The 53,821-nt window shown below is 63.4% G+C and carries 69 protein-coding genes and 1 tRNA gene (2 of these 70 only partly in view); 37 read left to right on the plus strand and 33 right to left on the minus strand.

The window, feature by feature from the left end; all coding sequences use genetic code 11:
* Positions 1-243, plus strand: the 3' portion of a protein-coding gene (locus tag THI_RS12505; protein WP_013106621.1) for a GMC family oxidoreductase N-terminal domain-containing protein. 1,011 nt of this gene lie to the left of the window's left edge; the window shows 243 of its 1,254 coding nt (coding positions 1,012-1,254); its start codon lies off the left edge, out of view; its stop codon occupies positions 241-243.
* Positions 244-251: 8 nt separating this feature from the next.
* On the opposite strand, the gene THI_RS12510 is transcribed toward THI_RS12505, so the two are convergent.
* From THI_RS12510 to ahpC, 4 genes are all read right to left on the minus strand, one after another.
* Entirely contained in the window at positions 252-620 is a 369-nt protein-coding gene (locus tag THI_RS12510) for an arsenate reductase (protein WP_041609010.1), read from the minus strand.
* Positions 617-1,402, minus strand: a complete 786-nt coding sequence (gene yaaA, locus THI_RS12515; protein ID WP_197535450.1) for a peroxide stress protein YaaA — start codon at positions 1,400-1,402, stop codon at positions 617-619. The genes THI_RS12510 and yaaA overlap by 4 nt, the downstream gene beginning before the upstream one ends.
* A 69-nt stretch (positions 1,403-1,471) precedes the next feature.
* Complete coding sequence (ahpF, locus tag THI_RS12520) at positions 1,472-3,061, minus strand: alkyl hydroperoxide reductase subunit F (RefSeq protein ID WP_013106624.1); 1,590 nt, start codon at positions 3,059-3,061, stop codon at positions 1,472-1,474.
* A gap of 145 nt (positions 3,062-3,206) precedes the next feature.
* Positions 3,207-3,770 (minus strand): alkyl hydroperoxide reductase subunit C, encoded by a 564-nt coding sequence (ahpC, locus tag THI_RS12525; RefSeq protein WP_013106625.1) that lies wholly within the window; start codon positions 3,768-3,770, stop codon positions 3,207-3,209.
* Positions 3,771-4,022: 252 nt separating this feature from the next.
* Here ahpC and THI_RS12530 point away from each other — a divergent pair, with 252 nt between their 5' ends.
* The gene (locus THI_RS12530) at positions 4,023-4,916 is read left to right on the plus strand and encodes an NAD(P)-dependent oxidoreductase (protein WP_041609011.1); all 894 of its coding nucleotides are present in this window, start codon (positions 4,023-4,025) and stop codon (positions 4,914-4,916) included.
* Here the strand turns inward: THI_RS12530 and THI_RS12535 are convergent.
* A complete protein-coding gene (locus THI_RS12535; protein WP_141130589.1) occupies positions 4,900-5,823 on the minus strand; it encodes an alpha/beta hydrolase in 924 nt (307 codons plus the stop codon). The genes THI_RS12530 and THI_RS12535 overlap by 17 nt on opposite strands.
* 152 nt (positions 5,824-5,975) lie before the next feature.
* Between THI_RS12535 and THI_RS12540 the strand changes: the two genes are divergently transcribed.
* The 22 genes from THI_RS12540 to thiD all read left to right on the plus strand — a co-directional run bounded on the left by THI_RS12540 (position 5,976) and on the right by thiD (position 19,868).
* Positions 5,976-6,051, plus strand: a tRNA-Ala gene (locus tag THI_RS12540).
* Positions 6,052-6,224: 173 nt separating this feature from the next.
* Positions 6,225-7,487 carry a tyrosine-type recombinase/integrase gene (locus THI_RS12545; protein ID WP_013106629.1) on the plus strand — a complete coding sequence of 421 codons (1,263 nt, stop codon included), beginning with the start codon at positions 6,225-6,227 and terminating at the stop codon, positions 7,485-7,487.
* Between the two features lie 101 nt (positions 7,488-7,588).
* Positions 7,589-7,897 carry a hypothetical protein gene (locus THI_RS12550; protein WP_013106630.1) on the plus strand — a complete coding sequence of 103 codons (309 nt, stop codon included), beginning with the start codon at positions 7,589-7,591 and terminating at the stop codon, positions 7,895-7,897.
* The gene (locus THI_RS12555) at positions 7,890-8,279 is read left to right on the plus strand and encodes a hypothetical protein (RefSeq protein ID WP_013106631.1); all 390 of its coding nucleotides are present in this window, start codon (positions 7,890-7,892) and stop codon (positions 8,277-8,279) included. The genes THI_RS12550 and THI_RS12555 overlap by 8 nt, the downstream gene beginning before the upstream one ends.
* A gap of 91 nt (positions 8,280-8,370) precedes the next feature.
* Positions 8,371-9,129: a hypothetical protein gene (locus tag THI_RS12560; RefSeq protein ID WP_064971562.1), complete on the plus strand. Its 759-nt coding sequence runs from the start codon at positions 8,371-8,373 to the stop codon at positions 9,127-9,129.
* 92 nt (positions 9,130-9,221) lie between these two features.
* Entirely contained in the window at positions 9,222-9,437 is a 216-nt protein-coding gene (locus THI_RS12565; protein ID WP_141130590.1) for a hypothetical protein, read from the plus strand.
* A complete protein-coding gene (locus THI_RS12570; RefSeq protein WP_013106634.1) occupies positions 9,434-9,763 on the plus strand; it encodes a helix-turn-helix domain-containing protein in 330 nt (109 codons plus the stop codon). The genes THI_RS12565 and THI_RS12570 overlap by 4 nt, the downstream gene beginning before the upstream one ends.
* Complete coding sequence (locus THI_RS18150; RefSeq protein WP_013106635.1) at positions 9,760-10,449, plus strand: hypothetical protein; 690 nt, start codon at positions 9,760-9,762, stop codon at positions 10,447-10,449. Before THI_RS12570 ends, THI_RS18150 begins: the two co-directional genes overlap by 4 nt.
* On the plus strand, positions 10,446-10,778 hold the full coding sequence (locus tag THI_RS12580; protein WP_013106636.1) for a single-stranded DNA-binding protein: 333 nt from the start codon (positions 10,446-10,448) through the stop codon (positions 10,776-10,778). The genes THI_RS18150 and THI_RS12580 overlap by 4 nt, the downstream gene beginning before the upstream one ends.
* A gap of 147 nt (positions 10,779-10,925) precedes the next feature.
* Positions 10,926-12,851, plus strand: a complete 1,926-nt coding sequence (locus tag THI_RS12585) for a phage tail tape measure protein (protein WP_013106637.1) — start codon at positions 10,926-10,928, stop codon at positions 12,849-12,851.
* A gap of 12 nt (positions 12,852-12,863) precedes the next feature.
* Entirely contained in the window at positions 12,864-13,076 is a 213-nt protein-coding gene (locus THI_RS12590) for a hypothetical protein (protein WP_041609013.1), read from the plus strand.
* Positions 13,073-13,342, plus strand: a complete 270-nt coding sequence (locus THI_RS12595; protein WP_013106638.1) for a hypothetical protein — start codon at positions 13,073-13,075, stop codon at positions 13,340-13,342. Before THI_RS12590 ends, THI_RS12595 begins: the two co-directional genes overlap by 4 nt.
* Positions 13,326-13,517: a hypothetical protein gene (locus tag THI_RS12600; RefSeq protein WP_013106639.1), complete on the plus strand. Its 192-nt coding sequence runs from the start codon at positions 13,326-13,328 to the stop codon at positions 13,515-13,517. Before THI_RS12595 ends, THI_RS12600 begins: the two co-directional genes overlap by 17 nt.
* The gene (locus THI_RS12605) at positions 13,501-13,746 is read left to right on the plus strand and encodes a hypothetical protein (protein WP_013106640.1); all 246 of its coding nucleotides are present in this window, start codon (positions 13,501-13,503) and stop codon (positions 13,744-13,746) included. Before THI_RS12600 ends, THI_RS12605 begins: the two co-directional genes overlap by 17 nt.
* A gap of 15 nt (positions 13,747-13,761) precedes the next feature.
* Positions 13,762-13,980, plus strand: coding sequence for a hypothetical protein (locus THI_RS18510; RefSeq protein ID WP_079668503.1), 219 nt, complete (start codon positions 13,762-13,764; stop codon positions 13,978-13,980).
* A gap of 641 nt (positions 13,981-14,621) precedes the next feature.
* Positions 14,622-15,551, plus strand: coding sequence for an oxygen-dependent coproporphyrinogen oxidase (gene hemF / locus THI_RS12610; protein ID WP_013106641.1), 930 nt, complete (start codon positions 14,622-14,624; stop codon positions 15,549-15,551).
* Complete coding sequence (gene nadD / locus THI_RS12615) at positions 15,548-16,174, plus strand: nicotinate-nucleotide adenylyltransferase (protein ID WP_013106642.1); 627 nt, start codon at positions 15,548-15,550, stop codon at positions 16,172-16,174. Before hemF ends, nadD begins: the two co-directional genes overlap by 4 nt.
* A gap of 13 nt (positions 16,175-16,187) precedes the next feature.
* Positions 16,188-16,961, plus strand: a complete 774-nt coding sequence (gene rsfS / locus THI_RS12620; RefSeq protein ID WP_013106643.1) for a ribosome silencing factor — start codon at positions 16,188-16,190, stop codon at positions 16,959-16,961.
* Between the two features lie 37 nt (positions 16,962-16,998).
* A complete protein-coding gene (gene rlmH / locus THI_RS12625) occupies positions 16,999-17,469 on the plus strand; it encodes a 23S rRNA (pseudouridine(1915)-N(3))-methyltransferase RlmH (protein ID WP_013106644.1) in 471 nt (156 codons plus the stop codon).
* Between the two features lie 59 nt (positions 17,470-17,528).
* Positions 17,529-18,356: a hydroxyethylthiazole kinase gene (gene thiM / locus THI_RS12630; protein WP_013106645.1), complete on the plus strand. Its 828-nt coding sequence runs from the start codon at positions 17,529-17,531 to the stop codon at positions 18,354-18,356.
* On the plus strand, positions 18,349-19,011 hold the full coding sequence (gene thiE, locus THI_RS12635) for a thiamine phosphate synthase (RefSeq protein WP_013106646.1): 663 nt from the start codon (positions 18,349-18,351) through the stop codon (positions 19,009-19,011). The genes thiM and thiE overlap by 8 nt, the downstream gene beginning before the upstream one ends.
* The gene (thiD, locus tag THI_RS12640; protein WP_013106647.1) at positions 19,008-19,868 is read left to right on the plus strand and encodes a bifunctional hydroxymethylpyrimidine kinase/phosphomethylpyrimidine kinase; all 861 of its coding nucleotides are present in this window, start codon (positions 19,008-19,010) and stop codon (positions 19,866-19,868) included. Before thiE ends, thiD begins: the two co-directional genes overlap by 4 nt.
* Here the strand turns inward: thiD and THI_RS12645 are convergent.
* Positions 19,865-21,151 carry a purine-cytosine permease family protein gene (locus tag THI_RS12645; protein WP_013106648.1) on the minus strand — a complete coding sequence of 429 codons (1,287 nt, stop codon included), beginning with the start codon at positions 21,149-21,151 and terminating at the stop codon, positions 19,865-19,867. The genes thiD and THI_RS12645 overlap by 4 nt on opposite strands.
* Positions 21,126-21,257: a hypothetical protein gene (locus THI_RS19655; RefSeq protein ID WP_422125536.1), complete on the minus strand. Its 132-nt coding sequence runs from the start codon at positions 21,255-21,257 to the stop codon at positions 21,126-21,128. Before THI_RS19655 ends, THI_RS12645 begins: the two co-directional genes overlap by 26 nt.
* A gap of 164 nt (positions 21,258-21,421) precedes the next feature.
* On the opposite strand from THI_RS19655, the gene THI_RS12650 reads away from it, so the two are divergent.
* Both THI_RS12650 and THI_RS18920 read left to right on the plus strand, forming a co-directional pair.
* On the plus strand, positions 21,422-21,865 hold the full coding sequence (locus tag THI_RS12650) for a hypothetical protein (protein ID WP_041609286.1): 444 nt from the start codon (positions 21,422-21,424) through the stop codon (positions 21,863-21,865).
* 179 nt (positions 21,866-22,044) lie between these two features.
* A complete protein-coding gene (locus tag THI_RS18920) occupies positions 22,045-22,428 on the plus strand; it encodes a hypothetical protein (protein WP_013106650.1) in 384 nt (127 codons plus the stop codon).
* 98 nt (positions 22,429-22,526) lie between these two features.
* On the opposite strand, the gene THI_RS12660 is transcribed toward THI_RS18920, so the two are convergent.
* The gene (locus tag THI_RS12660; protein ID WP_013106651.1) at positions 22,527-22,985 is read right to left on the minus strand and encodes a PGDYG domain-containing protein; all 459 of its coding nucleotides are present in this window, start codon (positions 22,983-22,985) and stop codon (positions 22,527-22,529) included.
* Between the two features lie 21 nt (positions 22,986-23,006).
* Positions 23,007-24,851: an ATP-binding cassette domain-containing protein gene (locus tag THI_RS12665; RefSeq protein WP_407830059.1), complete on the minus strand. Its 1,845-nt coding sequence runs from the start codon at positions 24,849-24,851 to the stop codon at positions 23,007-23,009.
* 130 nt (positions 24,852-24,981) lie between these two features.
* On the opposite strand from THI_RS12665, the gene THI_RS12670 reads away from it, so the two are divergent.
* The 7 genes from THI_RS12670 (at position 24,982) to THI_RS12700 (ending at position 30,815) form a co-directional block, all read left to right on the plus strand.
* Positions 24,982-25,602 (plus strand): hypothetical protein, encoded by a 621-nt coding sequence (locus THI_RS12670; RefSeq protein ID WP_041609014.1) that lies wholly within the window; start codon positions 24,982-24,984, stop codon positions 25,600-25,602.
* Between the two features lie 55 nt (positions 25,603-25,657).
* Complete coding sequence (locus tag THI_RS12675) at positions 25,658-26,191, plus strand: TlpA disulfide reductase family protein (RefSeq protein WP_013106654.1); 534 nt, start codon at positions 25,658-25,660, stop codon at positions 26,189-26,191.
* Between the two features lie 60 nt (positions 26,192-26,251).
* Positions 26,252-26,701, plus strand: coding sequence for a type II 3-dehydroquinate dehydratase (aroQ, locus tag THI_RS12680; protein WP_041609015.1), 450 nt, complete (start codon positions 26,252-26,254; stop codon positions 26,699-26,701).
* A 40-nt stretch (positions 26,702-26,741) separates the two neighbouring features.
* Positions 26,742-27,233, plus strand: coding sequence for an acetyl-CoA carboxylase biotin carboxyl carrier protein (accB, locus tag THI_RS12685; RefSeq protein ID WP_013106656.1), 492 nt, complete (start codon positions 26,742-26,744; stop codon positions 27,231-27,233).
* A 161-nt stretch (positions 27,234-27,394) separates the two neighbouring features.
* Complete coding sequence (gene accC, locus THI_RS12690; RefSeq protein WP_013106657.1) at positions 27,395-28,747, plus strand: acetyl-CoA carboxylase biotin carboxylase subunit; 1,353 nt, start codon at positions 27,395-27,397, stop codon at positions 28,745-28,747.
* Positions 28,748-28,768: 21 nt separating this feature from the next.
* A complete protein-coding gene (prmA, locus tag THI_RS12695) occupies positions 28,769-29,665 on the plus strand; it encodes a 50S ribosomal protein L11 methyltransferase (protein WP_013106658.1) in 897 nt (298 codons plus the stop codon).
* Complete coding sequence (locus THI_RS12700) at positions 29,628-30,815, plus strand: zinc-ribbon and DUF3426 domain-containing protein (protein ID WP_231836188.1); 1,188 nt, start codon at positions 29,628-29,630, stop codon at positions 30,813-30,815. The genes prmA and THI_RS12700 overlap by 38 nt, the downstream gene beginning before the upstream one ends.
* Positions 30,816-30,818: 3 nt before the next feature.
* On the opposite strand, the gene nagZ is transcribed toward THI_RS12700, so the two are convergent.
* The 22 genes from nagZ to THI_RS12810 all read right to left on the minus strand — a co-directional run bounded on the left by nagZ (position 30,819) and on the right by THI_RS12810 (position 50,009).
* A complete protein-coding gene (nagZ, locus tag THI_RS12705) occupies positions 30,819-31,904 on the minus strand; it encodes a beta-N-acetylhexosaminidase (RefSeq protein ID WP_013106660.1) in 1,086 nt (361 codons plus the stop codon).
* Between the two features lie 10 nt (positions 31,905-31,914).
* Positions 31,915-32,316, minus strand: coding sequence for a holo-ACP synthase (acpS, locus tag THI_RS12710; protein ID WP_013106661.1), 402 nt, complete (start codon positions 32,314-32,316; stop codon positions 31,915-31,917).
* Entirely contained in the window at positions 32,313-33,077 is a 765-nt protein-coding gene (locus tag THI_RS12715) for a pyridoxine 5'-phosphate synthase (protein WP_013106662.1), read from the minus strand. The genes acpS and THI_RS12715 overlap by 4 nt, the downstream gene beginning before the upstream one ends.
* A 5-nt stretch (positions 33,078-33,082) precedes the next feature.
* Positions 33,083-33,883, minus strand: coding sequence for a DNA repair protein RecO (recO, locus tag THI_RS12720; RefSeq protein WP_013106663.1), 801 nt, complete (start codon positions 33,881-33,883; stop codon positions 33,083-33,085).
* Positions 33,873-34,778 carry a GTPase Era gene (gene era / locus THI_RS12725; RefSeq protein ID WP_013106664.1) on the minus strand — a complete coding sequence of 302 codons (906 nt, stop codon included), beginning with the start codon at positions 34,776-34,778 and terminating at the stop codon, positions 33,873-33,875. Before era ends, recO begins: the two co-directional genes overlap by 11 nt.
* Positions 34,775-35,605: a ribonuclease III gene (gene rnc / locus THI_RS12730; RefSeq protein WP_013106665.1), complete on the minus strand. Its 831-nt coding sequence runs from the start codon at positions 35,603-35,605 to the stop codon at positions 34,775-34,777. Before rnc ends, era begins: the two co-directional genes overlap by 4 nt.
* 7 nt (positions 35,606-35,612) lie before the next feature.
* Entirely contained in the window at positions 35,613-35,963 is a 351-nt protein-coding gene (locus tag THI_RS12735) for a DUF4845 domain-containing protein (protein ID WP_013106666.1), read from the minus strand.
* Between the two features lie 33 nt (positions 35,964-35,996).
* The gene (gene lepB / locus THI_RS12740; protein ID WP_013106667.1) at positions 35,997-36,923 is read right to left on the minus strand and encodes a signal peptidase I; all 927 of its coding nucleotides are present in this window, start codon (positions 36,921-36,923) and stop codon (positions 35,997-35,999) included.
* A 23-nt stretch (positions 36,924-36,946) separates the two neighbouring features.
* On the minus strand, positions 36,947-38,755 hold the full coding sequence (lepA, locus tag THI_RS12745) for a translation elongation factor 4 (RefSeq protein WP_013106668.1): 1,809 nt from the start codon (positions 38,753-38,755) through the stop codon (positions 36,947-36,949).
* A 194-nt stretch (positions 38,756-38,949) separates the two neighbouring features.
* The gene (locus THI_RS12750) at positions 38,950-40,416 is read right to left on the minus strand and encodes a DegQ family serine endoprotease (RefSeq protein ID WP_013106669.1); all 1,467 of its coding nucleotides are present in this window, start codon (positions 40,414-40,416) and stop codon (positions 38,950-38,952) included.
* A 134-nt stretch (positions 40,417-40,550) separates the two neighbouring features.
* Positions 40,551-41,582, minus strand: coding sequence for a MucB/RseB C-terminal domain-containing protein (locus THI_RS12755; RefSeq protein ID WP_231836190.1), 1,032 nt, complete (start codon positions 41,580-41,582; stop codon positions 40,551-40,553).
* Positions 41,583-41,650: 68 nt separating this feature from the next.
* Complete coding sequence (locus THI_RS12760) at positions 41,651-42,460, minus strand: sigma-E factor negative regulatory protein (protein WP_013106671.1); 810 nt, start codon at positions 42,458-42,460, stop codon at positions 41,651-41,653.
* A 31-nt stretch (positions 42,461-42,491) separates the two neighbouring features.
* The gene (rpoE, locus tag THI_RS12765) at positions 42,492-43,097 is read right to left on the minus strand and encodes an RNA polymerase sigma factor RpoE (protein WP_013106672.1); all 606 of its coding nucleotides are present in this window, start codon (positions 43,095-43,097) and stop codon (positions 42,492-42,494) included.
* A 6-nt stretch (positions 43,098-43,103) separates the two neighbouring features.
* Positions 43,104-43,526 (minus strand): hypothetical protein, encoded by a 423-nt coding sequence (locus THI_RS12770; protein ID WP_013106673.1) that lies wholly within the window; start codon positions 43,524-43,526, stop codon positions 43,104-43,106.
* A 73-nt stretch (positions 43,527-43,599) separates the two neighbouring features.
* Positions 43,600-44,835 (minus strand): beta-ketoacyl-ACP synthase II, encoded by a 1,236-nt coding sequence (fabF, locus tag THI_RS12775; RefSeq protein WP_013106674.1) that lies wholly within the window; start codon positions 44,833-44,835, stop codon positions 43,600-43,602.
* 135 nt (positions 44,836-44,970) lie between these two features.
* Positions 44,971-45,210, minus strand: a complete 240-nt coding sequence (gene acpP / locus THI_RS12780; protein ID WP_013106675.1) for an acyl carrier protein — start codon at positions 45,208-45,210, stop codon at positions 44,971-44,973.
* 110 nt (positions 45,211-45,320) lie between these two features.
* Complete coding sequence (fabG, locus tag THI_RS12785) at positions 45,321-46,091, minus strand: 3-oxoacyl-ACP reductase FabG (RefSeq protein ID WP_013106676.1); 771 nt, start codon at positions 46,089-46,091, stop codon at positions 45,321-45,323.
* Positions 46,088-47,023, minus strand: coding sequence for an ACP S-malonyltransferase (fabD, locus tag THI_RS12790; RefSeq protein WP_013106677.1), 936 nt, complete (start codon positions 47,021-47,023; stop codon positions 46,088-46,090). Before fabD ends, fabG begins: the two co-directional genes overlap by 4 nt.
* 30 nt (positions 47,024-47,053) lie before the next feature.
* Positions 47,054-48,031, minus strand: a complete 978-nt coding sequence (locus tag THI_RS12795) for a beta-ketoacyl-ACP synthase III (protein WP_013106678.1) — start codon at positions 48,029-48,031, stop codon at positions 47,054-47,056.
* Between the two features lie 35 nt (positions 48,032-48,066).
* The gene (gene plsX, locus THI_RS12800) at positions 48,067-49,122 is read right to left on the minus strand and encodes a phosphate acyltransferase PlsX (protein ID WP_013106679.1); all 1,056 of its coding nucleotides are present in this window, start codon (positions 49,120-49,122) and stop codon (positions 48,067-48,069) included.
* A 99-nt stretch (positions 49,123-49,221) separates the two neighbouring features.
* Entirely contained in the window at positions 49,222-49,404 is a 183-nt protein-coding gene (gene rpmF, locus THI_RS12805) for a 50S ribosomal protein L32 (RefSeq protein WP_013106680.1), read from the minus strand.
* A gap of 62 nt (positions 49,405-49,466) precedes the next feature.
* Positions 49,467-50,009: a YceD family protein gene (locus tag THI_RS12810; protein WP_013106681.1), complete on the minus strand. Its 543-nt coding sequence runs from the start codon at positions 50,007-50,009 to the stop codon at positions 49,467-49,469.
* Positions 50,010-50,171: 162 nt separating this feature from the next.
* Here THI_RS12810 and THI_RS12815 point away from each other — a divergent pair, with 162 nt between their 5' ends.
* Genes THI_RS12815 through THI_RS12825 form a run of 3 tightly spaced genes read left to right on the plus strand, consistent with a single transcriptional unit; the run spans position 50,172 to position 51,708 of the window.
* A complete protein-coding gene (locus tag THI_RS12815) occupies positions 50,172-50,678 on the plus strand; it encodes a YeeE/YedE family protein (protein WP_013106682.1) in 507 nt (168 codons plus the stop codon).
* Positions 50,651-51,076 carry a DUF6691 family protein gene (locus THI_RS12820; RefSeq protein WP_041609016.1) on the plus strand — a complete coding sequence of 142 codons (426 nt, stop codon included), beginning with the start codon at positions 50,651-50,653 and terminating at the stop codon, positions 51,074-51,076. The genes THI_RS12815 and THI_RS12820 overlap by 28 nt, the downstream gene beginning before the upstream one ends.
* Positions 51,076-51,708: a Maf family protein gene (locus tag THI_RS12825; RefSeq protein ID WP_013106684.1), complete on the plus strand. Its 633-nt coding sequence runs from the start codon at positions 51,076-51,078 to the stop codon at positions 51,706-51,708. Before THI_RS12820 ends, THI_RS12825 begins: the two co-directional genes overlap by 1 nt.
* Here the strand turns inward: THI_RS12825 and THI_RS12830 are convergent.
* Entirely contained in the window at positions 51,682-52,665 is a 984-nt protein-coding gene (locus tag THI_RS12830; RefSeq protein WP_013106685.1) for a S49 family peptidase, read from the minus strand. The genes THI_RS12825 and THI_RS12830 overlap by 27 nt on opposite strands.
* 236 nt (positions 52,666-52,901) lie before the next feature.
* Between THI_RS12830 and THI_RS12835 the strand changes: the two genes are divergently transcribed.
* Positions 52,902-53,681 (plus strand): hypothetical protein, encoded by a 780-nt coding sequence (locus THI_RS12835; RefSeq protein ID WP_013106686.1) that lies wholly within the window; start codon positions 52,902-52,904, stop codon positions 53,679-53,681.
* Between the two features lie 54 nt (positions 53,682-53,735).
* On the opposite strand, the gene THI_RS12840 is transcribed toward THI_RS12835, so the two are convergent.
* Positions 53,736-53,821, minus strand: partial view of a DUF5666 domain-containing protein gene (locus THI_RS12840; RefSeq protein WP_013106687.1) — the end only. It continues 1,351 nt past the right edge of the window; only the last 86 of its 1,437 coding nucleotides appear in the window; its start codon lies off the right edge, out of view; it ends in the stop codon at positions 53,736-53,738.

The following is a 53,821-nucleotide window of genomic DNA, read 5'->3' on the forward strand; positions in this document are numbered from 1 at the left end:
GGCGTGGAGCAGGCGCGCGCGGTGCTGAAGGCCGCCGGTTCGGGCAAACCTTATGTGTCGCCCTGGGTGGCGGCGCACCCCGGTGGCAGCGTGCGTCTGGGCGAGATGCTCGACGAAAACCTGAGCTGCCATAGCCCTAATCTGCATGTGTGCGACGCCTCGGTCATTCCCGAGCCCTGGGGGCTGCCGCCCACCCTCACCCTGCTGGCGCTGGGCAGTGAACTTGCCCGGCGTTTGTTATGAGAAAAGCTTCAAAAACGGGATAGCGCGGCGCGCCAATCTGCTTCGTCAAACCCGACCAAAAGCTGCCCACCGGCCTCGACCACGGGCCGTTTGATGGCGCTGGGATGCTGCGCCAGAACCGCCACCGCGCTGGGCGCATCGACCACGCGGGCCTGCATAGCTGCATCGAGCTTGCGCCAGGTGGTGCCGCGCTTGTTCAGCAGCGCCTCCCAGCCGACGGCCTCGGCCCAGGCTGAAATCTGCGCGGCACTGGGCGGGGTTTTCTTGAAATCGACAAACTGAAAATCCACGCCCTGCGCCTGCAGCCACTGCCGCGCCCGCTTGACAGTGTCGCACTGGGTCAGGCCATATACCGTCAAAACCGGCGATGCGTTCATGCGGAAACCTTGTCGCGGCGGAAAACCCACTGATCAATCTTGGATGCCTCGGGCACGAAGCGGTAGCCGTCGCTGTCGAACGCCTTGAGCGCATCCACCTGAGTCAATCGATGCTCAATGACGTAGCGGGCCATCAGCCCGCGCGCGCGCTTGGCGTAAAAGCTCACGATTTTGTAGCCGGTCTGGGGCGTGCCGTCCTGAAACACCGGCTGCACCACGCGCGCCTTGAGCGCTTTGCGATCCACGCTACGGAAGTATTCGTCGGAAGCCAGATTCACCAGCACCGGCTCGCCCTTGCCGCCAGCCAATTCGGCGTTGAGGTTTTCGGCGATTTGCGTCCCCCAGTAGGCGTACAAATCCTTGCCCTTGGTATTGGGCCAGGCCGTGCCCATCTCCAGGCGGTAGGGCCGCATGAGATCGAGCGGGCGCAGCACGCCGTAAAGCCCGCTGAGCACGCGCAGATGCTGCTGTGCCCATTGCAGATCGGCTTCACTCAGACTGCGGGCATCGAGCCCTTCGTACACATCGCCATTGAATGCCAACACCGCCTGCTTGCTGTCTTCAGGGGTAAAGCTGGGCCGCCAGTCGGCAAAGCGCGCCGCATTGAGCGCAGCGAGCTTGTCGGAAATGCCCATGAGTGCGCTGAGCTGCTGCGGGCTCTGCTTGCGCAGCCCGTCGACCAATACCTTGGCCTGTTCGATGAACTGAGGTTGGGTGGCAATGGACGTGATGGGCGGGGTGGTGTAGTCGAGCGATTTGGCGGGGGACAGGACCATCAACAGCATGTCGGTTCTCACAAAGTCAGAGTGCTGCACAAGTGTATCGACGGCCTGCCCCGCGCAGTTATCCCATCAGGCGGCCACGGCTTCGGCCATCTGCGGCGCCGGGGTGCGGATGAGATAGTCAAAGGCGCTGAGCGCGGCCTTGGCGCCATCACCCGCGGCGATGACGATCTGCTTGTAGGGCACGGTCGTCACGTCGCCCGCCGCCATGATGCCGGGCACCGAGGTCTGGCCTTTGGCATCCACCACAATTTCGCCGAATCGGCTGAGTTCGACCACGCCTTTGAGCCACTCGGTGTTGGGCACCAGGCCGATTTGCACGAACACGCCCTCCAACTCCAGATGATGGCTGGCGCCGCTTGCGCGGTCGGTGTAGGTGAGGCCGTTGACCTTGCTGCCGTCGCCGGTGATTTCGGTGGTTTGCGCGTTGGTGTGAATGGTGACGTTGGGCAGGCTGCGCAGCTTGCTCACCAGCACCGCGTCAGCGCGTAGCTCGGGCGCGAATTCCAGCAGAGTGACATGCGCCACCAGACCCGCCAGATCGATGGCGGCTTCCACGCCCGAGTTGCCCCCGCCGATCACGCTCACCCGCTTGCCCTTGAACAGCGGGCCATCGCAATGCGGGCAGTACGCCACGCCCTTGTTGCGGTACTGCGCTTCGCCCGGCACGTTCACATTGCGCCAGCGCGCGCCGGTAGAGAGGATGACGCTGCGCGCCTGCAGGCGGCCGCCATGGGCAAACTGCACGCCGATCAACCCACCTTCGTGCTCTGCGGGAATGAGCTTTTCGGCGCGCTGTTGATTGAGAATCTCCACGCCGTATTGCCGCACATGCGCTTCGAGCGCCATGCCGAATTTCGGACCATCGGTTTCCAGCACCGAGATGTAGTTTTCGATCGCCAATGTGTCGTTGACCTGTCCGCCGAAACGCTCGGCTGCCAGCCCCACGCGAATGCCCTTGCGCGCCGCGTAAACCGCGGCAGCCGCGCCAGCGGGGCCGCCGCCCACAATCAGCACGTCGTAAGGCGCTTTGGCGTTGAGCTTGGCGGCGTCGCGCTGCGCAGAGCCGGTGTCGAGCTTGGCGACGATCTCCTCCACATCCATGCGCCCGCTGCCGAACAGCTCGCCATTGAGATACACGGTGGGCACCGCCATGATCTGCCGCGACTCGACCTCGCTCTGATACAGCGCACCGTCGATCACCACCGTTTGCACGCGCGGGTTGAACACCGCCATGAGCGACAGCGCCTGCACTACGTCCGGGCAGTTATGGCAGCTCAGCGACATATACACCTCGAAGCGATAGTCGCCGTCGAGCTGGCGAATCGCCTCGAGGGTCTCAGCCTCGACCTTGGGCGGATGGCCGCCAGTCCACAGCAACGCCAGCACCAGCGAGGTGAACTCATGGCCCAGAGGAATCGCGGCAAACCGCAGATGCTGCGCCGGGCCCGAGACACGCTCCAGAGCGAAGGACGGGCGCCGCGCGTCGGTGCCGTCGAATCGCACCGAAATCTTGTCGGACAGGCTCGCGATCTGCTCCAGCAGGGTGCGCATCTGCGCCGCGTTCTCGCTATCGTCCAGAGAGGCGACAAGGGTGAATGGCTGAGAGACGCGCTCCAGGTAAGCCTTGAGTTGGGAAAGCAGGGTGTCGTCGAGCATGGCGTGCTCCTTCGGGATGCGGGTGGGGGTCGGGCAGGAATAGGCCACTGCTTCGCACGGCGGATTGCCGTGCGAAGTGCGCCGATTCAAAAGGCTACTGCCTGACCCAACGACTGCCAGGTCAGGCGCAGCGATGAGCCGACAATCAGATCTTGCCGACCAGATCCAGCGAAGGCTTGAGCGTGGCCGCGCCTTGCTTCCACTTGGCCGGGCAGACTTCGCCCGGATGCGAGGCCACATACTGCGCGGCCTGCACCTTACGCAGCAGTTCCTTGGCGTCGCGGCCGATGCCGTTGTCGTGGATTTCGCACAGCTTGATCACGCCTTCCGGGTTGATCAGGAAGGTGCCGCGCAGCGCCAGGCCTTCTTCTTCGATCATCACATCGAAGTTGCGGGTCAGCGCGCCGGTCGGGTCGCCGATCATCGGATAGTTCACCTTCTTGATCGCTTCGGAGGTGTCGTGCCAGGCTTTGTGGGCGAAATGCGTATCCGTCGAAACGCTGTAAATTTCCACCCCAAGAGCCTTGAAAGTGTCGTAGTTGTCGGCCAGGTCTTCAAGCTCGGTCGGGCAGACAAAGGTGAAGTCGGCGGGGTAGAACACCACGACCGACCATTTGCCCTTCAGGCTGGCCTCGGTCACGTCGAAAAACTTGCCGTTCTGGAAAGCGGTGGCCTTGAAAGGTTTGACTTCAGTGTTGATCAAAGACATGTGAAACTCCTTGAGGTTGCTGTTGACGTTCGGCTGTCGCCGACCTTGTAGAGAAGGTTTTACCTTCATTTATGTTGCAGTGCACACTGTAGAGAACGCGTCCCTGAACGTCCAATGGACACTTTCAATTCAGGCTATAGAAGGCCCCTATGCCTTCCTTATCCTTGCTTATGCCGCTCGCCCTTTCGTCCACCTTTGCCGATATTTTGAGGCCGCGAAGCAAAAGGCAAATCAAACTCTAACTTGTCCGACATGACGACTTCAATTGCTTTCATCGGCCTGGGTGCCATGGGTGCGCCCATGCTGGGCCATTTGCTGCAACTGGGCTGCAGCGCCAAAGCCTATGCCCGCAGCGACAGCAGCCGCACTGCCGCGGCCGAGCTGGGCGTTCAGCTTTGCGCCAGCCCGGCAGAGGCCGCGCGCGGCGCCGAATTCATTTTCACCAACGTCACCTCGACCGAAGACGTGCGCAATGTGCTCTGCGGGCCGGAGGGCGCTATGCATGGCGCACAGCCCGGCGCGGTGTGCGTTGACCACAGCACCATCTCACCGGAAGGGGCGCGTGAAATCGGGCAGGCCCTGCGGGCCGCCGGGCTGCATTTTCTCGACGCCCCCGTGTCGGGCGGCGTGAACGGCGCGAAGCAAGCCAGCCTGAGCATCATGGTCGGCGGCGATGCCGCAGTGTTCGCCCGCTCCCTTCCCTTGCTGCGCGCCCTCGGCCAAAACGTGCGCCACCTCGGGCCCAGCGGCAGCGGCCAGGTGGCCAAGGCCTGCAATCAACTCATTCAGGTCGTCACCATCGAAGCCATCGCCGAGGCTTTGCTTTATGCCACGCGGCAAGGCGTGGACGCCCACGCGGTGCTCGGCGCCATTTCCACAGGTTTTGCCGGCAGCCGCATGCTCGATCTGATGGGCCCGAAAATGGCGCAGCGCGATTTCGCCGCGGGCATCGAAGCCCGGCTGCACGCCAAGGACTTCGGCCTGATCGCCGCATCGGCCCAGGCCGCCGGGCTGCATCTGCCCGCACTGGAACAGGTACAGCGCCAGCTCGATGCGCTGATGCAATCCGGCTGGGGACGGGACGACACCTCCAGCCTGTTGCGGGTGCTGGAGTCGCAACAGGACGGGCTCAATCGGCCGGAGTGAGGTCTTGCGCGGAATCGACGGTGTTGGCGGCGTCGGCCGTTTCGCTCACGCGCTCGCGCTCTCGCGTCCCGATCAGATCCCACAGACGGCTGTGCAACGCAGACCCCGGCTGCGCCAGCGCGTCCAGCGCCGAAAAGTGATGCGCGCCCGGAGCGACCAGCGTCTTGCCCGATCCGGGCCAGTGGCGGTGCATCAACCGGGCCTGCGCGTGAAAAGCCTCAGACTCGTCAGCGCCCACCGCCAAGGCCAGCGCAGCCGGCCCGGCGGGAGGTAACCACGCCGGCGACATCGCCCGCGCCGAATGTTGCGTGAGCTTCAGATCGCGCTGCAAAAACGCCGTCTTGCGCACCGCCTCCAGGTCGTACACCCCCGACAACGCGAGAGCCCCCGCTGGAATCTGGGCCGGCAGATCGTCGCCGTACCAATCGAAGCGGCAGGCCAGCATCATGGCCGCCAGATGCGCGCCCGCAGAATGCCCCGCCAGAACGATGCGCGAACGATCCACGCCAAAGTCTTCCGCCCGGCGCCAGACCCACGCCAGCGCCTGCACCACATCGCCCACGATCTGCTGCAACGTCGCCCCGGGGGCAAGCGCGTAATTCACCACCACCACATGCACTCCGCGCGCCACGAACGGCGGCGCGATGAAACTGTGATCAGCCTTGTCCAGCGAACGCCACCAGCCGCCGTGGATGAACACCAGACAGGGCGCCAACCCCGTCGCGGCCGGGGCGAACCAGTCCAGCGTCTGCGCAATCGAATCGCCATACGGCAGATCGAGCAGGCAGGGCCAGTTCAACCGCGCCTCCTGCGAGTCGCGCTTCCAGCGCGCGAGATAGTCGGCCCAGTCGGGCACCAGCTCACGATTGTTGAATTGGCGGTCGAGCACCGCAGCGTCGTAACGCATCATCCCACCCCACCGGGTTCGAATACGGATTTATGACGGCTTGATGGTAGGCCGGGAAGTCGCACCTCACCACCTGAGATACCGTTCGTTACCAATCACCCACCCCCGGCAATCGATCCCGCTTCCCGGCGTCGGTTATGATTTTGCTTTTCGGGCCGATAGCTCAGCTGGGAGAGCGCTGCGTTCGCAATGCAGAGGTCGGGAGTTCGATCCTCCTTCGGTCCACCATCAACACGTTCGTAGCAGTACGCAGAAGGCCGTAAAGCAAAGAGAAATCAACGCTTTACGGCCTTTTTTCGTTCGTAGCAGTGCGCCGCAGTGCGTTGACAGCCGGTATTTCCTGACGGTATCTTGGACGGTATCCCGTCTTTTTTGACGGTATCGACCGAGGAAATACCGTCATGCCGCTGACAGATACCGCCGTTCGCCAAGCCAAGCCGACCGACAAGCCGCGCAAGCTGCCCGACGAAAAAGGGCTGTACCTGCTGGTGACGGTATCCGGCGGCAAACTTTGGCGGTATGACTACCGCTTTGCGGGCAAGCGCAAGACGCTGGCGCTGGGCGCGTATCCCGATGTGACGCTATCCGAAGCCCGCAAGCGCCATGCAGATGCGCGTGCAATGCTTGCCGCTGATCCGCCCATTGACCCGGCAGACGCCAAACAACAGCGCAAAGCAGAACAGAAAGCCGAGGCAGAGCACGCTGCCCTGGTGAGCGAAGGCAAGCCGCTACCCGGCATGTTTGAAACCGTTGCACGCGACTGGATTGCACGCCACCTCGACGCCAAAGCCGCCAGCCATCGGGACAAGGTTGTCCGCCGCCTTGAGCGCGACGTGTTCCCCTATCTTGGCCGCCGCCCTGTTGCCGAAATCACCGCGCCGGACATCTTGGCCGTGCTGCGCCGGATTGAAGGCCGTGGCGTGCTGGAAACCGCGCACCGCGCGCAGCAGAACATCGGCCAAGTGATCCGCTATGCCATCGCCACAGGCTGCGCCGTCAACGATCCCACACAAGCCCTGCGCGGAGCATTGCCCGCCTACATCCCCAAACACATGGCTTCACCGGCAGATGATCCGCAGGCCGTGGGCGCCATCCTGCGCGCGCTCGACGCCTTCAAGGGCACGCCGATTGTGGCCACCGCCATCAAGCTGCTGCCGATGGTGTTTTGCAGGCCCGGCGAACTGCGCACCATGCGCTGGGAGGATGTTGACCTCGACCGCGCGCAGTGGCGCTACATCGTGAGCAAGACCAAGACGGAACATCTTGTTCCCCTGTCTCGGCAGGCCGTGGCGCTGCTGCGCGACCTGCACCCGCTGACAGGCCACTTGCCCGCAGGCTGGGTGTTCGTCGGACGCGCACCGACACAGCCCATGTCTGACGCCGCCATCAACGCCGCCTATCGACGCCTGGGCATCGACACCCGCACCGAACTGACCGGGCATGGCTGGCGATCTGTGGCGCGCACCATCCTGCATGAACACCTGGGCTATGAGCCTGCCGTGATCGAACACCAGCTTGCGCACGCCGTGCCCGATGCGCTGGGCACCAGCTACAACCGGACGAAATTCCTCAAGCAGCGCCAGCAGATGATGCAGGCGTGGAGCGATTACCTCGACAAACTCAAGACCGGCGCGGAAATCATTCCGATCCGTGGCGCAGCCTGACGATCAACACCGCTGCCTGACGGTTTCAGGCAAAGCGGGCATCCCTGGTGCAGTCACACCGGGACGCCCTGACCACAACCCACCTATGAAAGAGGTGAATCATGGCTGACCGAGACCTTACCACTATCGAAGTAATCAAAACGCACGGGCTAAATGAACGCACGCCGCATAAATGGAGCGACATCTACGTCTTGCGCCAAGATGTGACCCATCTGAACATTCAAGACAACATTGATCGCTGCGTCCTTCAGCTTGAAGGCATGGCGACTGTTCTCAGCGAGGCGCTGGACTTCAACAGAGACATTCTCGAGAGCTTCGCCTGGGCGATCAGAGACAAGGCGTCAGAACTGCGTGCACTGATAGATGTGGCAGACGACCTGCGTATTCAAAAGGAGAACAACCATGCTTGAAGTAGCCAAAGAGAACACCAAATCCGACATTGCAGCCCAAGTTCAACGCATGCGCTCAGTTGTGCGCCTGACGCTGAACGCCGTTTTGTGTCGGCATGATGATTCGACGCTTGGGGTAGAGGAGTTGCAGGCGGCTATAACGCTGCTGGGTGATCAGTGGCGCAAGATCAACGAATTAGGAGACGTTGATCTCGACGAGGGCCTGGGCTGGTTTCAAGCGAAAGCCCTGATTGCCGTCTTGAACGTTAAGACTTGGCGGATGCTTGAGGACAATCACAAGACATTCGATCCGGTCGAAATAGCGGATGTCGAAAACACTCTGCATTTGCTGTGCGAGCTACTCTCGGCGCCATCCAAAACGGCGGCAAAGCTAGCCGCCTGACCCGTTTTGCCCGGCCTAGGCTGATCCCCGAAAACCCGCGACCCTGGCGGGCGGGCCGGGCACCCCATCAGGGATGTGCGAAAGGGATCGCATGGCATCAGACAAACGGCCCGCTTGGCTGCTCCTATGGATGGAAGCCAACGTGGCAATGATGCAATATCACTCCCACAAGGGCGGAGTTGCCCTGTTCAGGGCGTATCAGCTACACAGAAAAGCCGCTGCCGCGTGGCGAGCCGATCCAGAAGCCCAGCGGGCCGAGGCCGCATCTTCATCGCGCGATCAAGCAGGGCGCGGCCACATATGGAAATCGGGCAGCGACGTGCTCGCAGAGCAGCGCGAGCTGCTTCTGAGCGACCTCGATGATGTGGTGGATGATCTGAACAGAGTTTTTGAAAGATGGAGCGGTCATGCCGACCACCTGACGGAACTTGTAGCAGCGCTCAGGGTAGGTCGGATTTCGCCCAGCGCTGCTAAGCGACAAGCGGCTTGGTGGAGGGTGCAAGAACTGATGATTCAGCGGTATCTTGACATGCAGGACGACCGGCGGTTCATCAGCAAGTCCGCGTTGCTTGAGCGTGTGGGCGCAGAACTCGGTGTGTCGCGTCCGACGGCGCTGGCCGCGTGGGAGGGGTTCCTCAAGGGCCTCCCGCATCAAAAAGCATGGGTCGAGCGCATCGCGGCTGCCGCAAAACGGAGGGCGTCATCTAAACAAGAGATTGTGCAGGCCAAAAAGCCCCGGCAACAGGCGCAGGTCGTCAAGGCAACAAAGCGCGCAAAGCCCCAAAAAAGCGCGCACTTCAGGTTGATGAAATTGTCGAGCGGTAGGAGGTTGTCAAAACCGAAGGTATAGGCTCGACAGCTTTTTCAGATTTTCTCTGGCAGGGTATGGCGCATGGCTCGCAGCGAACGATAGCGAGCCACGTTCAACCTGAAAGGAAAATCGTGAAAACCCAACCCCAACGAACCATTGAGCCCGGCGCCTGGTACCGTCTGGCCGAAACCTTCAGCACGCCTACGCGGCGCGGCCTTGTGCCAGTCGGTAAGACTTGGCTTTACCAGCAAATAGCGAGCGGGCGTCTTGCGAGTCGCAAGATCGGCACCCGCGCTACCGTCGTTTCAGGCTCCGACCTGATCAAGCTGTTTGGAGACGATCAATGAGCGCCCCAAACAGAAGCGCCGCAGCCTTGTCGGAGGCTTGCGGCGCGGGTAACGGGGCAGACGAGAACGAACAACTGTTTCATGGTAACGGTGCGGCCCAGCAGCGCGCAAGGCTTTTGCGGCACCTGCAAGAGCATGGTCAGATCGACACGCTCACGGCCCGCAGGGAGCTGGACATCCTGATGCCAGCGGCCCGCGTCTTCGAGCTGCGAGCGCTGGGTGAGCCCATCACACTGGTTTGGGTAACGCGCACAACCGATTGCGGTAAACCTCACCGCGTCGGGCTGTATATCTGGGGCGGATCAGGCGAGGATGCGCTCCAGTGAGCAAAAAGCGCCACGCCCCTTCTGAGGCCGTATCGGGCCGGTATTCGCCTATCCCGCATTCGTTGCTTGATAGCGCCGCATTTCAGGCTTGCAGCCCACTGGCGAAGGCCCTGGTGTTCGAGCTGATGCGGCAACACACCGGCAACAACAACGGCCATATTCGTCTGTCGCAAAGCTGGCTGACTGGACGGGGCTGGTGCATTGCATCGCTGTATCGATCGCGCGACGAACTGCTGCATTACGGCCTGATCGTTCAGACGCGGCACGGCGGCCTGCGCAACGGGAGCCATCTTTACGCCATGACATGGCTGGCCGTGACGAACTTTGTCGGCCTGGACATCGGCGCGCATCAATATCACCCCGGCGCGTACCTGCTGCCCGTGAAAGAGCTATTCCAGCCCCGCGTCAAAAAGGCGAAGTCTGCCGATCCGGTGGAGCCGGAAAAACAAAACGGCCATCTGCCGCGCAGAGTAGGAAAGCCCGTTTCTACTCTGCCGCGCAGACTAGGGGACACCCCCGCCAAGTCTGCCGCGCAGAGCAGAAATGGCACTTTTGAGGCTGCCCCCTACTCTGCCGCGCAGACACAAGTTAATAAGCCATTCCCTGCATTGCAATTCCAAAGGGCTGCATTGCCTGGAATGAGGACGGCGGCCCGACTTCGCCCACTGAACTGGAGACTGACGTGATCGACGCCCTGATAGGTGGCACGCTGCACGGCACCGCCGAACAGAAAACCGGCCAAGCTGGAAAGCCGTTTGTGGTGCGCAAGGTGCGCACGCCGATGCAAAGCGGTGAAGCCTTGTTCGTGAACGTGATTTGCTTCGACAAGGCGGCAGGCGCTGCCTTGCTGGCGCTGCACGCTGGCGAGCCGGTACACATCGCCGGAACGCTCACGCCGAAGGTATGGACGCCGCCACAAGGCGAGCCGCGCCCGGTGCTCGACATGCAGGCCCATGCGGTGCTGACGACGTATGCGGTGCAGCGCCAGCGCAAGTCTGCCGCAGACGCCCTATGACCCCGTTATCCACCTGGCGCAACGCCACAACCCTGAAAGGCCCATCCATGAATGACACCCTCGACCCGGCACTGCTCGCATGACCTGCAAATCCACCCCAAAACCACACGCGGCCCAAAACGCGCGCTTTCACTGAAAGGAAATTCAATGTTTGAAGCCTACAAAATCGGCGTTCACCTCAAGCTCCAAGACGGCGTGACAGCCGGACTGCTCGCCCTATCGAACCGCATGCGCATCGCTGACCGCGACGTGGTTCACCTGCAAGGCCGCCTTGAGAAGCTGCGCAAATCAGCCGCTATCGGGATTGGAGAGACGGGCCTGGGGGTTGGCATACTCGCTGCCTTCAAGCCCGCTGTGGAGGCGGCCAACGAATATCAGCAGCAGATTGCCCGTCTTGGCGCGATGGGTTTTGGCGACCAAATCACGCAGCAGGCGGCGAAAGCGGCTGCGGGCATGAAGATCATGGGCGCCTCAATCATCCAAACCACGGAAGCCCTTCGCGACGCCCTGGCGATTGCGCCACACCTGAGCGAAGCCAAGTTGCTGGCACCTACGCTGGCCCGCGTGCCGTTCGCGGCCCGGATGTACGGCCTAGAACCGACTGCCGCGCACACCGATGCGCTGAACATGCTGCGCGCCGCTGAACAACGCGAGGGCATGACGCACCCGCACAAGATTCTTGCCGCTGCGAACGAGTTCTGGCAAATGGCGGCGTTTTCAGGGTGGCGGCTTACCGGTGCCGACTTCCGAGGTCTCGCCTCGACAGGGGGCGTAGCGTTCAAATTACTCAGTATGCAGGGTCTGCGCAACTTGGAACCCGTGTTGCAGGAGATGGGCGGGCGCCAGACCGGCACCGGGCTAATGAGCGCGTACAACAACCTGATTGAAGGCCGCATGCTGATCGGCAACAGCCAGATCATCCAAACCTTGCAAAAGCTGAATTTGCTGGATTTGCACAAGACCATTCGGGCGAAGAACGGCAACATCAAACGACTGATGCCCGGCGCAGTACTTGGCACCAGCACGCTGCAGAAAGACCCGGCAGAGTGGCTGAAGGACTACTTCCTACCGACCGCCATTGCGCACGGGTACACCACACTGGATCAGCAAATCGGGCTGCTGAACGACATCACAAGCAACCGCACCGCAGCGCGCATCCTCACCACTCTGCTGCAGAACTTGCCGGGATTGGCCGCCAAATCCGCGCAGATCGCCAAAACCGACAACATCGACCAAGCAGCTTCCCGGTACAGCAAGACCGCACAGGGCCAATACGACGCGGCGGGCGCGGCGTGGACTACGGCAAAGGTGAATTTCGGCGGCACGGTGCTGCCCTACGCCACAGAAGCCCTCACTGGTCTGACGCACCTGATCACAAGCCTTACCGGCCTGATGGATCGGCACGCCACGGCCACCAAGATTCTCGCTGGTGCGCTGGTCACGCTGGGCGCAGGCTTGGCGATCAGTGGCACGGTAACGCTGGCCACCACAGCATTCAGAGGCTTGGGTCTGGCGCTGGCCTTCGAGACGGCAGGCGGTGCGTCAGGTATCGCAAATGCCGCCAGTGCGCTGGCCAAGCTGGCGGGGCCTGTCGCGGCACTGGCCGGTGTCGGATGGGCAGCCTACGAGGCGACGAAATGGGCGATGCATAAGACAGGCCTGGACACCGCCCTGTCACAAAGTCATCTGCTCGACGGCGCGTTCAGGATTTGGGCCAAAGACGCACCGACTTGGCTTGGCGGCATGGGAAGCGGCTTTCACGATCCCGACGATACGAGTTGGCAGCGACGCTCAGAGGGCTTTGTCAGCCCCCCCCCCGATCATGGTGCAGGTCAACCATCAGACCAGGCTCGACAGTCGCACCTTGCACGAAAGCGTGACGCAGTACCTCAGCCGAGGCGCGGAGCGATCCCCCATCGGCCCGAACGACGCGATTTCGTCCCTGGCGATGCCCTCCCCGGCTTTGACCGGAGGCATGCGCTGATGGAGGCACGTTGCGCGACGGCTCGAGAGCATTCGCGAATTTTCGCGAAGCCCGATACCCCCCCCGGCGCAGCCGCGCCACAACCCTGAAAGGACTGCACCATGACAACAGCACCACCGAAAACCCGCCGTCAATTCGAGGCGGACGCACAGCGCGCGCACTTCATGCGAATTAAGCATGTCGCAAGCACATGCAACGACGATCTGTCGCTGCGTGCAAAGCTGCTTGCCCGGTGCGCAGAGCTATACCGCGAGGATTTGGCACGCGCCGAGGCCGACTATCGGGCACAGCAGCGCGCGCTGGGGCAGCGATGAGCGCGAAACGCAAAACGCCTGCAATCAGCGCCAGCACTTGCGAGGTACTCGACCCTATCCCCCGGCAAAAGGTGCGCCTTCATACCGTTGATGACCTGCGCTTGGAGATGGGCCGCGTCTACAACGACATGCGCGCCGGACGGCTGGAATCTGGCGAGGGAACGAAGCTGGCCTACGTTTTAGGCCAAATGGTGCGGGTGTTTGAGCTTGCCGTGATCGAGAAGCGCATCGACGCATTGGAGATGACCCATGAGCAAAAACCTTGAGACCCGCCTGCAACGCCTGGAGCGCATCGCTCGACCGCGCTCTGCTGGCGCTGTGGATGTGCTGATCTTCGGTGTCGGACGCAATGACGCAGGGGACTGGGTGGAGGATGCGCAGCCGGGCATCGTGCTACGCATTCCCGCAGCAAGCGAGGCACGCCATGACGCGCAACCTTGAAAGCCGCCTGCAACGACTGGAGCAGCAGCGCCAGGTGCCCCACGACGCACGCGAGTGCACAGACGCCGAGCTGCTGCGCATTTTGCGCATCGGCGAAGCCGCCTTCGTTCGCATGGCGAACTCTGTAGACGCCAAAGATCAAGAGCCGCCTGACGATTGCACCCCGGCAGAGCGCGAGGTGTGGCACTACTTGCGCGACGTGCTGCACTTCGACAAGCTGCCGTTCTGAAACGGACTATTCACCATGCCCCGATGGACTGACGAAGCGCGAGCCAAGCAAGCCGAGGCCATCAGACGGTGGAAGCCGTGGGAGCGCAGCACGGGGCCGCGCACAGCCGCAGGCAAGGCCAGAGCCAGCGCGAATAGCCTCACGCATGGCATATGGCGCGGTGAAACGTGGATGCGTGCATGGCGTGCCGAGACACGGGCGAAGCTGGCCGAGCTATTGCAGCGCCGCCGGTAGTGCATCGGCAGATAAACCGCCGCCCGGCCATTGCGCCGGGTTTTTTTGCGCCTGTGGTGCGGACACTTCCCGACGGCATAGCAAATGGCATAGCAAAAGAATGGCAAATGCCATTCCGCATACGGCGGTGTCCCACGGGACAGACACGGAACGCACACGGGACAGAAGCCCCTTCAAAGCCCCTTCGAAGCCCCTTGCATGCGGCAATGGACGAAACCCACCGGGTTTTCTGCATGCACGGCTTGCAGGCCGCTGAGCGATTCTCGAAACCAACCCCATAAGCGGATGCGCTCGATCTACGAGCCGCTTATCTTGCATTAATTTTTCAACCCGATCTGTCGGCACTGAACAACACCCGCCGATACACTGCACGTCTGCTGGAGCTGGGCTGTTTCTGTGGTGTGACGCAGGGGCAGCGACGCCTAGAAGACGGTATTTTCGACGGTATTCACGCTGTCGCACGAAGATGAAACCTTTTTATTTCAGTCACTTAGCCTGATAGTCCGATTGCCCTTCGGCCACCAAACACCCAAGCCCAGGCCAGCGCCTGGGCTTTTGTTTTGCGCGTCGGGCGCTCGGCAATCGTGAAAGAATTGTGACCTTCTGAAATGAGCCTGGCGCATGGCGCGGGCTTTACTGTCATGCAAACCGCTGCTATGCAAACCGAACAGGTCCGCTCTTACCTTCTCGATCTCCAGGCCCGCATCCTCGAAGCGCTTCAAGCTGCGGACGGTCAGCCCTTTCGCCGCGATACGTGGACGCGCCCCGCCGACTCGCCGCTGCAGGGCGAGGGCATCAGCAGTCTGATCGAGTTTGGCGGTCTGCTCGAGCGCGGGGGCTGCAACTTTTCGCATGTGCGCGGCCCCAAGCTGCCGCCTTCGGCCACGCAGCACCGGCCCGAACTGGCGGGAGCGCCGTTTGAGGCGCTGGGCATTTCGCTGGTGTTCCACCCGACCAACCCCTATGTGCCGACGGTGCATATGAATGTGCGCATGCTCATGGCCGAACCCGAAGGCCAGGCGCCGGTGGCGTGGTTCGGCGGCGGTATGGATCTCACGCCTTATTACGGCTTCGAAGACGACGCCCGCCACTTTCACCGCACCTGCCAGGCGGCGCTTGCGCCGTTTGGCGATGACCACTATCCGCGCTTCAAGGCGTGGTGTGACGAATACTTCTTTCTCAAGCATCGCAACGAGCCGCGCGGCATCGGTGGTGTGTTTTTTGACGATTACAACGAGGGCGGCTTCGAGCAGAGTTTCGCCCTGATGCGCGCCGTGGGCGATGCCTTCCTGCCGGCCTATGTGCCCATCGTCGAGCGGCGTCGCGCCCTGCCCTACGGCGAACGCGAGCGCGACTTCCAGGCCTACCGCCGCGGGCGCTATGTCGAGTTCAATCTGGTGTGGGATCGCGGCACGCACTTCGGTCTGCAGTCGGGCGGGCGCACCGAATCCATCCTCATGTCGATGCCGCCTATTGTGAAGTGGCGCTATGACTGGCACCCCGAGGCGGGCTCGCCCGAGGCGCAGCTGTACGACACCTTTCTCAAGCCGCGGGATTGGGCCGCTGCATGAATGGCGTCGCCTCGGCAAAGCCCCGGCGCATCGGTTTGCTCGGCGGCAGTTTCGACCCGATTCACAACGCACACCTGCAGCTCGCGCAGAGCGCCTGCAGCGAGTTGGCGCTCGACGCTGTCTGGTTCATCCCCGCCGGGCAGCCTTGGCAGCGCGACCCGCTGGCGGCGAGCCCGCAACAGCGTTGGGACATGGTGAATCTCGCCATCGCCGGACGCACCGGCCTGCGCGCCTGCGACATCGAGCTCAAGCGTCAGGGGCCGAGCTACACCATCGACACCGTGCGCGAGTTGCGCGCCGCGCATCCAGACGCGGCGTTCACCTTCATTCTGGGCGCCGATCAGTTGCGCAACCTCCCGACCTGGAACGGCTGGGAAGATATCGTGGCCGAGGTCGATCTGGCCGCCGCGCGCCGACCGGGCTACGACGACAAGGCGCCGCCTCAACTCGTTGAAGCCCTGGCCGCCAGTGGGCATCTCCTGCACCGCCTGTCCATGCCCGAGATTGATCTCTCGGCCACGCGCATCCGCCGCCATCTCGCCCAAGGCGAATCGCTCGCCGGGCTGGCGCCTGCCGCTGTGGCACACTACATTGATCAACATCGCCTTTACACGCACTCATAACGCACTCATCAGCATGGACATCCGGAAACTGCAACGCACCATCGTCGACGCTCTGGAAGACGTCAAGGCCCAGGACATCGAGGTGTTCAACACCGAAGAACTCACCAGCCTGTTCGACCGGGTCATCGTCGCCAGCGGCACGTCCAACCGCCAGACGCGCGCGCTGGCCAGCAGTGTGCGCGACAGCGTGAAAGCCGCCGGATTCGCGGTGCGCAATCCCGAAGGCGAAGAAACCGGCGAGTGGGTGCTGGTGGACTGCGGCGGCGCGGTGGTGCACATCATGCAGCCCGCGATCCGTGCGTATTACAAGCTCGAAGAACTGTGGGGCGCCAAGCCGGTTCACCTCAAGCTCGGCGGCGCCAAACGGGTCGGCGCGAAAGTGGCCGCCAAGGGTCCGGACAGCCGCCCCGACAAGCCCGAAGACGACACCAAGGCGCCGGCTCGGAAAACCGCGGCCCGCAAGAGCGCGGCCAGCAAAACCGTCGTCCGCAAGCGTCCAGCCGCCAAGAAGGCCGCGGCGAAAACCGCCCCCGCGCGCACCTCGCCGTATGGCGAAACCGGCACCGAGAAAAAACGCGTGACCCGCGTGGTCGGCACGGCTGCGGGCGCTCGCTCCGCCCCGGTGGCTCCGGCCCGCAAGCGGGCGCAGCCCGCCGAGGCACCGGTTGCCGCCAAACGACCCGCCGCGCGCAAATCCACCGCCGCTGCGGGCAAGCGCCCCGCGGCCAAGAAAGCCGCGTCCCCAACGCAGACCAAGCGCGTTGCGGCCAAAAAGCGGGCGTCCTGACCGCCTCGCGGCTGGCTGACCCGCCGTCGGGCTCCGCATGAAACTCTGGCTGCTCGCCGTGGGCCAGCGCATGCCGCGCTGGGTGGACGAAGCCTATGCCGACTACGCCAAGCGCCTGCCGCCCGAAACGCCCCTGCTTCTCAAGGAGATCAAGGCAGAGGCGCGCAGCTCCAGCATCAGTGCCGAAGCGGTGATGGAACGCGAGGCGCAGCGCATCGAGGCCGCCGTGCCAGCGGGCGCGCGCCTCGTCACCCTCGATGAACGCGGCCAGCGACTCACCACCGCCGCGCTGGCTGAAGCCTTGCAGCACTGGCGCCAGGAGGGCCGCGACGTCGCGCTGGTCATCGGTGGCGCGGATGGCCTGGCCCCGCGCCTTAAACAGAAGGCCGACACCTTGCTGCGGCTCTCCGATCTCACCCTGCCCCACGGCCTCGTGCGGGTGCTGCTGGCCGAACAGCTTTACCGCGCGCACAGCCTGCTCAGCGGCCATCCCTATCACCGCGCCTGACGGCCTGCCGCCGCGCCGCGCACGGCGATAATCAGGGCTGGACTTCGCTGCTAAACATCATGCCATTCCCTAACGCCGACTCTCTCTGGGCCGATGTGCTCGCCGTGCGCCAGCAACAACCGCTGGTGCACAACATCACCAATTTCGTGGTGATGAATTACAACGCCAATGCCCTGCTGGCGCTGGGCGCCGCGCCGGTGATGGCGCACGCCCGCGAAGAGGTGCGCGACATGGCCGGCATCGCTCAGGCGCTGGTGCTCAATATCGGCACTTTGTCGCCGGAGTGGATCGAGGCCATGGTCATGGCGTTGCAGACGGCGCGCGGACGCGGCATTCCGGTAGTGCTCGACCCGGTGGGCGCCGGAGCTACGCCCTACCGCAACCGCGCCGTTGCCGAGTTGCTCGCCGCGGGCAGCCCCACGGTGCTGCGCGGCAACGCCTCGGAGATTCTCAGTGTCGCCGGGGTGGAGGCGGCCACCCGCGGCGTGGACAGCGCCGCCGCGTCGGACGACGCGGTGCAGACCGCCCGCACGCTCGCCGCCCGCCTGGGCGCTGTGGTCTGCGTGAGTGGCGCGACCGACCACATCCTCGCGCCCGATGGCCGTCATGTGCGCCTGTCCAACGGGCATGTGTGGATGACCCGAGTCACGGGCGTGGGCTGCTCAGCCACGGCGCTGATCGGTGCTTTCTGCGCGGTGCAGCCCGACGCGTTTCACGCCACCATCGCCGCGATGGCCTATCTCGGTGTGGTCGGCGAAGTCGCCGCCGCGCAAGTGCAAGCGCAGGGCCGCGGCGTCGGCCAGCTGCAAATCGCCCTGCTCGACGGCCTGCAACTTCTGGACGCCGAAACCTTCCACGCGCGCCTGCGCCTGCAAACCGATGACTGATTCCGCCCGTCGCTGGCCCCTGGCCGCGCTGCGGCTGCACCTGGTCACCGACGCCGCCCTGTGCGGCCCGCGCGGCGTTGAGGCCGTGGTCGCCGCAGCGGTGAGGGGCGGGGCCACCTGCGTGCAGTTGCGCGAAAAGCAGCTCGACACCCGGCCTTTCGTCGAACGCGCCCGCGCGCTCAAGGCCCTGCTCGCACCGCTGGAGGTGCCGCTGATCATCAACGACCGGCTCGATGTGGCGCTGGCCGCGGGCGCAGACGGCGTGCATGTCGGCCAGAGCGATCTGCCGCCCGAAGACGTGCGACGGTTGATGCCGCACGCCCTCATCGGCCTGTCGGTCGAAAACCCCGAGCAGGTGCGCGCGGCAGCCGATATGCCGGTGGATTACCTCGGCGTCAGCCCGGTGTTTTCCACCCCGAGCAAACAAGACACCGCCCCCGCACTCGGCCTCGAAGGGCTGCGGGCGATGCGTGCCTTCACCGATCTGCCTTTGATCGCCATTGGCGGCATCGATCTGAACAATGCCGCGCAAGTGCTGGCCGCAGGCGCCGACGGCTTGGCCGTGGTGCGGGCGCTGTGCGCCGCGCCCGACCCCGCTGCCGCCGCGCAAGCCTTGCGCCAGCTCACCGACTCGTCCACCTTCGTCCATTCATGAACGCGACCGAACCCCTGCAAGACACCCCTACCGTCGCGCGTTACGCCCGCGTGCTGAGCATCGCTGGCTCCGACAGCGGCGGCGGCGCCGGCATCCAGGCCGACCTCAAAACCATGGCCGCGCTGGGCTGCTATGGCATGACGGCCATCACCGCCATCACGGCGCAGAACACGCAAGGCGTGCGCGCCATTCAGGCGCTGCCGCCCGAATTGCTCGCGCAGCAGATCGACGCCGTGGTCGAAGACATCGGTGTGGATGCGGTGAAAATCGGCATGCTGCACGATGTGGGCGTGGTGCGGGTGGTGGCAGACGCCATTCGCCGCCATCGTTTCGCCCATGTGGTGCTCGACCCGGTGATGGTCGCCACCAGCGGCGACAAGCTGATCACCGAATCCACCGTGGACCGGCTCGTTGATGAGCTCTTTCCCCTCGCCACGCTGATCACCCCCAACCTCGACGAAGCCGCCTGGCTACTGCGGCTGGACACCATCAACGCCGACGCGCTGGAAGACACGGCCAATCGGCTGCATGTGCTGGGCGCTCACGCGGTGCTGCTCAAGGGCGGCCACTTGCCCGGCCCGCAGCTCACCGACTTGCTGCGTCTGCCCGATGGAGAAGTGCGGCGCTGGGAAGCGCCGCGCATCCCCACGCGCAACACCCACGGCACGGGCTGCAGCCTGTCATCGGCCATCGCGTGCTATCTCGCCCTGGGTGAGACGCTGACCGATGCCGTGGCGCATGGTCGGGACTATGTGCGAAAAGCGCTGCTCGCCGGGGCCGACATGCAACTCGGCCACGGCCACGGCCCGCTCAACCACGGTCACGCACCTTTGGCGACGAAGCGCCTACCGCTCTAAGCCGCCGCGGGCGCCCGCGCCTCGCGCCAGCGCAGCGCACCCGCCGCCAGCAATGTGAAGGCCAGGCTGGGCAAGGCCGAGCCCCAATTCGGCCACCACACCGTGCCCAACTGAAACACGCCGATGCCCAGTAACCACACGCTCATCGGCCCCCAGCGCAAGTTGCTCTGCGGCGGCAAACCCGGTGCCAGCTGCGCGATCACCACGCCAAACAGCGGCACGAAAATTGAACTCAGGGTGAGCAGAAAGGGCTCAAGTGCGTGCATCGGCAGCGCCAGCGCCGCCGCAGTGGCCAGCAGCACCAAGGTCATGCCAATACGACGAATGCTCCAGCGGTCGTTGAGAAAGTTGGTCGATACCGCGCCCGAATGCACGTCGCCATAGGCGTTGTCCACCTCATCCACCAAAATGAAACCCAGCGCAATCAATCCGCCCTGAGCCAGCAGCAGGGTGCTAAGCATGTCGATATTGGCAGGCGACACGCTGATGACCAGCACGCCCAGGGCGTAGCACCAGATGTTCGCCGCGGCATAGCCGAGCCAGGTGCCGCGCGCCGTGGCGCCGGCGTGGCGCCCGTAGCGGGCATAGTCGGCCACCAACGGCAGCCACGACACTGGCATGGCGATCACCAGATCCACTGCCGCCAGCAAGCTCATCGAACCGACGCCCGGCTGCACCCACAGCGCGGCAAAGCCGTGCTGCCAGGCCTTGAGTCCGAACTGATAGCTCAGCCAGAGCAGCGAGGCGACGATCAGCGGCATTGCCGCGCGGCTGACGAAACGCCGCACCAGCCCGATCATCCGCCCGCTGGCGAGCACCAGCAGCAACGAGCCCCAGGCCAGCGTCGCCACCACAGGCACCCAGGCCCCGCGTGCACCGAACACCTGCTCGACGATGGTGCGGGTGCCATCGCGCATGATCACCAGCTCGAACGCCGTCCAGCCCAGCAGTTGCACCACATTGAGCGCCACGGGCAGCATGGCGAAGCGCTGCCCCAGCGTGCGCCCGATCAGTGCCGAACTCGACAGACCGTGTTGGCTGCCGATCCCCGCCACCCAGGCCAGCAAACCCGCGCCCAGCAAGGACCCCAGCGCAATCGCCCCGGCCGCCTGCGGCAGGCTCAAGCCCGGACGCAGATACGCGCCCACCTGCATGACCAGCAGCCCCACCCCCAGACTGAACCACAGCGCGGCGGCATCGGTGAAGGTGAAAATACGTTCCGCCGCGGGAACCGAGGCATTGGACGCGTGCGCCGCGTCACTTGAAGTTGTGTGTGTTGCCATGACCCATTTCTGCGTGCTCGCGCAGAAACCCGGCCGGGCCATGCGCGCCATAGCACGCGCTGCCCACCCTGCTTCCCTGCGCGAGGATGACCTCAATCAGGTTCAAAGGGACTCTCTCAGCGAAGCTGCCTACTGCCGCAGCCCCGCACCCCCAGCGTTGCGCCGCAGGATTGCGACACGGCGTCGATTGTAGGCAGGATGACTCCTACGAGCCGCACCACGCCAGCGCCGGAGCACGGCTAAGCTATGCCGCCTGACCTGCGTCTACCCATGCGCCCGATCCGCTCTCGCCACCGCCTGACCTTGGCCGCACGCCAGCTCTGGGCCGCGCCCTATTCGCTGCTCGGCCTGCTCGCCGCCCTACCCGCCTGTGCGCTGGGCGCCCGGCTGCGCCGCAGCGGCCACACCCTGGAATGCACGGGAGGGCAACTGGGCCGTTGGGTGCAGCGCCTGCCCAACCGCCATCGCCTCGTCGCCCTCACTCTGGGACATGTCATCCTCGCGGTCGACGCCCCCGCCATGCAGCGGCTGCGCGCTCACGAGCGCGTGCATGTGCGGCAATACGAGCATTGGGGCCCATTTTTCGGGCCCGCCTATTTGCTGGAGAGCCTGTGGCAAACCCTGCGCGGGCGCGATGCCTACCTCGCCAACCGATTCGAGCGGGAAGCCTATGCGAAGGGCGGACCATTTCTCACGAAACCTCATGATCAGTAAGCCCGCCGCGCTGGGTACCGAAAACGAACGCAGCGGCGGCGCTCCGTGCTCGCGCAATCGCTTGATCGGCCCTGAAGTTGCGCGCCCCAAATTATTGACGCGCATCAATCCCCGTGTTTCGCAAACGCCTAGCCTGACTGCGAGTCAACCTTGACTCAAAACTTTTTCAGGAGAGTGCCATGATTGCCACCAAGCCATTTTTGACTGCCTTGTCTCTCAGCATCCTGCTCGCAGGTGGAGGGCTGACCGCAACTTCTGCCTACGCTCAAACCCAAAAGCAGGAAACCATCTACGGTAGCCAGTTGATGACGCAGAAGGAGCGTCGTGAATACCGACTCAAAATGCGCGAGGCGAAAACCACAGAGCAGCGGGAACAGATCCGGGCAGAACATCACAAGCTGATGCAGGAACGTGCGAAGGAGCGCGGCGTCAAGCTGCCTGATGCGCCCCCGGCGCAAGGCATGCATCAAGGCATGGGCTCAGGTGGCGCCATGGGTCCTGGCGGCGGAGGCATGGGCCCTGGCGGCGGCGGCATGGGGCCGGGCGGCGCAGCGAAACCATGATTCAGCTCAGTCGGCCTTCTCAAGGAAACGCCGGGCCGCCCCAACTTTCCTTGACCCCCACGGGGGGCGGGCTGGGCACAGCCCAGCCCTGGGGGCGCTCAAGGAGGCGCGACTTTCCGGTAAACCTGCGCAAACCGTCCCTGCTCCACCACGCCGTAATCGCCCGGCGCGTATTGCAGCAGCCAATCACCGGGGTTGCCGCGCAGCAGATCGCCGCCAGCGCTGCGGGCCATGCGAAACGGTGTGGGCATCTGCCGCGCCAGAACGGGAATGGGCTGGTTGATGTAAGCGCCATTCTGTCCCATGGACGTCGGCGCGAGGGCTTGGTAGCGCGCCTCGAAACGGGCGCGCGACACGCTCCAGCGGTCGCCGGTGGCGCCGGTGATGATGGCATCGCCCGCTGCGTAACGATTGGGGCCTTCGCGGCTGGTCAATTCGCCGGAATCGACGGCGAATTGCACCTGCACGGTCTCATGCTTGATGTAGGTGGCTGCCTGCGGGTCGATGCGCAAATCGACGTTTTGCAACAGCGGCGCGCTGGGTTCGTTTTCGGTCATGGCGGATTTGTTCACCGTCTCTCACTTGCCATCGAGCACTTCCCAGCGTTCCAGGGCGTGGAGCAGTTCTTCGTCGATCTGCGCGTAACGTTCCTGCATCTCGCTGATCCGCGTCGTGGCAGAGGTATAACTCGCCGGGTCGGCCAGTTGATCGGAAAGCGATTTCTGCTCCGCCTCCAGCGCGGCTATGCGGCCGGGTAGTTCCTGCAGCTCCCGCTGTTCCTTGTAGCTCAGCTTGCGCTTGGCCGGTACGGGGGGAATGGGCGGCTGTGCCTGAGCCGATTTGGTGGGCGCCGCGCCGCGTTTGTCCGCCCCGCCTGCGGCCGATTTATTCAGCTGCGCCTGCAAGGCGCGGGCACGCTGCGATTGGGTGAGCCAGTCGGAGACGCCGCCCTCGTATTCGCGCCAACGGCCAGGGTCTTCCGGCGTGGCCTCGCTCACTATCGTGCTGGTGACCACATTGTCGAGAAAGCGACGGTCGTGGCTGACCAGAAACACGGTACCGGGAAAGTCTTGCAGCAACTGCTCCAGCAGTTCCAGCGTGTCGATGTCGAGGTCGTTGGTCGGCTCGTCGAGTACCAGCACATTGGCCGGGCGGGCGAACAACCTAGCCAGCAGTAGGCGATTGCGTTCCCCCCCTGAAAGCGACTTGACCGGCGAGTTGGCCCGCGCGGGCGAGAACAAAAAATCGCCCAGATAACTCATCACATGCTTGCGCTGCCCGGCCACCTCAACCCATTCGCTGCCGGGGCTGATGGTGTCGGCCAGGGTGGCGTCAAGGTTGAGCACGGCGCGCATCTGGTCGAAATAGGCGATCTGCAAGCGCGTTCCCTGTCGCACGGTGCCGCTATCGGGTTCGATCTCGCCCAGAATGAGCTTGAGCAGCGTGGTTTTGCCCGCGCCGTTGGGCCCAATGAGGCCGACCTTGTCGCCACGCAGAATGGTGGCGGAAAAATCGCGCACCAGCACTCGGTCGCCATAGGCCTTGTTGACGCCTTGCAACTCGGCCACGATCTTGCCGCTGGACTGACCGCCATCCACCTCAAGTTTGACGCGCCCGAGCGAATCGCGCCGCGCCGCGCGTTGGCTGCGCAGCGCCTCCAGGCGGTTGATGCGGCTCACGCTGCGGGTCCGCCGCGCTTCTACGCCCTTGCGTATCCACACTTCTTCCTGCGCCAGAAGCTTGTCGGCGCGGGCGTTCATCACCGACTCATCGGCCAGTTCCTGCTCCTTACGCGCCTCATAAGCGGCGAAATTGCCGGGATAACTGCGCAACGTGCCGCGATCGAGTTCGACAATGCGGGTCGCCACATCGTCGAGAAACGCCCGGTCGTGGGTGATGAGAATCAGGCTGCCGCGAAAGCCGGTGAGCAGTTCTTCCAGCCAGGCGATGGCATCGAGATCGAGGTGATTGGTCGGCTCGTCGAGCAGCAGCACGTCGGGCGCCGCCACCAGCGCCTGCGCCAGGGCCACGCGCTTTTGCATCCCGCCGGACAGACTGCCCACGAGCGTCGTGCCGTCGAGTTGCAGACGCTGCAGTGTTTGATCGACGCGCGTCTCCCAGTTCCATCCGTCGAGCAGTTCGATACGGGTCTGCAGGGCGTCGAGGTCGTCTTCGGGCGCGTGCTGCTCGAAACGGTCGCGCAGGGCGCGGGCTTCGGCCACGCCTTCGCTCACCACATCGAACACGCTGGCTTGGGCAGAAAAATCCGCCTCCTGCGGCACATACACCCGGCGCAGACCCTGCTGCACCTGCACCAGGCCATCGTCGGGCGGCTCCAGCCCGGCCAGAATACGCAGCAGGGATGACTTTCCGGTGCCGTTGCGACCGATCAGGCCCACCCGCTCGCCCACCTCCAGCGACATGGCGGCATGATCAAGCAAGGCCACATGGCCGAAAGCGAGCGACAAATCTGAAACGGAGAGGACGGCCATGCGTAGCGTTTGTTGAGGAAAGACGCTCATTGTGCCAGTCGGTCGCCGCTACCATACTTTGATGGACTCCCTGCGCGCTGAACTCGCCGTGCTGGCCGCGCGGCTGATCGTCGAAGACGGTCTGGACTACGGCACGGCCAAGCGCAAGGCCGCCAAGCGCCTGCTGGGCGAACGCGTGGCGCACGATCTGCTGCCCAGCAACGATGAAATCGAGCAGCAGGTGCGCGAAGAACTCGCCCTGTTTCATGCTGACACCCAACCCGCGCAATTGCTGCAATTGCGCCGCGCCGCGCTGACGCTGATGGAAGCGTTTGCGGCGTTCAATCCGCATCTGGCCGGGGCTGTCTGGCACGGCACCGCCAACGAACACACCGATCTGCATGTGCTGCTGTTCACCGACGACAGCAAGGGCGTGGAAATTCACTGCATCGACCACGGCATCGCTTTTCAGGTCGGCGAAGCCCCGCACTACGCCGGGCGCGGCCTTGTCGAACAACTCACCCTGCACTGGCCCCCGCATGACCGTCAAGCCGTGCTTGCCCATCTGAGCCTTTACCCGGAAAAGGACGTGCGCGGCGCCCTGCTGCCTGATGCGCAAGGGCGCACGCCCAGAGGCACGCTGCGTGCGCTCAGGCAACTCCTGAGCGCCCCCGCCAGCGATGGGGAAAACCCGAGACTCTGAAGCTTTTCCCCGGCCATGCACAATGCGAGCAGTCTGATTGCCACACCACCACCCCATGAACAAAGTCAATATCTGGATTTCTGCCGCCATCATCCTTCTCATCGCCGCGGTGCTCGGCAATGCCTGGTTTCAGCGTGAACGCAGCGTGCCCATTGCGGTTGAAAACAATGCGGTCAAGTCTTTTTTCACTGACAAACTCGACGATCTGCAGGGAAAATCCATCGATCTGTCGCAATACCGCGGAAAACCGCTGGTGATCAATTTCTGGGCGAGCTGGTGCCCGCCTTGCATCGCAGAAATGCCCGATTTTTCGAAGTTTTATCAGCAGAACAAAGACAAAGGCATCGAGATGGTCGGCATTGCGCTCGACAACCCCACTGCGGTGCGCAATTTCCTGAAAGAGCATCCGGTGAGCTACCCCATTCTGCTGGGCGGCATGAATGGCATCGCCCTGAGCACCAGCCTGGGCAATAAGCAGGGGGGCCTGCCATTCACCGTGGTGCTCGATGGCAAGGGCGACGTGGTGTTTCAAAAGCTGGGAAAAACCTCTCTCGACGAACTGAAAGAAGCGGTACCCTCCGGTCATTGAGCCCGCGCATCAGAGTTGCGTTCAACCATCGTTCATCCCACCCTGTTCAATCGCCCTTCCATGACCCGCATCCTTGTTCTCCACGGCCCCAATCTCAACCTGCTGGGGCAGCGTGAGCCACACATTTATGGCGCGACCACGCTGGACGATATCAATCAGTCGCTGCAAACCCTTGCCGCCGAACTGGGGGTGGAGGCGCAGACTTTCCAGAGCAATCACGAAGGCGACCTGATTGATCGGTTACATGCGGCGCGCCTGGACGGCACGCGCTTCATCATCATCAACCCTGCGGCCTACACCCACACCAGCGTTGCCCTGCGTGATGCCATCGCGGCCACCGACCTGCCCTTCATCGAAGTACATCTCAGCAATGTGTACCGCCGCGAACCGTTCCGCCATCACTCCTACTTTTCCGATCTGGCCACCGCCGTCATCAGCGGTTGTGGCGCTCATGGCTACTCCCTGGCCTTGCGCCATGCCGTAGTCGATCTTGGGAATCGTAAAAATTGATGGTCTAATGCGACACTTATCAGCGACTTAACGACAGATCATGGATTTACGCAAACTCAAGACTTTGATCGACCTGGTCTCCGATTCCAACGTCTCCGAGCTGGAGATCACGGAAGCCGAAGGCACGGTCAGAATCGTCAAGGCGCAGCCGCAGCCCATCATTCAATACGCGCAGATGCCCGCTCAGTTGGGATCACAGTTTGCGTCTCAGGCCCCGATGCAATACGCCGCGCCCCAGGCCATGCCCGCTCAAGCTCAGGCACCCGCCGCTGAAGCAGCTCCCGCCCCGGAGGCGCAAGGGCATGTGCTGAAGTCGCCGATGGTCGGCACGTTCTACCGCTCTTCTTCTCCGGGGGCGGCGCCGTTCGTTGAGGTGGGCGACACGGTCAAGGTCGGCCAGACGCTGTGCATCATCGAGGCGATGAAAATTCTCAACGAAATCGAGTGCGACAAAGACGGCGTGATCAAGGCCGTGCTGGGCGAAAACGGTCAGGCCGTCGAATTCGGCCAGCCGTTGTTCGTGATCGAGTAATGGCTTTTTCAGGAGAGCGCAGGGCCGCTTCCGGTTTCTTGACTCCCCCAGGGGAGCAAACCCTGGCAGTACCGAGGCACACATGAGCGCCCGCTCCTGACCACGGCTCCTGCGCTCAACGGGCGCTTCCGCCCTTCCCTGTCATTGAACGGACAACGCGCATGTTCAAAAAAATCCTTATCGCCAACCGTGGCGAAATCGCCCTCCGGGTGCAGCGTGCCTGCCGCGAACTCGGCATCCAGACCGTGGTGGTCTATTCAGAAGCGGATCGCGAAGCGAAGTATGTACGGCTGGCCGACGAGGCTGTGTGCATCGGCCCGGCGCCCTCGGCGCAGAGTTATCTGCACATGCCGGCCATTATTTCTGCTGCCGAAGTGACCGATGCCGAGGCGATTCACCCCGGTTACGGCTTTCTGTCGGAAAACGCGGATTTCGCCGAGCGGGTGGAGAAATCCGGCTTCGCCTTCATCGGCCCGCGTCCCGATTCCATTCGTTTGATGGGCGACAAGGTCAGCGCCAAGCAGGCCATGATCCGCTCGGGCGTGCCCTGCGTGCCAGGCTCGGAGGGGGCGCTGCCTGACGATCCGCGCGAAATCACCCGCATCGCCCGCTCGATCGGCTATCCCGTCATCATCAAGGCCGCAGGCGGCGGCGGCGGCCGCGGCATGCGCGTGGTGCACACCGAAGCCGCGCTGCTCAACGCCGTGACCATGACCCGCAGCGAAGCGGGCGCGGCGTTCGGCAACCCGGCGGTCTATATGGAGAAGTTTCTGCTCCAGCCGCGGCATATTGAAATTCAAGTGCTGGCCGACACCCACGGCAACGCGCTATGGCTGGGCGAGCGCGATTGTTCGATGCAGCGGCGCCACCAGAAGATTCTCGAAGAAGCCCCCGCCCCTGGTATTCCGCGGCGGCTGATCGAGCGTATCGGCGCCCGCTGCGCGGATGCCTGCAAAAAAATCGGCTATCGCGGTGCGGGCACCTTCGAGTTCCTGTATGAAAACGGCGAGTTCTACTTCATCGAGATGAATACCCGCGTGCAGGTCGAGCACCCTGTTACCGAACTCATCACCGGCATCGACATCGTGGTCGAGCAGATCCGGATTGCCGCGGGCGAGAAGCTGACCGTGCGCCAGCGCGGCGTGCACCTCAACGGCCATGCCATCGAGTGCCGCATCAACGCCGAAGACCCCTACAAGTTCACCCCGTCGCCCGGGCGAATCACCATGTGGCACACCCCGGGCGGCCCGGGGGTGCGGGTCGATTCGCACGCCTACGCCAACTACTTCGTGCCGCCTAACTATGACTCGATGATCGGCAAAATCATCGTGCATGGCGCCACGCGCGAGCAGGCGATCGCGCGCATGCGCATTGCCCTGTCGGAAATGGTGGTGGACGGCATCCAGACCAATATCCCGCTGCACCGCGAACTCATGGTGGATGCGCGCTTCATCGAAGGCGGCACCAGCATCCACTACCTCGAGGAATACCTCGCCGCGCGGCATACCGCCTGATAGGGTTTGAACAAATCCGCCATGACCTACCGCGAAGTCACCCTCCCTGTCAGCGAAGCGCAGGCCGATCTCCTCTCCGATGCGCTGATGGAGCTCGGCGCTTTGAGCGTGAGCGTCGAAGACCGTTTCGGCGACACGGCACAGGAGCAGGCCTTGTACGGCGAGCCGGGCATGCCGCCGCCCAAGGGCGCCTGGGCGCAATCGCTGCTTCGCGTGCTGTTCGCCGACGAGGCCCAGGCCGACGCTGCGCTGGCCGCCCTGCTTGCCGAAGACATCCTGCCCGATCTGCAAGAGGTGCAACAGTCCACGGTGGAAGATCAGGACTGGGTACGGCTGACGCAGTCTCAGTTCCAGCCGGTGTCGATTGCCGACGCGCTGTGGATCGTGCCGAGCTGGCATGAGCCGCCCGAGGTTGCGGCGCCCATCATCCGTCTCGACCCTGGGCTGGCCTTCGGCACCGGCACCCACCCCACCACGCGGCTTTGTCTGGAGTGGCTGGCGCGCCAAACGCCAAGCCAACTCAGCGTGCTCGATTACGGTTGTGGTTCGGGCATTCTGGCCATCGCCGCGGCCAAGTTCGGCGCCGGCCCCGTGGTCGGCGTGGACATCGATCCCGACGCGGTGCTGGCCACCGAAGCCAACGCTGCGGCCAATGACGTCACCGTGCAGGCCGGCCTGCCCGACAAGGTGGCTGATGCGCAATTCGACATCGTCGTCGCCAACATTCTGTCTGCGCCGCTCAAACTGCTGGCGCCCGCGATTGCCGCGCATGTGAAACCCGGCGGCTGGCTCGTGCTCAGTGGCATACTCGACCGGCAGGCCAAAGAACTCATCGACACCTACGCGCCCTATTGCGCGCTGCACATCGACAAGACGCTCGATGGCTGGGTCTGCCTCGCGGGCCGCGCCCACCCCTGAACAGCGCATGGCACAGGCCACCCGCTGCCCCCACTGCCAGACCGCCTTCAAGGTGGTGCGCGACCAGCTCTTGCTGCGCGAAGGCTGGGTGCGCTGCGGTCATTGCGGCGAACCGTTCAACGCCCTCGATCACCTGATCGATCTCACCCCGGCGCCGCCCGCCGCCGCCGAGCCCGCCCCCGCCTCCGCCGAGCCCCAGGCCCCAGCCGAACCGACCCCGCCGCCCGAAGCGCCGCCCGAACCGCTGGCAAGCACCGTGCCCGTGACGGCGGGCCTGCGCTGGAACAACATTCCACTCGATCAGCCGACTTATCAAGGTTTTCTGCCGCTGACGGCGCAGGCCTACAGCCCGGCGCCCCGGGCTCCCGCGAAACAAGCGCCTGCGCGCGGTGAAAAGGCCCAGCCTGACCAGGCGTTGGCACCCGCCGAATCGCCCGATGACCTGTTGCCCGAAGGCGATCTTGCGGCGGACGAGATCCCGCCCTCCCAATCTGCTCTCGATCCCGACGCCGCACCGCTGTCCGAGTTCAACCTGAACGACGCGCTCAACTATCAATTTGTAAGCGAAGACCTCTCGCAAAACCCGCCCGCACTCGCCGCAAAACCGGTGGAAGCGGAGCCCGAATTTATCCGCAAAGCCCGTCGCCAGGCATTCTGGAGCAGCACGCCTGCCCGCGCGGCGCTGGCCTTCATCAGCCTCCTGCTGCTTCTGGTACTCGCCGCTCAGGCCGCGCTGACTTGGCGCGACACCCTGGCGCAGCAATACCCGATCAGCCGCCCTTGGCTGCAACAGCTCTGCGAGATGACCAGCGGCTGCGAATTGGCCGCTCCGCGCAACCTCGATGCCTTGGTCATCGACTCCTCCACGCTCAGCCCGGCCGACAGCGGCTTGCAACTCAGCGTGCTGCTGCGCAACCGATCCGACCGCGCCGTGGCCTGGCCTGCGCTGGAGCTGACCCTGACCAATGCGCAGGACATGACTTTGCAACGCAAAGTGGTGCAAGCCGCGCAATACCTCCCCGAAGCGCAGGCCACCCATCGCACCCTGACAGAGGGCCTGGCCGCCGGCCAGCAGGTGCAATTGCTGCTGCACCTCGAGGTCAACGGTGCCGCCCCGGCGGGTTACAAGCTGGTGTTGTTCTACCCCTGACGTTTATTTCTCGCCCGCCGGTCTGGGCAGGTTGAAAACGTCGTCGAGCGCGGCCCGGTAGCTGTCGCTCACCATGAGCTCGTCCCATTGCAAGGGAGGCTGGGTGGGCAGCAGGTCGAAGCGGCGCTGGGCGCTGCGGACATCCGGCGTCCACTGCCCGCGCTCCAGCGCCTGATCAAGCTCGCGCAGCAGCACGTCGAGCGGTCGGCCGTTATGGACCACGCTCTGGTTGCACACCAGCATGGCGTCGCATCCGGCCTGCAAACCCTGCAGTGCGGCCTGGCTGAGACTTTGGCCCTCGGCCCGCGCCGCGGCCATGCCGAGGTCGTCGCTGAGTATCGCGCCGGTAAAACCGATGCGCTCGCGCAGCACGTCCCGCAGCCATACGGGGCTGAAACCTGCGGGCAGCGCATCCACCTCGGGGTAGATCACATGCGCCGGCATGACCGCGCGCAGCCCGGGCGCCAACCATTGATAAGGTGCGGCATCGGCGCTCAGAATGGCGCCGAGGGTGCGCGCGTCGTGCGCCACGGCCAGATGCGTGTCGGCACGCACATAGCCGTGGCCGGGGAAGTGCTTGGCGCAATGCGCCATGCCAGCACGCGCCAAACCCAGCATCAGGCTTTGCGCCAGCACCGTCACCACCCGCGCATCGGCGTGAAACGCGCGATCACCGATTACGCTGGAGCCGCCCCAATCGAGATCGAGCACGGGCGTGAAGCTGAAATCGACCCCGCAAGCCCGCAGCTCCGAAGCCAGCACGAAACCGCACGCCGCCGCGCGCCGCATGGCGCCTGGGGCATCGACCATCCAATACGCCCCAAGCTCGCGCATGGCCGGAAGTGCCGTGAAACCATCGGTGCGAAAGCGCTGTACCCGCCCGCCCTCGTGATCGACCGCGATCAACAGATCAAGGCGTACCGCCTTGATCTGCGCGCACAGCGCCGAGAGCTGCCCGCGGCTCTCCCAGTTGCGTGCAAACAGCACCACCCCGCCCACCAGTGGATTGCGTAGGCGCTTGCGATCGGCGGCGCCGAGTTGCAGCCCGGCCACATCGAGGATCAACGGGGAGTGCATCAGCAGTTGCATGTCTTTCGCCTCAGTCAGGCCGAGTCACTTCGGCTACAACCATGGCCAGCGCGGTATCGGCCTCATCGGACACCGAGACCAGAAACCGCAGCGAACGGGCCTCGCACCAGTCTTTGAGCGCGTCATGCAGCACGATGACCGGCTGTCCGCTGGGGAGTTTGAGAATCTCGCAATCGCGCCAGCGCATGGGGCTATGAATGCCCAGGCCGATGGATTTGGAGAACGCTTCCTTGGCGGCAAACCGCGTGGCCAGGTAGTTGATGCCGCGCTGGCGCACCTTGGCCATGCGGCGCTCATACTCGGCCAGCTCGCCGTCGCCGAGCACCCGTTGCGCGAAACGGTCGCCGTTGCGCTGCACCGCGGCGCCCATGCGCGCAATGGAGCAGACATCGGTGCCGATGCCGTAGATCATGAATGCGTTGCCACCGCGCGCGCGATCACCGCCTGAAAGTCACGCACCGATTGCTTCAGCCCGACGAACACCGCATGACCGATGAGCGCATGGCCGATGTGCAGCTCGCTCACTTCGGGCAGTGCGGCAATGGCCGGCGTGCTCTGCAGACTCAGGCCGTGGCCCGCGTTGGTCTGCAGGCCCAGGCTGCGCCCCAGCTTCAGGCCCGCGACGATGCGATCGAATTCGCGTTGCCGCGCGGCTTCGTCTGCGGCATCGAAAGCGTTGGCGTAAGCGCCGGTGTGCAGCTCGATGCAGGGCGCACCGGCCTGGGCGCTGGCCTCGATTTGCCAGATGCTGGGCTCGATGAACAGGGAAACGCGGCAGCCGAAATCGGCCAGACGAGCGCAGGCCTCGCGCACGCGGTCGAACTGCCCCGCCACATCCAGCCCGCCCTCGGTAGTCACTTCCTGCCGACGCTCGGGCACCAGGCAGACCATCTGCGGACGTACTCGGCAGATGATGTCGAGCATCTCCGGGGCGAGCGCAGACTCGAAATTCAGCGGCGCCGAAAGGGTGGCTTTGAGCCGCTCGACATCGGCATCGCGGATGTGGCGACGGTCTTCGCGCAGGTGGAAGGTGATGATGTCCGCCCCGGCTTCGACCGCCTGCTGCGCCGCCAGCACGGGATCGGGAAAACTGCCACCGCGCGCGTTGCGCAGCGTGGCGACATGGTCGATATTCACCCCGAGCAGCGGCGCAGCATCGGAGGGGCAAGCCATTGGGTTCATAACTTGTGGAGATCAATAAGCAGCTGGCGGGTGCGCAGCATCTGTCCCGAAAGATGATAGTGAAGCAGGCTGCGCATCAGCGTCTTCGCGGCCCGCGCCAGTGCAACATCGCCTTCTGCCGGCGGGCCTTCGCGCAGCGCCAGCAACACCTCGCCGCGCACCGCCAGGGCATCGGAAGCGGAGCAGGCCGACACGCCATGATCCGGGTCGACCCGGTAAAACGCATCGGGCAGCACGGGCTCGGAGGTCGCACCTTCGAGGTGCAGGTCGGGCAAAAAACCCAGTTCGCGCAACAGCGAAAACTCAAAGCTGCGCAGCACCGGCTCCAGCTCGCCCGCCGTCGCATGGGGGCGTTGCGCCAGCGCGGCAATGCCGGCGTGATAAGCGTCGAACAGACCTTCGTGAGCATCTTCGCGAGCCAGCAGACGCACGAGCAATTCGTTGAAATAAAAACCGCAAAGCAGAGGCAGGCCCGACAGTGGCGCCAGCCCACCCGCCCACTCGGCCCGGGTCAGGGTGCGCACCTCGCCGCGGCCGCTCCAACTGGCGTGGCAGGGCTGAAAACCCAGCAGCACGGCGCGCAGCGCGGAAGTCGGCCGCTTGGCGCCCTTGGCCACCAGCGCCAAGCGGCCATGGCGGCGACTGAACACGTCGAGCAGCAGGCTGGTTTCCTTCCACGGGTAACTGTGCAGGACGTAGATGGGCTCTTCCTGCACGCGCTCCACCGAGACGCCGCGTCTGGGAGCGCGCGGCACGGGGCGCACGGCAGCCGGTTCGACGCTCAGCTCAGTCCTCATAGCCGAAGGCCCGCACGGCGGCCTGGTCGTCGGCCCAGCCCGAACGGGTCTTGACCCAGACCTCCAGAAAAACCGGTCCGTCGAACAAGACCTGCATGTCCTGCCGCGCTTCGGTGGAGATGCGCTTAAGGCGCTCGCCCCCAGCGCCGATCACCATGGCCTTGTGCCCATCCCGATCGACGATGATGGCCGCGGAAATGCGGCGCAGATCGCCCTCCTGGGCGAACTGCTCGATGACCACGGTGCTGGTGTAGGGCAATTCGTCGCCGGTCAGACGGAACAACTTCTCCCGCAGGATCTCCGCTGCCAGGAAGCGCTCGCTGCGGTCGGTGAGGGCGTCTTCTTCATAGCCCCACTCACCTTCATGCAGGTAGGGCTCCATGATGGACAGCAGCCGGGGCGCATCGGCTTTTTTTTGCGCCGACATCGGCACAATCTCGGCAAACTTGCGCAGCTGCCCCAGTTCGGCCAGCCAGGGCAGCAGCTTTTCGCGGGGGGTGATGCGGTCGAGCTTGTTGACCACGGCGATCACCGGCCGGTCGTCGGGCAAAACTTCAAGCACGGTGCGATCTTGCGGCAGAATCTTGCCCGCCTCAAGTACCCAAAGCACCAGATCGACCTCGCTCAAAGCGCCGGTGACGGTGCGGTTCATCGCCCGGTTGAGGGCGTGCATATGCTGAGTCTGGAAGCCCGGCGTATCGACAAACGCGAACTGCGAAGCTCCGCGTGTGGTCACCCCGAGGATGCGGTGCCGCGTGGTCTGCGCCTTGTGCGAGGTGATGCTCACCTTGGCGCCCACCAGCGCATTGAGCAGGGTGGATTTGCCCACATTGGGACGGCCGACAATGGCCACAGTTCCGAAGCGACGCGGCGAATCCGGGGGCGATGAGGTCATGGCGATTTGAGAGTTTTAGGCGGTCGCCGCGCAGGCGAACGACGCTGTTGATTGTGCGCCAGCGCAGGCTGCGCCGCATCGGGCGCGTGGCTGGGCTGAACGGCTTGCCCGCGCTCATCCACCAACACAGGCCGGTTGCCACGGCGCACGGGTTTTGTGCCGCCTCGGCCAATGCGCTCGATCATGCGCGTGGCGGCGTCTTGTTCGGCGCGGCGGCGGCTATCGCCCTCGCCCTCCACTTTCAGTCCGAGTGCCTCGACGGCGCACTCCACCTTGAATTGCTGCTGATGCGCGGCGCCGCGCACGTCGAGCACGGCATAGCTGGGCAAAGGCAGACGCTGGCCTTGCAGAAACTCCTGCAATTGCGTTTTCGCATCCTTGCGGACGACGTCGGCGTCCAGCGTATCCATGAGCGGGGCGAACAAGCGGCGCATCACCTCTTGCGCCGTGTCGAAGCCGGCTTCGAGGTAGATCGCGCCAAGTAGCGCCTCTACCGTATCCGCCAAAATGGATTCGCGCTGGGCGCCCCCGCTCTGCAGTTCGCCCTCACCCAGCCTGAGAAACCGTCCCAGGTCGATCGCGCGGGCCACTTCCGCCAGCGCCTCGGCACGCACCAGCGCCGCGCGCAGACGGGAGAGTTGCCCCTCGTCTTGCCGCGCTGCCTGGTGGTAAAGCCAGGCGGCGGCCGAGAGGTTGAGCACCGAATCGCCCAGGAATTCCAGGCGCTCGTTGTGATCCGCGCCAAAGCTGCGATGCGTGAGCGCCCGCTCGAACAGTTTGCGATCGCGGAAGACGTAGCCCAGCCGCGTTTCTAGTGCCGTGCTCACCCGGGAATCAGTGGGAATGGCCGGCGTACTTGATCAGCAAGTACACCGGCCCGGCAATGTGAATTTCCTTGTTGTAGGCAAAGGAGATCACCACTTTGTCATTCACCTTGGTGATGTCGAGATCCTGCGCCGTGACGGAGGAGATGTAATCGACATCGGCCATTTTGGAATAGGCCGAACGAATATCGGCCACGGTCGGCCCGGCCTTGGCCGCCTGATCGACCGCCTTCTGAATGGCGAAATATTCCGTGGCGGTGGGTACCGCCTGTGCGCCAATGACCACGATGAACGCGAGGATGGCGCCCCAGAAAATCAACCCGATCAGGGTGATGCCACGCTGCTTGTCATGCTGCTTCATATTGGCCCCGATTTCTCCATCCGGCAATAACGATCAATGAATCAGCCCAATGTTTTTCGGTGCGCTGAAATTCATCCACACCACAAAGGCTTTGCCGATGATATTGCGCTCGGGCACAAAACCCCAATAACGTGAATCCAGCGAGTTGTCGCGGTTGTCGCCCATGACGAAATAGTTGCCGGCCGGCACCTTGCAGACAAAGCCTTCGGCGTTGTAGTGACACATATCGCGGTGCGGAAAACTTTCAGGCCCGCCGATGACATAGGGCGGCGCCATCGGATTGATCATGATGCGGTGCTCGTGCGTGCCCAGCTTTTCCATGTACTGCTTGTAGTACGTCATGGTGTTGGGATCGAAATAATCGGGCAAGGGCGTTTCCTGTACCGGCTTACCGTTGATCACCAAGTGCTTGTTTTCGTACGACACCGTATCGCCCGGCAGCCCGACGATGCGCTTGATGTAATCGATTTTCGGATCTTTGGGCAAACGGAACACGATCACATCGCCGCGCTGGGGCAGCGCGCCCGGAGTGAGGCGGGTATCGAGCAGCGGCAGGCGCAGACCGTACTCGAATTTGTTCACCAGAATCAGGTCGCCCGGCACCAGCGTCGGCTCCATGGAGCCCGAAGGAATCTTGAAGGGTTCGGCCACAAAAGAGCGCAGCAAAAACACCACCAGAATGACCGGGAACAGCCCGGCGGTCCACTCCAGCCACCAGGGCTGACGCTGCACCCGTTCGCGCGCCGCTTCGATGTCGGCATCGCTGGCCACGGCGCCGTCTGCGGCCAGTCCCTGTTTTTGCAGAGCACTGCGACGCTCTTCCAACTGCGCCACGGCCGACTTCGCCGCGCGCCTACGTTGCGGCGCGAAATACCAGCGCTCGGCAAACCAGAACACGCCGGTGATGACCAGAAGGATGAAAAGCAATAGGGTGAAGTTGACGCTGGGCGCAGTTTCCATACGGGATATTCTTGGGGAGTGGATCAGTCTTCGACTTGCAGAATCGCGAGAAAGGCTTCTTGTGGCACTTCGACCGAGCCGATCTGCTTCATGCGTTTTTTACCCGCCTTCTGCTTTTCCAGCAGTTTGCGTTTGCGGGAAATGTCCCCCCCGTAGCACTTGGCCAGCACGTTCTTGCGCAGGGCCTTGATTGTCTCACGCGCGATGATGTTGGCCCCGATGGCCGCCTGGATGGCGACGTCGTACATCTGGCGCGGAATGATCTCACGCATCTTGGCCGCCACCTGACGGCCGCGGTACTGGCTCTGAGAGCGGTGCACGATGATGGACAGCGCGTCCACCCGGTCGCCGTTGATCAGCATATCGACCTTCACTACATCGGCGGCGCGGTACTCCTTGAACTCATAGTCCATCGAGGCATAGCCCCGCGACACGCTTTTGAGCTTGTCGAAAAAGTCGAGCACGATCTCGGCCAGTGGCATGTCGTAGGTCAGCATCACCTGGCGACCGTGATAGGCCATATTGAGCTGCATGCCCCGCTTCTGGTTGGCCAGGGTCATCACCGGGCCCACATAATCTTGCGGCATGTACAGATGCACCGTGACGATGGGCTCGCGGATTTCGGCAATTCGGCCCTGATCGGGCATTTTGGACGGATTTTCGACCTCGATCACCTCGCCATTGGCTAGCATGACCTGATAGACCACCGAGGGTGCGGTGGTGATGAGGTCTTGGTCGAACTCGCGCTCCAGTCGCTCCTGCACGATCTCCATGTGTAGCAGGCCCAGAAAGCCACAGCGAAAGCCGAAACCCAGCGCCTGGCTCACTTCGGGCTCGTAACGCAGGGCGGCATCGTTGAGCTTGAGCTTTTCCAGCGCGTCGCGCAGTTGGTCGTATTCGCTCGCCTCGGTGGGGTAGAGACCGGCGAACACCTGCGGCTGAATCTCCTTGAAGCCGGGCAGCGCCTCGGTTGCCGGACCGAGATTGTTGGGCAGCTTTTTCTCGAGGGTGATGGTGTCGCCGACCTTGGCAGCCTGCAGCTCTTTGATGCCCGCGATGATGAAGCCGACCTCGCCCGTGTTCAAGGCCTCGCGCGACACCGATTTCGGCGTGAACACCCCGAGTTGTTCGGCGTTGTAAACCGCGTGCGTGGCCATCATCTTGAAACGCTCGCCCTTTTTCAGGCTGCCATCGACCACCCGCACCAGCATGACCACGCCGACGTAGGTATCGAACCACGAGTCGATGATCATGGCCCGCAGCGGCGCGTCCACCACGCCCTTGGGCGGCGGCATGCGCGTAATCACGGCCTCGAGAACGTCGTCGATGCCCATGCCAGTCTTGGCGCTGCAGGCAATGGCATCGGCCGCATCGATGCCGATGACTTCCTCGATTTCTGCCTTGGCCTGCTCGGGGTCGGCCTGCGGCAGATCCATTTTGTTGAGCACCGGCACCACTTCCACGCCCAGGTCGAGCGCGGTATAGCAATTCGCCACGGTCTGCGCTTCGACCCCCTGACTGGCATCGACCACCAAGAGCGCGCCTTCGCAGGCCGAGAGCGAACGGCTGACTTCATAACTGAAGTCGACATGCCCCGGCGTATCGATCAAATTGAGGTTGTAGGTTTTCCCGTCCCGCGCGACGTATTGCAGCGCCGCGGTCTGCGCCTTGATGGTGATGCCGCGCTCGCGCTCGATGTCCATCGAATCGAGCACCTGCGCTTCCATTTCCCGGTCGGACAAGCCTCCACACCGCTGAATAATGCGATCAGCAAGCGTAGATTTGCCGTGATCAATATGGGCAATAATTGAAAAATTACGAATATGATTCATGCAATAGTCCACTGGGGCGACCGCTTCGCGCCCTGCGGATCAGACGGAAACACGGGGATGAACAAGAAAAAAGGCGCGACAAGCGTGACGCGCCTTCCAACAAATCGATTTGGCAACTGCTGATGCTTGTTGGGCGGTCATTCTAACCCGGGGCGAAACCCGGCCTGATGCCGCGTTCCGCCCTGTTGATCGCCTCAGTTCTGCGGCCGGATCAGGACATACAGGCCCGATTCGCCGCGCCGCACCAGCACCGCCACCTGCTTGCCGACGGGCAGTTGCGCGCTGATGGCATTGAACTGGGCGGCACTGCTGACTGCGGTGTTGCCCACCGCCAGCACCACATCCCCCACGCGCAGACCGTCGCGTGCCGCGCCCTCACGCACAGCCTCGACCAGCACACCGCTGCTCACGCCGAGCTGACGCTTTTGGGCATCATTGAGATCGATGACTTTCACCCCCAACGCATTGGCCTTGCTCACGGCTTCGGGCTTTTGCTCCTCGGCCGGTTTGGCGCCGGGCTTCTTGTCCATCACCCATTCGCCCACCTTGACGTTGAGCGTCAGAGTCTTGCCCATACGCAGCACCTGCATGGGTACGGTGGAGTCAGGCTTGGTTTCGCCCACCAGACGCGGCAGATCGTTGGCCCGCTCCACCGGCTTGCCGTTGAAGCTGGTGACAATGTCGCCCACCTGCACACCAGCCTTGTCCGCCGCGCCGTCCTTCTCGACCACGCGCACCAAAGCACCCCGCGCCTGCCCGAGTCCGAGCGACTCGGCCAGATCGCGGCTCACGCTGTCGATCTGCACCCCGATCTTGCCGCGCACCACATAGCCCTGCTTCTTGAGCTGCTCGACCACGCGCATGGCTTCATCGATGGGGATGGCAAAGGAGATGCCCATGAAGCCGCCAGTCCGGCTGTAGATCTGCGAATTGATGCCGATGACGTTGCCGCGCATATCGATCAGCGGGCCGCCGGAGTTGCCCGGATTGACCGCTACGTCAGTCTGAATGAACGGGGTGTAGTCGCCGGTATCGCGCCCCTTGGCGCTGACGATGCCCGCCGTCACCGTGTTCTCGAGCCCGAACGGCGAGCCGATGGCCACCACCCACTCACCCACCTTGACTTTGGAGGAATCGCCGATGTGCACAGCGGGCAGCGCTTGCTTGGCATCGATCTTCACCAGCGCCACGTCGGTGCGTTTGTCAGCGCCGATGAGCTTGGCCTTGAACTCGCGTTTGTCGGTCAACGTGACCATGATCTCGTCCGCCCCGTCCACGACATGGGCGTTGGTCATGATGTAGCCGTCCGGGCTGACGATGAAGCCCGAGCCCACGCCCGTGGGGCGCTCTTCCTCTTCCTCCTGCGGGCCGTTCTTGCCCCCCTTCGGGCTATCGGGCGCGGGAATGGGCACCCCAAAAAACCGCCGAAGCAGCTCTCGGGTCTGCTCGTCCATCTGATCGCCGCTGCCCACGGGCACCTTCTTGTAAGTGCGGATATTCACCACGGACGGACCGGCCTTCTCCACCAGCCCGGTGAAATCCGGCAGGCCGCAGGCCACGCAAGACTGCTGCGGCGCCGAATCGGCCGCCTGCGCAGGAACCGCGATACCCGAAAAGGCCAATAGGCCCGCACTCAAACAGCTCAACAAAACTTTTTTCACCGATTTCTCCCTGATACATCGCGCCTGAGATCAGGCAAGGCACTGCAATTGATTCCATCATTTCATCCGCTCGCGGTCAGCGTACGGAAAACGTCGCAACCGCGCTGCGGCCAGGCGCAGAACCCTCAAGCCGCTTATTGCACGCGAACAATGGCCTCGCTGATGCGACGCAGCGTGCGCTCAGGCACGGCGCCCATCACCGTCAGCCAGGAGTCGCCGATGCGCCGAGACAGCGCCAGCGTGCCACCGACGCGCTGTTCAGGCGCGACCGGCTCGCTCAGATCGGCAGCAGACTGCACAAAGATGGATACCGAAGCCAGGCCATCACTGAGCAGCCACTGCAATACCTCAGAGGGCTTGCTGCCCACCGACATACTGCGGCGAAATACCCCGACCGTCTTGAAGCCCGGCACCTGGGAAGACAGCGCCCATCCCTGCGACTGCAGACTCACCGGCACGACCTTCATCTGCTCCACCGCATACCCTGGGGGTTGATGCAGACTGTCGCGCACCAAAGACTGGCGCGGCGCCACATTGATCTTGAGTTCGGTAAACGCCACCTGATTGATCACATGGCCCGCCGCGTCCAGCGTTTGCGCCTTGACCAGCAACTGCGAATCGCGCAGCGACCACAGGCGGTATCCCCAGCGCAAATCGTCGCGCGGCAACAAGGTGGAGACGCGGCACTCGAAACCCGCGCAACGCTGCAGCCCGCCCCGCTCCAGCCGGTAATTGCGGTCGACCTCGCCATCGGTGGTTTTGAGCAAACGGGGAAAGCTGGCCTGCCCGGCCTGATTGTCGATCAGCGTGAGGCGGTAGTCGGGCCAACTCGTGCGAACCTCATCATTGAGCGAAACCATGATGCGGCGCTGCCCATCGAGCGTCTCGATGCGCTCGAAATGCCCCTGCGGCAAAACATAGTGCACCAGGCTGGAGGTGCTGATCTCATCGCCACGCTGGGTGATGAACACGCCGCTGTAATTCAGCGACCGGGCGGCCGCGCTGACGGTCTGCAACCATTGCTCCAGACCCTTGCGCTGCGCAGGCGCATCCGCTGATTGCGCCGCGGCCAAGGGGTCCGCCGCAGCTGGCGCTTGGCCCTCCTGCGCGGCGAGGGCGGGCGCGGCCCAAGCGAGGGCGGGCGCGGCCCAAAGTGCACCCGACAATCCGACAAGGCTCCCCTGCCAGATTGCCCGACGCCAGCGACGCGCGCTGAATACCCGCAAGCCCGCCATCAGTGCGATTGCGCCGCGGGCGCGGCCTGATGAAGACCCCGCTCAGGAAGACCGGGCTCAGGGATGCTGGGCTCGACAGGCCGATTTCGAACCCATTGCAGCGTGGCTGGCACAGCAGGCATCATGCCCCCAGCCATCTGCTGATGCGCCAGGAGGTATTCGACCATGGGCATTTGCTCCGACACGGGAACAAGCTGGGTGGCCCCTTGACCGCCCTCGCCCTGCTTCGGACTTTGCGCCGACAGATCGGCCTGGATCAAACCCGCCCGGGCCACTGGGTTGAGAGGCGCAGCAATCTGGGTATCGGCTACAGGTATCTGCCCCTTCGAACCCAGAACTCCGGCTGACGCCACCGTCGGCGCCGCACCTGACGAATCGGCGTTCTGCAATCCTGGCAGCGCCACCCAGGCCATCACCGCCACCCCGGCCACAGCCGCCATGCCAGCGGCCATGCGCGTGCTCCAGTGCGGGCGGCGATGCGCGGCAGAACGATGTGCCGATGCCGAAGATCGATCAACCGCCGCAGCCGTTTGCGCCACGGCCTGCGGCAGCAGCACAATGGGTTCGCGCGCAATGGCCGCGCTGACGCGCTGCAAAAAGTCAGCCTCGCCGGGCATGGGCGTGAGATCGGCAGAACGCAGCACATCGCCGATCTGCGCGTAAATCAGCCAGTCTCGTCGCGCGGCTTCGTCCGAAGCCACATGGCGGATAAAAGCTGCCGTAGCCTCCGTCCGCGCGGATTGCCCACGGTACTCCCCTTCCGCATCCATCAGGGCGGAGAGTTGCTCGCGCGACATGTCTTGACTCATTTCCTGTCTCCAACAAAGCTCAACCGTAGGCTCACCAACGCTTGCCACCCTTGTGCTCGATCACCGGCCGCAGACGCTCTGCGATCGCCTCGCGGGCACGAAAAATTCGCGAACGCACCGTGCCGATCGGGCATTGCATGGCTTCGGCAATATCTTCGTAACTCAAACCTTCAATCTCGCGCAGAGTGATCGCCATGCGCAAATCTTCTGGCAAAGACTCCATCGCGGCATTCACCGTTTGCACGATTTCTTTCGAAACCAGAATGGATTCTGGCGTTTCGTGGTTGGTTAGTAGCTCGGTCGGGCTAAAAGTTTCTTCATCATGGCCCAACGCATCACCTTCGGACACCGTCGGATCGCGAATATCGTCAGAAATGGCTTTTTTGGCCGTATTGACCGCGATGCGATAGAGCCAGGTATAGAACTGACTTTCGCCGCGAAACTGCCCGATGGCCCGGTAAGCGCGCAAAAAAGTCTCTTGCGCCACGTCTTCCGCCAGGGCCGGATCGCGAATGAAGCGCAGCACCAAGCGATAAATGCGGCGCTGGTATTTGGCCACGAGCAGATCGAAGGCCTTCTGCTGCCCCGCCTGGACCTGCTGGACCAGCACGGCATCACTCTGGGTGTCTTGCTCCACCAGAACTCAGTGCGGCAGTGCACCCAAGCGCAGTCGCAGTTCGCGAAAAATGCCGGGTTGGATATCGCTGGGCACGGGCAGAACCACGCGCCCTTTAGCCGTCAGGCCCAGTACCAGCAGCAGCCCTGGCAGCACCATGCCTCGCACCTGAAGCACATCTTCCAGACCGTCGCCGCGCTGCAGCTTCCACCCGCGCTCGCCGTGAAACAGCGTGAACGGGCGGATGGTCCAGTACGGGTACTGCGCCGACAGAATGGCCAGGAATATGGCGGCCGCAAAAGCCGCCATCAGGCTGAGCGAATCAGTATCGCGCCAGACCCAGACCGTCCACCCGGCGGCGAGCAGGGAGGCCGCACTGAACAGCCCGAGCAGCAGATGCCAGCGGCCGAAATGTTCGACCCGGATCTGCAGGGGCGCAAGGGTCTTCATGCTGCTCTATTGAGGATGGGGAATGCAAAGGGGGAATGCAAAGGGAGGATGCAAAAGACAGCTAAATTGTCCCTCAGACGCGCTTGAACAGCAGCGACCCGTTGGTGCCACCAAAACCGAAATTGTTTTTCAGCGCGTAGTCGATGCGCATGTCGCGCGCGGCGTTGGCACAGTAATCCAAATCGCATTCCGGATCGGGCGTCTGCAGATTGATGGTCGGCGGGCACACCTGATGATGCAATGACAGCACGGTATAGACCGACTCGACTCCTCCGGCGCCACCGAGCAGGTGGCCGGTCATCGACTTGGTGGAATTAACCACCAGCTTGTAGGCATGGTCGCCAAAAGCGAGCTTGATGGCGTCGGACTCGTTCTTGTCGCCCAGCGGGGTGGAGGTGCCGTGGGCGTTGATCATTTGAACCTGGTCGGCGGCCACGCCGGCGTTTTTCAGCGCCAGTAACATGCTGCGGCGGGGGCCGTCGGTGTTGGGCGCTGTGATATGTCCGGCGTCACCGCTCATGCCGAAGCCGACGAGCTCGGCGTAAATCTTCGCCCCGCGTTTGACTGCGAGGTCGTAGTCTTCCAGCACCATGACGCCAGCGCCTTCACCCAGAACAAAACCATCGCGGTCCTTGTCCCACGGGCGACTCGCGCTAGCCGGGTCGTCATTGCGGGTGGACAGGGCGCGCGCCGACGCAAAACCACCGATGCCCAATGGCGATACCGTGGCCTCGGCGCCGCCTGCAACCATGACGTCAGCATCTCCGGCTTCGATGAGGCGCGCAGCCAAGCCGATGGCGTGCAGTCCGGTGGTGCAGGCCGTAACGACAGAGAGGTTGGGGCCCTGAAAACCATATTCGATGGACACATGCCCGGAGACCATATTGATGATCGATGCCGGCACAAAAAACGGTGTGACCCGGCGCGGGCCGCGCTCGAGCAGTTCCTTGTAGGTGTTTTCGATCAGCGGCAGACCGCCGATGCCTGACCCCACCAACACGCCGACCCGCTCAGGTTCGAGCCCGGCCTGGTCGATGCCGCTGTCACGCACAGCCTGCATCGACGCGGCGATGCCGTAGTGGATGAAGGTATCCATGTGCCGCGCTTCCTTGGCGGCGATGTACTGCGTCACATCGAAATCACGGACTTCGCCTGCGATTTGCACGGAATAGGCCGAGGCATCGAACTTGGTGATGCGTCCGATGCCGGATTTGCCAGTGAGCAGGTTTGCCCAGTTGTCATCCAGCGTGTTGCCCAGCGGGGAAACCGCGCCCAGGCCAGTAATCGCAATTCGTCGACGAAGAGTCATGTGAAATCAGGTAAGCCGCGCCCGCGCAGAAGCATGGACGCGAGCAAAAGTGAGCCAGAACAAAAAGGATTCAAAACAAGGTCGCTCAAGGTGCATGGCCGATCAAACAAATCGGCGCTGCAATGGAACCCGTCATCAGGCCTTGTAGTGCGCCTTGGCGTAGTCAACCGCCAGTTGCACGGTGGTGATCTTCTCGGCGTCTTCGTCGGGAATCTCGATGTGGAATTCGTCTTCCAGCGCCATGACCAGTTCGACCGTGTCCAGAGAATCGGCGCCCAGATCATCCACGAAGGATTTTTCGTTGGTCACCTGGTCTTCGGCAACGCCCAGTTGCTCGGCGATGATTTTCTTGACGCGCTGTTCGATGTCACTCATTGAAACCTCCAGTGGAAATATGAAAAATTTTAGCAAGCGCCGAAGCTGACTTGGCGACAGGCCGAGAGCATAACCCCGCCCGGCGACAACGTCGCGCGTTTCGGCAGGTGTTATTGCATGTACATGCCGCCGTTCACATGCAGAACGGCGCCGGTGATGTAGGCCGCCAAGGGCGAGGCCAGAAAAGACACCGCATGCGCGATCTCTTCAGGCTTGCCCAGACGGCCCAGGGGAATGCGCGCCAGCATCGGCTGGGTCTGCGCCTCGGTCAGCGCCCGGGTCATGTCGGTATCGATGAACCCCGGCGCCACGCAATTGACCGTGATATTGCGGCTGCCTAGCTCTTGCGCCAGCGCTCGGGTCATGCCCGCCACGCCGGCCTTGGCCGCCGCGTAATTGGCCTGACCCGGATTGCCCGACGCGCCGACGACCGAGGTGATGTTGACGATGCGGCCGTAACGCTGCTTCATCATGGGGCGCATCACGGCGCGCGACATACGGAACACACTGCTCAGATTGGTCGAAATCACGGCGTCCCAGTCGGCGTCGCTCATGCGCATGGCCAGCATGTCGCGAGTGATGCCGGCATTGTTCACCAGGATCTGCAGCCCGCCTTCGGCTTTGACGATCTCGTCGACCAGACGAGCGCCCGCCTCGGCGTCGTTCACATCGAGCACAGCCCCTCGCCCGCCGAAGGCCCGCAGGGCCTCGGTAATGGCGTTTGCGCCGGACTCCGAGGTCGCCGTGCCGATGACGCGAGCCCCCGCGGTGGCCAGATCTGCCGCAATGGCCGCGCCAATGCCGCGCGATGCACCCGTGACCAGGGCGATCTGACCGGCAAGTGCTTGGGCGGTGGAAGTGTCAGGGGAGGTATTGCTCATGCCAGGGCGGTTTGAAGGGAAGGAATCGCGGACAGATCGTCCAGGGCAAATGACTGCAGGGCGGGATCGATCCGGCGGGTCAGGCCATGCAGCACTTTACCCGGGCCACATTCGACCAGCGTCGTGCAGCCCGCCTTCGCGATGGCCTGCACGCACTCGACCCAGCGCACGGCATGACACGCCTGACGCGCCAGTGCGTCGCGGATTTGATCGGGATCGGTTGGATGCGCCACGTCCACATTATTGATCAGCGTGATCTGCGGCGGCTTGATCGGCACCCCTTGCAGATAGGCGCGCAACTGGTCGGCCGCGCCCCGCAGCAGACTGCTGTGAAACGGCGCTGAAACCGCCAGCGGCAAGGCGCGCTTGGCCCCCGCCGCTTTCAACACTTCGCAGGCGCGCGCCACAGCGGCTTGCGTCCCGGCGATCACCACCTGGCCCGGAGAATTGAAGTTGACCGCTTCCACCGCCTCACCGGTCTCCTGCGCAGCCTGGGCACAGCCGGCACGCACGGCGGCATCGTCCAGACCCAGCACGGCCGCCATACCGCCGGCGCCGACGGGAACCGCGTCCTGCATGGCCTGGGCGCGAAAACGCACCAAGGGCAAGGCATCGGTCAGCGTGAGGCTTTCGGCCGCGACCAGCGCGGTGTATTCGCCCAGGCTATGCCCGGCGACAAAGTCGGGTTTGCGCCCGCCCTCGGCCAGCCAAAGGCGATAAAGCGCCACGCCCGCAGTGAGCATGACGGGCTGGGTGTTGGTTGTCAGATTGAGTTGCTCGGCCGGGCCCTGCGCGATCAGAGCGCCCACATCCTGTGACAGGGCCGCGCTGGCCTCCTGCAGGGTGGCGCGCACGGCAGGATGATCGGCCACTTTATCGAGCATGCCGACGGACTGTGAACCTTGTCCGGGGAAAACGAACGCAAATGTCATGGTGGTACAGGAGTTGAACGTCTGCAAGACTCAGTAATCGACGACCGCAGCGCCCCAGGTCAAGCCGCCGCCGACGGCTTCGAACAGCAAGGTGTCGCCGCGCTGAATCTGCCCGCTGCGCACGGCGACATCGAGCGCCAGCGGAATCGAAGCGGCCGAGGTGTTGCCGTGCTGATCGACCGTCACGACGATTTTGTCGAGCGGAATGCCGAGTTTCTTGGCGGTATGCGTCATGATGCGGATATTGGCCTGATGCGGCACCATCCAGTCCACATCGGCGGGCAGGCGGTCGGCCTTGTCCAGCGCCTCGCGGGCCACGTCTTCGAGCACGTGGACGGCTTGCTTGAATACCGCCTGTCCATCCATTTTCAGGAAAGGACTGCCCGCAACCTGGCCGCTCGACACGCGCCCCGGAGTGCACAGGATGGACGATTGCCGGCCGTCCGCATGCAGCGCGCTGGCCAGCACCCCCGGCGTTTCGCTGGCACTGAGCACCACGGCGCCAGCGCCATCGCCAAACAGCACGCAGGTGGTGCGGTCATTGAAGTCGAGAATCTGCGAAAACACCTCGGCGCCGATGACCAGGGCATGCCGCGTCATGCCACTGCGCACGAACTGATCGGCCACGGCCAGGGCGTAGACGAACCCAGCGCATACCGCCTGCACGTCGAAGGCCGCGCCTCCAGCGGCGCCAAGACGGCCCTGGATGAGCGCCGCGTTGGAAGGAAAAATCATGTCCGGCGTGGACGTGGCCACGATGATCAGGCCAATGTCATGGGCGTGCAGTCCGGCCGATTCGAGGGCGCGACGGGCCGCTTGTTCGCCCAGATCGACACTGGTCGTGCCTTCTTCAGCGAAGTGACGAAAACGGATGCCGGTGCGCGCCACGATCCACGCATCACTGGTTTCGACGCCGCGCTGGGCCAAATCGGCCGCCAGTTCCTCGTTGCTGACTTTGCGGGGGGGCAGTGCGCTGCCGGTGCCGGAAATACGGGAATAGGAGGACATGGAACAGATCGTTCAGAGAGGTGCAGCGGGGTGACTCAACTCGCCGGAGCGAGCGCGGCCCCGGCGGGTGATGACTCGTGCATCACTTCGAGAATTCGTTCGGTATGGCGCACCACGTCGCCCTGCACCGCTTCATGCGCGCGCAGCAGCGCCTGCTCGAAGCCAAAGGCATCCGCCGAGCCGTGGCTTTTGACGACCAGGCCGCGCAGACCCAGCAGGGCCGCACCGTTGTAACGGCGGTGATCGACGCGCTTGCGGAAGCGTTTGAGCACTGGCATGGCGAACAGCGCCATCAACTTGCTCAGCGGCGTGCGGGTGAACTCTTCGCGGATCATGCCAGAGAGCATTTGCGCCAGACCTTCGGAGGTCTTGAGCGCGACATTGCCGACAAAACCGTCGCACACGACGATATCAGTCGTGCCCTTGAAGATATCGTTGCCCTCGACGTTACCGTAAAACCGCAGACGCCCGAGCGCATCGGCTTCGCGCAGCAATTCGGCCGCCCGCTTGATGGTGTCGTTGCCCTTGATCACCTCTTCGCCGATATTGAGCAGCCCAACCGTCGGCTGCGCATGCCCACCGGCCGCCGCATACGCCGTACCCATGACGGCGAACTGCAGCAGGTGCAAAGGCTCGCAATCGACGTTGGCGCCCAGATCGAGCATCAGCGTTCCCTCTCCCTTCTGGTTGGGCAAATAGGTCGCTATGGCGGGTCGTTCAATGTCGAGCAGGGTCTTGAGCAAATAGCGCGCAAGCGCCATCAAGGCGCCGGTATTGCCAGCTGATACGCAGGCCTGCGCACGACCGTCCCGCACCTGCTCGATGGCGCGGCGCATGGACGAATCGCGCTTGCGGCGCAGAGCAACCTCGACCGGGTCGTCGGAAGTCACCACCTCACTCGCCGCGACGAATTCGATCCGCGCATCGTTCTTCAAGCGCAACGACTCCAGCAGCGGCATGACGGCCTCAGCCTGGCCGACCAGAATCAGCCGACTGTCCGGATGCGCCTGCAAAAATTGCACGCAGGCTGGCAGGGTCACTCTCGGACCATGGTCTCCGCCCATCAAATCGACGGCCAGAGTGGAACTCATGACACAGCGGGCGCCAGCATCGAAGGCCCCTTCGCAGGCACGCATGACAAACTATCGCCCCACATTTGCAGGCGACGCAGGGTGCGCAAAGGCAAGCGTTTACTCGTCAGATTTGGTCTTGACCACTTTGCGCCCACGGTAAAAACCGTTCGGGCTGATGTGGTGGCGCAGATGCGTTTCGCCCGTGGTCGGCTCAACCGCCAGCGGCGGCGCGCTCAAAAACTGGTGGGCACGGTGCATGCCGCGCTTCGAAGGTGATTTCTTGTTTTGCTGGACGGCCATGGCAATCCCCTTTGAAAAAGCTGATCATTATATGCGATGGCGTTGCCCCGCGACATAGCGCACTAGCGTTTCTTTTTTGCGTCGCCGAGCAGATCGCGCAGATTGGCGAAGGGGTGCTGACGGTCCTCGGCAGGCGCCTCATCGGTACGTGAAGGCGTTGGCTCGGGCGCATCACGCTGCGGGCAGACGTCGTGCATGGGCACGATGGGCAGGGCGAGGATGAGTTGGTCCTCGATGAGGGTCAGAACGTCCACGGGATGGACCGCAGGCAGCGCCTCGTCTTCGGCCTCGATTTCGGCCTGAGTCAGTTCCGGCTCTTCGGCCACCAATCGAAAATCGACGGTTTCGTCAACCGCATATTGCATGGCCTGCAGACAGCGCTGGCAGATCAGAGGAAGCGCCCCACGCACTTGCAAAGTCACCATGGCCTGCGGACGCATGCCGATCCGTTCGCGCTGAAAACCCTGTAGCGCCCATTGCACGGGAGGCCCTTGCGTGCTCGACAACAATTCGCTCAGGCGGTGCAGTTCAGGCAACGACACCCGGCCGTGCAGTTCTCCGCCGGAACGGGCGAAGTCGAACAAGGTCAGCGCACGGGGCGGCATCGACCCGGAGTCAGGAGGGGTTGTGGAGTGGTGTTGGGACATCACCTGAGTTTACCGGCTGCAACATCTCGCCGAGACAGTGCGCAGTCCCTCTCCTACACTACCGAGTATGCAAAAAAAGTGATCCACATCACTTCGACCCACCAAAATAGGATGAGACTGATGAACAGTATTGCGCAGTGGTTCCCCCTGGGTTGGGAGCCTTTTCTTTATGGCGGCATTTTCATCGGACTGGGCGTCAGCGTACTGTTCTGGCTGACTGGCCTGATCGGCGGCGTCAGTACCGCTTACACCGCAGTTTGGTCGCTGGTGTCGCGTCATCCGTTTTTTCAACACGAAAAATTCATTACGACCCGTAACTGGCGCTTGATGTACGGCCTGGGTCTGATCGTCGGTGCAGTGGTGTTCACCTACACCCTCGGGCATGGCGAAGGCTTCGTGACCCAAGTGCCGCTGTGGCAGTTGTTCCTCGGCGGCATCGTCGGCGGGTTTGGCGCCCGCATGGGGGGGGGGCTGCACCTCGGGACACGGCATCTGCGGCGTCGGGTCTGGGCAGTTGCCTTCCATTCTCGCGGTGATCATTTTCCTGTGTACCGCCGTCATCACGGCCCATGTGGTTCGCGCCTTGGGAGGGTTCTGAAATGCAACGTGTTCCTCCTTTCGCAGTGATGCTTTCGGCCTTGTTCGCCGGGGCCTTGTTCGGCTTCGGGCTGGCGCTGTCCACCATGGTCAAACCCGAGGCCATTCTGCAGTTTCTGCTGCTCAAGAATCTCGGTCTGCTGCTGGTGATGGGAGGCGCTGCCGGCGTGACCTTCATCGCCTACCACCTGCTGCCCCGACTGATGAAGCGGCCGGTCTTTGGCGTGGTGTTCGGCAAACACCCCTCGCATCTGGACGCGCGCACCCTCATCGGCGCCGCGATATTTGGCGTGGGCTGGGGGCTGAGCGGCGTGTGTCCGGGCCCGGCCATTGCTGGTCTGGGGGTGGGCAACTGGCCGTTGCTGCTGAGCATCGCGGGCATACTCATTGGCGCATGGCTGCATGGCCGGTTTTTCGGCAAGCATTGATGACGGGGCCGGCTGATCCCGTTCTGGTTCTCGCGTCGACCTCGCGCTATCGCGCTGAGTTGCTCCAACGCCTGCGCGTGCCTTTTTCAAGCCGCGCACCCGAGGTGGACGAAACCCGCAGAGTCCATGAGTCCGCGCTCGATCTGGCGCTGCGGCTGGCGGCTGAAAAGGCCGCCGCGGTGGCGCGTACTGCACCAGGCTGCTGGGTGATCGGTTCCGATCAGGTGTGCATGTTGGGGGGCGAAGCGCTCGGCAAACCCGGCTCCCATGCGGCTGCGGTCGCTCAGTTGCAGCGACTCAGCGGGCGTGACGCCGTGTTCCACACCGCGGTTTGCGTCATCGGCCCAGACGGCGGCGTACAAGTGCGCAACTGCCCCACCGAAGTACGATTCCGTACGCTGAGCCCGGCGGAAATCGAAACCTATCTGACGCTGGACGCGCCCTACGACTGCGCGGGCAGCGCCCGCTCGGAATCGCTCGGCCCTGCGCTGCTCAAGCACATGTGCAGCGACGATCCGACCGCCTTGATCGGACTGCCCCTGATCGACCTGTGCGACATGCTGCGCCTGAGCGGTTTCGACGTGCTGGCGCGAGCCTGTCCTGACTCAGCGCAAAGACCAGCCCAGGTTTGAGAGTTCGCGCACCGCGCCCATGCCCAGCGAGGCGCCAAAACGCTTGGCCAGACGCTCGGCCACATTTTCCTGCACGGTGTAATCGACAATTTCCGGCGCTTTGATCTTGTCGCGCGCGATCTGGTCGACATCGCCGTAGCCGTCGGCCAGTCCTTGTTTCACGGCCGACTCGCCCGTCCACACCAGGCCGGAGAAGGTCTCGTCATTCACTTTCAATCGTACGCCGCGACCTTTTTCCACCGCTGCGATGAACTGTTTGTGAATCTGTTCCAGCATGCCCAGGGCGTAGGTTTTCTGGTTCTCGGGCATGGGTGTGAAGGGATCCATGAACCCCTTGTTGGCGCCCGCGGTGAGCAAGCGACGGGTTACGCCGAGCTTGTCCATCAGGCCGGAAAAGCCGAAACCGTCCATCAACACGCCGATGGAGCCCACCAGACTGGCCGGATTCACATAGATGTCATTTGCCGCCGCCGCCACGTAGTACGCCCCGGAGGCGCACACCTCTTCGCAGACGGCGTACACCGGCTTGTTGTATTTGGCGCGAAGCCGCTCGATCTCGGCAAAAATCTGGCTCGCCTGCACCGGGCTGCCGCCCGGGCTGTTGATGCGCAGGATGACGCCGCGCGTGTCGGGGCTGGAAAACGCATCCTGCAAGGCCGCATTGATATTGTCGGCACTGGCCTGCGAGCCGATGGAGATCTCGCCGTTGAGCTCGATCAGCGCAGTATGCGGCCCGGTGGCGGTGCGGCTACCGAACTCGGTGATCATGCCGCCGAAAAAGATCAGCGCCACGATGCCGAGCAGGACGAAGCGGAAAAAAATCGACCAGCGCCGCGCCCGTCGTTTTTCGTTCACGACCTCGAGCACCAGTTTTTCCAGCACCTGCCGCTCCCACGCACCGGGTTGAGCGGACGACTCAGAACGTTGCGCGGGAAGATCTGGGGGGGATGCGCTCATGTTTCGGGCTCGGAGAATGAAAAACGGGACGGGTCGCCAGAATACCAGCGCTTCATTGACGCGCAGGCGCACTTGCACGCACGTCTCGCGCCGACGTGCCGGACGGGTCTCGGCACGCCGGTTTGCGATTCGACAAGGATCAAGTTTGAGTTTTGTGTGACACTTTCCCACGTCTCAACATATCGGCCTTTCCTGGCTGTTCCATTTCCCTCAGTCCACCTCGCGCGAGATCCAATATGGCCCTTCGTCCCACCCTCATCGCCACCCTGCTTGCTCTGGGGGGTGTTTGCACCGCACAAGCCGAACCCGCACTCACGGTCGGCAACACGCTGTCCTTTTTCCAGGGCAAATTCGGCACCAACAACAACATCAACATCCGCTACGACGCCACCGACATTCAGTACGGCGACAGCAACTGGCGCGTCAAACTCACGGTGCCCTACGTCTCTCAAAGCGGCCTGCCTGTCGGCTCCACCATCGTCGGCAACACGGTTGTGGGCGGCTCCGGTTCCACGCAAACCCGTTCCGCCAGCGGTCTGGGCGACGTGTGGCTGGCTGGGCATTACAAAATTTTCCAGGGCGGCGGTCTCACGCCCTCCATCACGCCCTACGCCAAAGTCAAATTCGGCACCGCTTCGTCCGATAACGGTCTGGGCACGGGCAAGAACGACTACGAGTTGGGGGTGGATCTGCAGCAGATCGTGGGCAAAAGCTGGTTTCCGTTTGCCAATCTGGGCTACCGTTTCGTGGGCAACCCGGCCGGACAGAATCTGCGCAACATCGCCATCTATCAGTTTGGCGCCAGCTATGCGGCCAGCCAGCAGCATATTTTCACCTTGATGTACGCCGGTCAGCAGTCGATGGTGGCCGGGGCGTCCGCCCCCTCAGATCTGATTGCGGCGTGGAATTACAACCTCACCCCAAATGGCAGCGGGTTCCAGGTCTATGTGGACAAGGGCCTGAGCAACGGCAGCGCCAATTTTGGCGTCGGCATAGGCGGCCAGATCGTGTTCTGACCTCCGTTCTCACCTCGCCCTCTGATAAAAAAGGCCAGCGCAAGCTGGCCTTTTTCATGGACGCGGCACAGCGGGAATCTGCAGTCCGCTGGGCAAGGCGGGCGTCGTCACGCTGGGTGTGTTCACAACCGGCGGGGCCA

Source organism: Thiomonas arsenitoxydans (assembly GCF_000253115.1).
Taxonomy (GTDB): domain Bacteria; phylum Pseudomonadota; class Gammaproteobacteria; order Burkholderiales; family Burkholderiaceae_C; genus Thiomonas; species Thiomonas arsenitoxydans.

Coding starts and splice junctions, on each gene's coding strand:
- lepA (WP_013106668.1), bottom strand. CDS start 38,755: ATGAATCATATTCGTAATTTTTCAATTATTGCCCATATTGATCACGGC.
- ahpC (WP_013106625.1), bottom strand. CDS start 3,770: ATGTCTTTGATCAACACTGAAGTCAAACCTTTCAAGGCCACCGCTTTC.
- rlmH (WP_013106644.1), top strand. CDS start 16,999: ATGAAACTCTGGCTGCTCGCCGTGGGCCAGCGCATGCCGCGCTGGGTG.
- nadD (WP_013106642.1), top strand. CDS start 15,548: ATGAATGGCGTCGCCTCGGCAAAGCCCCGGCGCATCGGTTTGCTCGGC.
- prmA (WP_013106658.1), top strand. CDS start 28,769: ATGACCTACCGCGAAGTCACCCTCCCTGTCAGCGAAGCGCAGGCCGAT.
- THI_RS18920 (WP_013106650.1), top strand. CDS start 22,045: ATGATTGCCACCAAGCCATTTTTGACTGCCTTGTCTCTCAGCATCCTG.
- lepB (WP_013106667.1), bottom strand. CDS start 36,923: ATGGAAACTGCGCCCAGCGTCAACTTCACCCTATTGCTTTTCATCCTT.
- fabF (WP_013106674.1), bottom strand. CDS start 44,835: ATGACTCTTCGTCGACGAATTGCGATTACTGGCCTGGGCGCGGTTTCC.
- THI_RS12555 (WP_013106631.1), top strand. CDS start 7,890: ATGCTTGAAGTAGCCAAAGAGAACACCAAATCCGACATTGCAGCCCAA.
- THI_RS12715 (WP_013106662.1), bottom strand. CDS start 33,077: ATGGCTTGCCCCTCCGATGCTGCGCCGCTGCTCGGGGTGAATATCGAC.
- hemF (WP_013106641.1), top strand. CDS start 14,622: ATGCAAACCGCTGCTATGCAAACCGAACAGGTCCGCTCTTACCTTCTC.
- THI_RS12550 (WP_013106630.1), top strand. CDS start 7,589: ATGGCTGACCGAGACCTTACCACTATCGAAGTAATCAAAACGCACGGG.
- THI_RS18510 (WP_079668503.1), top strand. CDS start 13,762: ATGCCCCGATGGACTGACGAAGCGCGAGCCAAGCAAGCCGAGGCCATC.
- recO (WP_013106663.1), bottom strand. CDS start 33,883: ATGAGGACTGAGCTGAGCGTCGAACCGGCTGCCGTGCGCCCCGTGCCG.
- aroQ (WP_041609015.1), top strand. CDS start 26,252: ATGACCCGCATCCTTGTTCTCCACGGCCCCAATCTCAACCTGCTGGGG.
- THI_RS12665 (WP_407830059.1), bottom strand. CDS start 24,851: ATGTCGCTGGAGGTGGGCGAGCGGGTGGGCCTGATCGGTCGCAACGGC.
- accB (WP_013106656.1), top strand. CDS start 26,742: ATGGATTTACGCAAACTCAAGACTTTGATCGACCTGGTCTCCGATTCC.
- plsX (WP_013106679.1), bottom strand. CDS start 49,122: ATGAGTTCCACTCTGGCCGTCGATTTGATGGGCGGAGACCATGGTCCG.
- THI_RS12560 (WP_064971562.1), top strand. CDS start 8,371: ATGGCATCAGACAAACGGCCCGCTTGGCTGCTCCTATGGATGGAAGCC.
- thiD (WP_013106647.1), top strand. CDS start 19,008: ATGAACGCGACCGAACCCCTGCAAGACACCCCTACCGTCGCGCGTTAC.
- fabD (WP_013106677.1), bottom strand. CDS start 47,023: ATGACATTTGCGTTCGTTTTCCCCGGACAAGGTTCACAGTCCGTCGGC.
- THI_RS12675 (WP_013106654.1), top strand. CDS start 25,658: ATGAACAAAGTCAATATCTGGATTTCTGCCGCCATCATCCTTCTCATC.
- THI_RS12795 (WP_013106678.1), bottom strand. CDS start 48,031: ATGTCCTCCTATTCCCGTATTTCCGGCACCGGCAGCGCACTGCCCCCC.
- THI_RS12825 (WP_013106684.1), top strand. CDS start 51,076: ATGACGGGGCCGGCTGATCCCGTTCTGGTTCTCGCGTCGACCTCGCGC.
- THI_RS12650 (WP_041609286.1), top strand. CDS start 21,422: ATGCGCCCGATCCGCTCTCGCCACCGCCTGACCTTGGCCGCACGCCAG.
- THI_RS12670 (WP_041609014.1), top strand. CDS start 24,982: ATGGACTCCCTGCGCGCTGAACTCGCCGTGCTGGCCGCGCGGCTGATC.
- acpP (WP_013106675.1), bottom strand. CDS start 45,210: ATGAGTGACATCGAACAGCGCGTCAAGAAAATCATCGCCGAGCAACTG.
- THI_RS12530 (WP_041609011.1), top strand. CDS start 4,023: ATGACGACTTCAATTGCTTTCATCGGCCTGGGTGCCATGGGTGCGCCC.
- THI_RS12700 (WP_231836188.1), top strand. CDS start 29,628: ATGGCTGGGTCTGCCTCGCGGGCCGCGCCCACCCCTGAACAGCGCATG.
- THI_RS12770 (WP_013106673.1), bottom strand. CDS start 43,526: ATGAAGACCCTTGCGCCCCTGCAGATCCGGGTCGAACATTTCGGCCGC.
- accC (WP_013106657.1), top strand. CDS start 27,395: ATGTTCAAAAAAATCCTTATCGCCAACCGTGGCGAAATCGCCCTCCGG.
- THI_RS12585 (WP_013106637.1), top strand. CDS start 10,926: ATGTTTGAAGCCTACAAAATCGGCGTTCACCTCAAGCTCCAAGACGGC.
- THI_RS12810 (WP_013106681.1), bottom strand. CDS start 50,009: ATGCCGCCCCGTGCGCTGACCTTGTTCGACTTCGCCCGTTCCGGCGGA.
- THI_RS12595 (WP_013106638.1), top strand. CDS start 13,073: ATGAGCGCGAAACGCAAAACGCCTGCAATCAGCGCCAGCACTTGCGAG.
- nagZ (WP_013106660.1), bottom strand. CDS start 31,904: ATGCAACTGCTGATGCACTCCCCGTTGATCCTCGATGTGGCCGGGCTG.
- acpS (WP_013106661.1), bottom strand. CDS start 32,316: ATGATCTACGGCATCGGCACCGATGTCTGCTCCATTGCGCGCATGGGC.
- THI_RS12535 (WP_141130589.1), bottom strand. CDS start 5,823: ATGCGTTACGACGCTGCGGTGCTCGACCGCCAATTCAACAATCGTGAG.
- THI_RS12820 (WP_041609016.1), top strand. CDS start 50,651: ATGCAACGTGTTCCTCCTTTCGCAGTGATGCTTTCGGCCTTGTTCGCC.
- rsfS (WP_013106643.1), top strand. CDS start 16,188: ATGGACATCCGGAAACTGCAACGCACCATCGTCGACGCTCTGGAAGAC.
- THI_RS12600 (WP_013106639.1), top strand. CDS start 13,326: ATGAGCAAAAACCTTGAGACCCGCCTGCAACGCCTGGAGCGCATCGCT.
- THI_RS12645 (WP_013106648.1), bottom strand. CDS start 21,151: ATGGCAACACACACAACTTCAAGTGACGCGGCGCACGCGTCCAATGCC.
- THI_RS12605 (WP_013106640.1), top strand. CDS start 13,501: ATGACGCGCAACCTTGAAAGCCGCCTGCAACGACTGGAGCAGCAGCGC.
- THI_RS12760 (WP_013106671.1), bottom strand. CDS start 42,460: ATGAGTCAAGACATGTCGCGCGAGCAACTCTCCGCCCTGATGGATGCG.
- THI_RS12815 (WP_013106682.1), top strand. CDS start 50,172: ATGAACAGTATTGCGCAGTGGTTCCCCCTGGGTTGGGAGCCTTTTCTT.
- THI_RS12830 (WP_013106685.1), bottom strand. CDS start 52,665: ATGAGCGCATCCCCCCCAGATCTTCCCGCGCAACGTTCTGAGTCGTCC.
- THI_RS12590 (WP_041609013.1), top strand. CDS start 12,864: ATGACAACAGCACCACCGAAAACCCGCCGTCAATTCGAGGCGGACGCA.
- THI_RS12570 (WP_013106634.1), top strand. CDS start 9,434: ATGAGCGCCCCAAACAGAAGCGCCGCAGCCTTGTCGGAGGCTTGCGGC.
- thiE (WP_013106646.1), top strand. CDS start 18,349: ATGACTGATTCCGCCCGTCGCTGGCCCCTGGCCGCGCTGCGGCTGCAC.
- THI_RS12510 (WP_041609010.1), bottom strand. CDS start 620: ATGAACGCATCGCCGGTTTTGACGGTATATGGCCTGACCCAGTGCGAC.
- THI_RS12735 (WP_013106666.1), bottom strand. CDS start 35,963: ATGAAGCAGCATGACAAGCAGCGTGGCATCACCCTGATCGGGTTGATT.
- rpmF (WP_013106680.1), bottom strand. CDS start 49,404: ATGGCCGTCCAGCAAAACAAGAAATCACCTTCGAAGCGCGGCATGCAC.
- era (WP_013106664.1), bottom strand. CDS start 34,778: ATGACCTCATCGCCCCCGGATTCGCCGCGTCGCTTCGGAACTGTGGCC.
- ahpF (WP_013106624.1), bottom strand. CDS start 3,061: ATGCTCGACGACACCCTGCTTTCCCAACTCAAGGCTTACCTGGAGCGC.
- THI_RS12545 (WP_013106629.1), top strand. CDS start 6,225: ATGCCGCTGACAGATACCGCCGTTCGCCAAGCCAAGCCGACCGACAAG.
- thiM (WP_013106645.1), top strand. CDS start 17,529: ATGCCATTCCCTAACGCCGACTCTCTCTGGGCCGATGTGCTCGCCGTG.
- THI_RS12660 (WP_013106651.1), bottom strand. CDS start 22,985: ATGACCGAAAACGAACCCAGCGCGCCGCTGTTGCAAAACGTCGATTTG.
- fabG (WP_013106676.1), bottom strand. CDS start 46,091: ATGAGCAATACCTCCCCTGACACTTCCACCGCCCAAGCACTTGCCGGT.
- THI_RS12835 (WP_013106686.1), top strand. CDS start 52,902: ATGGCCCTTCGTCCCACCCTCATCGCCACCCTGCTTGCTCTGGGGGGT.